The sequence below is a fragment of the Cellulosimicrobium sp. I38E genome (genome assembly GCF_001647255.1).
GTDB classification, from domain to species: Bacteria; Actinomycetota; Actinomycetes; order Actinomycetales; family Cellulomonadaceae; genus Cellulosimicrobium; species Cellulosimicrobium cellulans_E.
Genome location: NZ_LUAZ01000037.1, coordinates 1 through 42,821, shown reverse-complemented (window position 1 = coordinate 42,821; position 42,821 = coordinate 1). Strand labels below are relative to the sequence as shown.

The 42,821-nt window shown below is 76.1% G+C and carries 38 protein-coding genes; 17 read left to right on the top strand and 21 right to left on the bottom strand.

Going from position 1 to position 42,821, the window contains the following annotated elements:
• Window positions 1-72: 72 nt before the first annotated feature.
• Window positions 73-669, bottom strand: a complete 597-nt coding sequence (locus A0J59_RS12805) for a GNAT family N-acetyltransferase (RefSeq protein WP_064316354.1) — start codon at window positions 667-669, stop codon at window positions 73-75.
• A 144-nt stretch (window positions 670-813) separates the two neighbouring features.
• On the opposite strand from A0J59_RS12805, the gene A0J59_RS12800 reads away from it, so the two are divergent.
• Window positions 814-1,572 (top strand): SDR family oxidoreductase, encoded by a 759-nt coding sequence (locus tag A0J59_RS12800; protein ID WP_064316353.1) that lies wholly within the window; start codon window positions 814-816, stop codon window positions 1,570-1,572.
• A 123-nt stretch (window positions 1,573-1,695) separates the two neighbouring features.
• Window positions 1,696-4,011, top strand: coding sequence for a helix-turn-helix transcriptional regulator (locus A0J59_RS12795; protein ID WP_064316352.1), 2,316 nt, complete (start codon window positions 1,696-1,698; stop codon window positions 4,009-4,011).
• Here the strand turns inward: A0J59_RS12795 and A0J59_RS12790 are convergent.
• Complete coding sequence (locus A0J59_RS12790) at window positions 3,983-4,702, bottom strand: alpha/beta fold hydrolase (protein ID WP_064316351.1); 720 nt, start codon at window positions 4,700-4,702, stop codon at window positions 3,983-3,985. The genes A0J59_RS12795 and A0J59_RS12790 overlap by 29 nt on opposite strands.
• A 55-nt stretch (window positions 4,703-4,757) precedes the next feature.
• The gene (locus A0J59_RS12785) at window positions 4,758-5,708 is read right to left on the bottom strand and encodes an alpha/beta hydrolase (protein ID WP_053370816.1); all 951 of its coding nucleotides are present in this window, start codon (window positions 5,706-5,708) and stop codon (window positions 4,758-4,760) included.
• 394 nt (window positions 5,709-6,102) lie between these two features.
• On the opposite strand from A0J59_RS12785, the gene A0J59_RS12780 reads away from it, so the two are divergent.
• Genes A0J59_RS12780 through A0J59_RS12770 form a run of 3 tightly spaced genes read left to right on the top strand, consistent with a single transcriptional unit; the run spans window position 6,103 to window position 7,982 of the window.
• Window positions 6,103-6,981, top strand: a complete 879-nt coding sequence (locus A0J59_RS12780; RefSeq protein WP_255365189.1) for an RNA polymerase sigma-70 factor — start codon at window positions 6,103-6,105, stop codon at window positions 6,979-6,981.
• A gap of 7 nt (window positions 6,982-6,988) precedes the next feature.
• Window positions 6,989-7,393 (top strand): hypothetical protein, encoded by a 405-nt coding sequence (locus tag A0J59_RS12775; RefSeq protein ID WP_156186472.1) that lies wholly within the window; start codon window positions 6,989-6,991, stop codon window positions 7,391-7,393.
• Between the two features lie 49 nt (window positions 7,394-7,442).
• Window positions 7,443-7,982, top strand: coding sequence for a hypothetical protein (locus A0J59_RS12770; RefSeq protein WP_052877791.1), 540 nt, complete (start codon window positions 7,443-7,445; stop codon window positions 7,980-7,982).
• Window positions 7,983-8,024: 42 nt separating this feature from the next.
• Here the strand turns inward: A0J59_RS12770 and A0J59_RS12765 are convergent, their stop codons facing one another.
• Window positions 8,025-9,638, bottom strand: a complete 1,614-nt coding sequence (locus A0J59_RS12765; protein WP_064316349.1) for an ABC-F family ATP-binding cassette domain-containing protein — start codon at window positions 9,636-9,638, stop codon at window positions 8,025-8,027.
• A gap of 240 nt (window positions 9,639-9,878) precedes the next feature.
• Window positions 9,879-10,772 carry a LysR family transcriptional regulator gene (locus A0J59_RS12760; protein ID WP_064316348.1) on the bottom strand — a complete coding sequence of 298 codons (894 nt, stop codon included), beginning with the start codon at window positions 10,770-10,772 and terminating at the stop codon, window positions 9,879-9,881.
• A 93-nt stretch (window positions 10,773-10,865) separates the two neighbouring features.
• Here A0J59_RS12760 and A0J59_RS12755 point away from each other — a divergent pair, with 93 nt between their 5' ends.
• The 4 genes from A0J59_RS12755 to A0J59_RS12740 all read left to right on the top strand — a co-directional run bounded on the left by A0J59_RS12755 (window position 10,866) and on the right by A0J59_RS12740 (window position 15,174).
• A complete protein-coding gene (locus A0J59_RS12755; protein ID WP_064316361.1) occupies window positions 10,866-12,119 on the top strand; it encodes an MFS transporter in 1,254 nt (417 codons plus the stop codon).
• A 172-nt stretch (window positions 12,120-12,291) separates the two neighbouring features.
• On the top strand, window positions 12,292-12,756 hold the full coding sequence (locus A0J59_RS12750) for a hypothetical protein (protein ID WP_156533002.1): 465 nt from the start codon (window positions 12,292-12,294) through the stop codon (window positions 12,754-12,756).
• A gap of 93 nt (window positions 12,757-12,849) precedes the next feature.
• Window positions 12,850-14,505 carry a right-handed parallel beta-helix repeat-containing protein gene (locus A0J59_RS12745; protein ID WP_064316346.1) on the top strand — a complete coding sequence of 552 codons (1,656 nt, stop codon included), beginning with the start codon at window positions 12,850-12,852 and terminating at the stop codon, window positions 14,503-14,505.
• Window positions 14,506-14,688: 183 nt separating this feature from the next.
• Entirely contained in the window at window positions 14,689-15,174 is a 486-nt protein-coding gene (locus tag A0J59_RS12740) for a hypothetical protein (protein WP_156532999.1), read from the top strand.
• Window positions 15,175-15,187: 13 nt separating this feature from the next.
• Here A0J59_RS12740 and A0J59_RS12735 read toward each other — a convergent pair whose 3' ends face one another.
• Genes A0J59_RS12735 through A0J59_RS12725 form a run of 3 tightly spaced genes read right to left on the bottom strand, consistent with a single transcriptional unit; the run spans window position 15,188 to window position 18,418 of the window.
• Window positions 15,188-15,553 (bottom strand): nuclear transport factor 2 family protein, encoded by a 366-nt coding sequence (locus A0J59_RS12735; protein ID WP_064316344.1) that lies wholly within the window; start codon window positions 15,551-15,553, stop codon window positions 15,188-15,190.
• Window positions 15,554-15,596: 43 nt separating this feature from the next.
• Window positions 15,597-17,381, bottom strand: coding sequence for a siderophore-interacting protein (locus tag A0J59_RS12730; protein WP_064316343.1), 1,785 nt, complete (start codon window positions 17,379-17,381; stop codon window positions 15,597-15,599).
• A complete protein-coding gene (locus A0J59_RS12725; protein WP_064316342.1) occupies window positions 17,381-18,418 on the bottom strand; it encodes an ABC transporter substrate-binding protein in 1,038 nt (345 codons plus the stop codon). The genes A0J59_RS12730 and A0J59_RS12725 overlap by 1 nt, the downstream gene beginning before the upstream one ends.
• Window positions 18,419-18,585: 167 nt before the next feature.
• Here A0J59_RS12725 and A0J59_RS12720 point away from each other — a divergent pair, with 167 nt between their 5' ends.
• Window positions 18,586-19,371: a helix-turn-helix domain-containing protein gene (locus tag A0J59_RS12720; protein WP_064316341.1), complete on the top strand. Its 786-nt coding sequence runs from the start codon at window positions 18,586-18,588 to the stop codon at window positions 19,369-19,371.
• Window position 19,372: 1 nt separating this feature from the next.
• Here A0J59_RS12720 and A0J59_RS12715 read toward each other — a convergent pair whose 3' ends face one another.
• Window positions 19,373-19,951 (bottom strand): dihydrofolate reductase family protein, encoded by a 579-nt coding sequence (locus A0J59_RS12715; RefSeq protein ID WP_064316340.1) that lies wholly within the window; start codon window positions 19,949-19,951, stop codon window positions 19,373-19,375.
• A 128-nt stretch (window positions 19,952-20,079) separates the two neighbouring features.
• Here A0J59_RS12715 and A0J59_RS12710 point away from each other — a divergent pair, with 128 nt between their 5' ends.
• Window positions 20,080-20,805 (top strand): nucleoside/nucleotide kinase family protein, encoded by a 726-nt coding sequence (locus A0J59_RS12710; protein WP_064316339.1) that lies wholly within the window; start codon window positions 20,080-20,082, stop codon window positions 20,803-20,805.
• Here the strand turns inward: A0J59_RS12710 and A0J59_RS12705 are convergent.
• The 5 genes from A0J59_RS12705 to A0J59_RS12685 all read right to left on the bottom strand — a co-directional run bounded on the left by A0J59_RS12705 (window position 20,781) and on the right by A0J59_RS12685 (window position 27,485).
• Window positions 20,781-21,920: an endonuclease/exonuclease/phosphatase family protein gene (locus A0J59_RS12705; protein WP_047233358.1), complete on the bottom strand. Its 1,140-nt coding sequence runs from the start codon at window positions 21,918-21,920 to the stop codon at window positions 20,781-20,783. The two genes, A0J59_RS12710 and A0J59_RS12705, sit on opposite strands and share 25 nt — an antisense overlap.
• Window positions 21,921-22,128: 208 nt before the next feature.
• Window positions 22,129-22,602: an HNH endonuclease gene (locus A0J59_RS12700; RefSeq protein ID WP_064316338.1), complete on the bottom strand. Its 474-nt coding sequence runs from the start codon at window positions 22,600-22,602 to the stop codon at window positions 22,129-22,131.
• Window positions 22,603-22,902: 300 nt separating this feature from the next.
• Entirely contained in the window at window positions 22,903-24,237 is a 1,335-nt protein-coding gene (locus tag A0J59_RS12695; protein ID WP_064316337.1) for a low temperature requirement protein A, read from the bottom strand.
• On the bottom strand, window positions 24,234-25,757 hold the full coding sequence (locus tag A0J59_RS22535) for an ATP-binding protein (protein WP_304439888.1): 1,524 nt from the start codon (window positions 25,755-25,757) through the stop codon (window positions 24,234-24,236). The genes A0J59_RS12695 and A0J59_RS22535 overlap by 4 nt, the downstream gene beginning before the upstream one ends.
• A gap of 51 nt (window positions 25,758-25,808) precedes the next feature.
• Complete coding sequence (locus A0J59_RS12685; RefSeq protein ID WP_047233355.1) at window positions 25,809-27,485, bottom strand: FAD-dependent oxidoreductase; 1,677 nt, start codon at window positions 27,483-27,485, stop codon at window positions 25,809-25,811.
• 184 nt (window positions 27,486-27,669) lie between these two features.
• Between A0J59_RS12685 and A0J59_RS12680 the strand changes: the two genes are divergently transcribed.
• Genes A0J59_RS12680 through A0J59_RS12660 form a run of 5 tightly spaced genes read left to right on the top strand, consistent with a single transcriptional unit; the run spans window position 27,670 to window position 36,190 of the window.
• Window positions 27,670-29,241 carry a pyridoxal-dependent decarboxylase gene (locus tag A0J59_RS12680; RefSeq protein ID WP_082919005.1) on the top strand — a complete coding sequence of 524 codons (1,572 nt, stop codon included), beginning with the start codon at window positions 27,670-27,672 and terminating at the stop codon, window positions 29,239-29,241.
• On the top strand, window positions 29,238-30,725 hold the full coding sequence (locus A0J59_RS12675) for a lysine N(6)-hydroxylase/L-ornithine N(5)-oxygenase family protein (protein WP_082919004.1): 1,488 nt from the start codon (window positions 29,238-29,240) through the stop codon (window positions 30,723-30,725). The genes A0J59_RS12680 and A0J59_RS12675 overlap by 4 nt, the downstream gene beginning before the upstream one ends.
• Window positions 30,722-33,190 carry a GNAT family N-acetyltransferase gene (locus A0J59_RS12670; protein WP_082919003.1) on the top strand — a complete coding sequence of 823 codons (2,469 nt, stop codon included), beginning with the start codon at window positions 30,722-30,724 and terminating at the stop codon, window positions 33,188-33,190. The genes A0J59_RS12675 and A0J59_RS12670 overlap by 4 nt, the downstream gene beginning before the upstream one ends.
• 1 nt (window position 33,191) lies before the next feature.
• Window positions 33,192-35,483, top strand: coding sequence for a penicillin acylase family protein (locus A0J59_RS12665; RefSeq protein ID WP_064316336.1), 2,292 nt, complete (start codon window positions 33,192-33,194; stop codon window positions 35,481-35,483).
• Window positions 35,480-36,190, top strand: coding sequence for a GNAT family N-acetyltransferase (locus A0J59_RS12660; protein ID WP_082919002.1), 711 nt, complete (start codon window positions 35,480-35,482; stop codon window positions 36,188-36,190). Before A0J59_RS12665 ends, A0J59_RS12660 begins: the two co-directional genes overlap by 4 nt.
• Window positions 36,191-36,232: 42 nt before the next feature.
• On the opposite strand, the gene A0J59_RS12655 is transcribed toward A0J59_RS12660, so the two are convergent.
• From A0J59_RS12655 to A0J59_RS12640, 4 genes are all read right to left on the bottom strand, one after another.
• Complete coding sequence (locus tag A0J59_RS12655; RefSeq protein ID WP_064316335.1) at window positions 36,233-36,595, bottom strand: ACT domain-containing protein; 363 nt, start codon at window positions 36,593-36,595, stop codon at window positions 36,233-36,235.
• Between the two features lie 84 nt (window positions 36,596-36,679).
• Entirely contained in the window at window positions 36,680-37,771 is a 1,092-nt protein-coding gene (locus A0J59_RS12650; protein WP_064316334.1) for an NAD(P)/FAD-dependent oxidoreductase, read from the bottom strand.
• The gene (locus A0J59_RS12645) at window positions 37,768-38,313 is read right to left on the bottom strand and encodes an isoprenylcysteine carboxyl methyltransferase family protein (RefSeq protein ID WP_064316333.1); all 546 of its coding nucleotides are present in this window, start codon (window positions 38,311-38,313) and stop codon (window positions 37,768-37,770) included. Before A0J59_RS12645 ends, A0J59_RS12650 begins: the two co-directional genes overlap by 4 nt.
• Window positions 38,310-39,446 (bottom strand): type III polyketide synthase, encoded by a 1,137-nt coding sequence (locus A0J59_RS12640; protein WP_053370833.1) that lies wholly within the window; start codon window positions 39,444-39,446, stop codon window positions 38,310-38,312. The genes A0J59_RS12645 and A0J59_RS12640 overlap by 4 nt, the downstream gene beginning before the upstream one ends.
• Window positions 39,447-39,553: 107 nt before the next feature.
• Here A0J59_RS12640 and A0J59_RS12635 point away from each other — a divergent pair, with 107 nt between their 5' ends.
• Complete coding sequence (locus tag A0J59_RS12635) at window positions 39,554-40,408, top strand: UbiA family prenyltransferase (RefSeq protein WP_047233350.1); 855 nt, start codon at window positions 39,554-39,556, stop codon at window positions 40,406-40,408.
• A gap of 43 nt (window positions 40,409-40,451) precedes the next feature.
• Here the strand turns inward: A0J59_RS12635 and A0J59_RS12630 are convergent, their stop codons facing one another.
• The 3 genes from A0J59_RS12630 to A0J59_RS12620 all read right to left on the bottom strand — a co-directional run.
• On the bottom strand, window positions 40,452-41,312 hold the full coding sequence (locus A0J59_RS12630; RefSeq protein WP_255365187.1) for a family 1 encapsulin nanocompartment shell protein: 861 nt from the start codon (window positions 41,310-41,312) through the stop codon (window positions 40,452-40,454).
• A complete protein-coding gene (locus A0J59_RS12625; RefSeq protein WP_255365186.1) occupies window positions 41,309-42,430 on the bottom strand; it encodes a Dyp-type peroxidase in 1,122 nt (373 codons plus the stop codon). Before A0J59_RS12625 ends, A0J59_RS12630 begins: the two co-directional genes overlap by 4 nt.
• Before the next feature lie 48 nt (window positions 42,431-42,478).
• Window positions 42,479-42,821, bottom strand: a 343-nt coding sequence (locus tag A0J59_RS12620; protein ID WP_255365185.1) for a LysR substrate-binding domain-containing protein, incomplete at its 5' end; no start/stop codon positions are given.

Below are 42,821 nucleotides of genomic sequence, written 5' to 3'. Positions count from 1 at the left end.
GACGGGGGACAGGTCGAAGGCGGGGAAGGTGTCGGTCATGCGGCCAGCGTGGGGCCTGACGTCGCGTGAGGGTCAAGCACCCGCGCGCCGCTCGTCGGCCAGCAGCGCGTACGTCACGCCGTCGACCCAGCCGAGGTCGCGGTGCAGCGAGTCGCGCACGCCCACGCCCTCGCGCCGCATGCCGACGCGTTCCATGAGCCGCCACGACGGTTCGTTCGCCAGGAACGCGTTCGCGACGACCCGCCGCAGGCCCAGGTCCTCGAAGCACACGCGGAGAAGGCCCTGGACGGCCTCCGTCGCGTACCCCCGCCCCTGGTGCGACGGCGAGAGCGCCCAGCCGATCTCCGCCTCGTCCGGCCGGGGGCGGTCGACGACGTCGCGCTGGCCCCAGCCGTCGCGCACCGCGAGGTAGAGGTCGCCGACGACCTCGCCGTCGTGCTCGACGACGAGCGTCGTCGCGAGCCGGCCTGGATCGCTGTGGTGCTCGCGCCACTCCGCGGCATCGGTGAACCGCTGCGTGAGCCAGCGGTCCACGGCGGGCAGGCTGCGGTAGGCGAAGAGGGAGTCGGCGTCCTCGGGCCGGGCGCGGCGCAGCACGAGGCGCGGGGTCGTCACGGGCCAGGCGACCCGGTCGAGGGCGTCCGGACGGACGTCGGTGGTGTCGGCCATGGGCACCACCCTGGCACGCGTCAGCGACGGGGATCGAGCAGATTGCGCCGGGGACGGCGCCGGGACGTGTCACACGCGGCGCAGGCGTCCGGTCGACAGGGGTGACAGGGCGGCGCGCGCCGCACGCAGCGACAGGAGGACACCATGAAGATCGTCGTGATCGGCGGTACGGGGCTCATCGGCTCGAAGCTCGTCACCGTGCTGCGGGACCGCGGCCACGAGGCCGTCCCCGCCTCGCCCAACTCGGGCGTCAACACCCTCACCGGCGAGGGCGTCGCGGAGGTGCTCGAGGGCGCGGACGTCGTCGTCGACGTCTCGAACTCTCCCTCGTTCGAGGACCAGGCGGTCCTCGACTTCTTCCGCACCTCGACGGGCAACCTCCTGGCGGCCGAGGAGAAGGCCGGCGTCCGCCACCACGTCGCGCTCTCCGTCGTGGGGACGCAGTCCCTGACCGAGAGCGGGTACTTCCGCGCGAAGATCGCCCAGGAGGAGCTCATCACGGGCTCGCCGGTGCCGTACTCGATCGTGCACGCGACGCAGTTCTTCGAGTTCCTCAAGTCGATCACGGACGGCGCCACCCAGGACGGCGTCGTGCACCTCGCGCCGGTCCTGTTCCAGCCGATCGCCGCCTCCGACGTGGCCGTCGCCGTCGCGGACGTCGCCACGGGCGCGCCGGTGCGCGGCATCGTCGAGGTCGCGGGGCCCGAGGTCTACCGGCTCGACGAGCTCGTCCGGACCACGCTCGCGTCGCTCGACGACCCGCGCGAGGTCGTCGCCGACCCGGAGGCCCGGTACTTCGGGGCAGCCCTGTCCGAGGGCTCGCTCGTGCCGGGCGACGGCGCGGTGCTCGGCGGCACCCGGCTCGCGGACTGGCGCACGCAGCAGTCCGTGGCGACGCGCTAGCGGACGGACCGGCCGAGAGACCTCGGCCCTGCTCGCCGGGCGGGCGTCCTCGTGCGGGGACGCGCGGGGGTCGCCCGCCCGGCGCGACGACGGGACACGCTGCGGGAGGACGGCGAGGCGCGCATGGACACGGAAGCACTCGGCCCGACGGTGCGCCGGCTCCGGCTCGCCGCCGACCTGACCCTGGAGCGGCTCTCCGAGCTCTCGGGCGTCAGCGACCGGGCCCTCAGCGACATCGAGCGGGGTGCCGCCCGGGGACCCCAGCACCGGACGATGCTGGCCGTCGTCGACGCGCTCGGCCTCGGTGAGCAGGACCGGGCCCTCGTCCTGCGGGCGGCGCGCGAGGGGCGTCGCCGGGCGCGTCCCGAGCCCGGGTGGCGCCTCCCGCTGCCGCGGGGGACGGCCGACTTCACCGGGCGCGAGGCGGAGCTCGACCGCGTGACGCGGGCACTGCGCGCGGCCCCGGGATCGCCGCCGCCCGTCGTCGTCGTCACGGGGCCGCCGGGATACGGCAAGACAAGCCTGGCCGTGCGCGCGGCGCAGCGGCTGCAGGCGGAGTTCGACGACCAGCTCTTCCTCGAGCTCGCGGGGACAGCGCCCGACGCCGTGCGCCCGGGCGCCGTGGTCTCCCGGCTCGTCCAGGCGCTCGTCGGCACGAGCACCCGGGGCAGCGACGACCCGGCCCGGCTGCGGGCCCTGCTCGCGGGCCGGCGCGTCCTCGTCGTGCTCGACGACGCGCACGACGAGGCGCAAGTGCGCGCCGCGCTCCCGTCGACCGGCCCGGCCGCGGTGCTCGTGACGAGCCGACGACGCCTCGAGGGCCTCGAGGACGTCGTGCGGGTCGACCTCGAGCGGTTGAGCGCCGGCGACTCGCGCGCCCTGCTCGCGCGGATCGTGCCCGAGCAGCAGGCGTCCGCGGCCGACCTCGCGCGTCTCGCCGCGCTGTGCGACGACGTCCCGCTCGCGCTGCGCATCGCGGCCAACCGGCTCGCGAGCCGGGCGACCTGGACCGTGGACGCGCTGGCCGCCCGCCTCGCGGTCGCGGACCGTCGCCTCGACGCCCTGGCCGCGGGCGACCTCTCGGTGCGCGCGGCGATCGACCTCTCGTTCGACCAGCTCGGGCCGGCCGCGCAGCGGCTGTTCCGCCGCCTCGCGCTCGCCGACGGGCGCGACGTCGGCACGGGGCTGGCCGCGACCCTCGCGCAGGAGCCGGTCTGGGCGACCGAGGAGCTGCTCGACGAGCTCGTGTCGCTCAGCCTCGTCGGTCCGGCCGAGCACGACCGGTACGCGCTGCACGACCTGCTCAGCCTCTACGCGCAGCGCGCGCTCGCCGACGCGGAGCCCGCCGAGGTGCGCACCGCCGTGCGCGACGCCGCGGACGCCTGGCTCCTGCGCACCGCCGTGCGGGCGGGCCGGTGGTTCGAGCCCGACGTCCTGGGCGACGGGTCCGCGGACGCCGAGGACGTCGTCAGGCTGGCGACGGGCGAGGAGGCCCGCGCCTGGCTCACCGACGAGGCGGCGGCGTGGTTCGCCGCCCTGGGCCGCGCGGGCCGGGGCGGCGACCATCAGGTCGTGGTCGACGTCGCCGAGGCCCTGCACTGGTTCTCGGACCTGTGGCCCTACTGGGGGCACTGGCACGAGGTCTACGCGGCGTCGGCCGCGGCGGCCGAGGCGCTCGGCGACGACACGCTCCTCGCGACCCACCTCGGCTACCTCGCGTGGGCGCAGGTCCACTGCCGGGGCGACGTCGTCGCGGGCGCGGCCGCGGCGGAGCGCGGGCGCGCGGTCGCCGAGCGGGTCGGCGACCCGGACCTGCGGGCGTGGGCCGCCTACTACGTCGGCTGGTGCGCGAGCTCCGCGGGCGACCACGCGCGGAGCGTCGCCGCGTCCGAGGAGGCGATCGCGCTCTTCCGTCGCGCGGACGACCGCGAAGGGCTGCCCCAGGCGCTGTTCCAGCGGGCGCAGGGACTCGCCGCGCTCGGGCGAGCGGACGAGGCGATCGCCCACCTGCGCGACGTCGTCGCGCTCGTGCGCGACCCCCGCACCGCACCGCGCGGGCAGGTCGCCGAGTTCACCGCCCTGCACGCGCTCGGCACGATCGCGCGCATCAGCCTCGACCGGCAGGACTGGGCGACCACGCGCCGCGTCGCGGACGAGGCGATCACCGGGTTCCTCGCGCAGGGAGCCCGTCCCTCGGCGGCGCACATGCACGTGTTCCGCGCGCACGCCCGCCGGGCCGAGGACGACCACGCGGGCGCGCGCGCCGACCTGGCGCGCGCCGTCGAGCTCTTCGAGGGGTCAGGAGACGCCGAGGGTCTCGCCGCCGCGCGGGCCGCAGGCGCCCTGGTGACCGTCGGAGACGACGCCGGCCCCCGTCGCCGGGACGACGGGGGCCGGACGGGTCGGACCGTCAGGAGACGGCGGCGACCGCGTCGATGATCGTCGCCGCGACCTCCGCGGGGCGCGAGACCGACAGCGCGTGGGACGCCCCCGCGACGGGGGTGCTGGCGCGCGCCCCCGCCCGCTCGGCCATGAAGCGCTGGAGCTCCACGGGGATGTTCTTGTCCTCCTCGCCGTAGACGAACCAGGACGGGACCTGTCGCCAGGCCGCCTCGTCGCCGGGCAGGCCCTCGCTCAGCGCGAGCTCGGTGACGGGTCGCTGCTCGGCCGCCATGACGACGGCACGCTCGACGGGAACGTCGTGCGCGAACTGCGACGGGAACGCGTCGCCACGGATCCGCAGCTCGTTGCCGCCGCTCGTCAGCGGGTAGTCGATCAGGGTCTCGCCGAGCGTGCTGCCGGGGAACTTGCCCGACAGCTGGAGCGCGGACTCGCCGGCGTCGGGCGCGAACCCGCCGACGTAGACGAGCGCCCTGACGGCGTCGTTGCCCGCCGCGGCACCGGTGACGACGATGCCGCCGTACGAGTGCCCGACGAGGACGACGGGGCGGCCGATCGCCGCGACGACGTCGCGGACGTACTCGGCGTCGCCCGTGACGGAGCGCAGCGGGTTGGCGATCGCGACGACGTCGACCGACTGCGCGAGGAGGCGCTCGACGACGCCGTCCCAGCTGTCGGAGCCGGCGAACGCGCCGTGGACCAGGAGGACGACGGGCTTCGTGGTGGACATGGGTTCTTCCTTCTCTCGGTGGAGCTGTCGGTACGGGGTGCGGCTCGGTGGCCGGTCAGAGGGTGCCGAGCGCGGTGCGCAGCACGTGGACCGCCTGCTCGACGGCGGCCGTGGCGGCACGGGTCGGGCGCAGCGGGTTGAGCATCATGAAGTCGTGGATCGTGCCGTTGTAGCGCAGGCTCGTCGTGGGCACGCCGGCCTGGAGCAGCCGCCGCGCGTACGCCTCGCCCTCGTCACGCAGGACGTCGTTCTCGTCGACGACCACGAACGCGGGCGGGAGCCCGGCGAGGTCGTCGAGCGAGGCGCGCAGCGGCGACGCGGTGATCTCGGACCGGCGGTCGACGTCGGGCAGGTAGCTGTCCCAGAACCACGCCATCGCCCGCGCCGTGAGGTGCGGGCCGTCCTTGAACTCGCGGTAGCTCGCCGTGTCCTGCGCGGCGTCGGTCACGGGGTAGTACAGCGACTGGTGGACGAACGTCACGTCGCCCCGCTGCTTGGCGAGCAGCGTGAGCGCTGCCGTGAGGTTGCCGCCCACCGAGTCGCCCGCGACCGCGAGGCGTGACGCGTCGAGGCCGAGCGCGGCGCCCTGCGTCGTGATCCACCGGGCCACCGCGTAGCCCTGCTCGAGCGCGACCGGGTAGCGCGCCTCGGGGGAGCGGTCGTACTCGACGAACGCGACGGCCGCGCGGGCGCCGACCGCGAGCTCGCGCACGAGGCGGTCGTGCGTGCCGGCGTCCCCGAGCACCCACCCGCCGCCGTGCAGGTAGAGCACGACGGGCAGCGTCCCGGTCGTGCCGCGTGGTGTGACCACGCGGACACGGACCGATCCGTCGCCCGCGGGCACGGTCACCCAGGTCTCCTCGACCTGGGCCATCTCGATGAGCTGCGCCTGCAGGTCGTCGAGCACCTTGCGGGCGCGCTCGGGGCCGAGCTCGTCGACGAACGGGGGCGCCGCGACGGCGTCGGCGAACGCCTGCGCCTCCGGTTCCAGGACGGGTTCGCTCATGTCTTCTTCTCCTTCGGTGCGTCGGATCCCCTGCCCCTCCAGCCTGCGAACCCGCCGACCCGGGCACCACGAAGAACGCACGCAGGACTCGGGTCCCGCGCACGTCGTGTCACAGGCCGGGTGCACGCCCGGTCGAACGGGTGCAGCAGGACGACGCGCGTCGGACGGGTCCGGTCGAGTCGTGAGGTAAGAGCGGGAGCACCGGGTTTCAGGCGGCCCTTCGCGGGGTAGGCGCCCAGCAGATCGCGGCTGGTCCACCCGCCGCCGGACCCGTGCGCGTCGCGTTCGTCGTGCCGTGTCACAGATCGCCGCGCTGTCCGGTCGGGTGGGGAAGAGCACCCGGCCGACCGGCCGGGGGGTGACGGCGGCACGAGGGCGGGCGAGGATGGCGGGCGTGGACGAGCGAGCGGCGGACCTGACGACGGCGGCGCAGCAGTTCAGCGCGGCGCGGCGCCGGCTGTTCGGGATCGCGTACCGGATCCTGGGCAGCGCGGCCGAGGCCGACGACGTGCTCCAGGACGCGTGGGTGCGTTGGCAGACGTACGACCGCTCGACCGTGCGCAACCCGGACGCGTTCCTCACGACGACCGTGACGCGGCTCGCGATCAACGTCGCGCAGTCCGCGCGCGTGCGCCGCGAGACGTACATCGGCCCGTGGCTGCCCGAGCCCGTGGACACGAGCGCCGACCCGACGCTCGGGGCCGAGCGGGGCGAGGCGCTCGAGGTCGCGCTGCTCATGCTCCTCGAGAAGCTCACCCCGACCGAGCGCGCGGCGTACGTGCTGCGCGAGGCGTTCGACTACCCGTACGAGCAGATCGCGGAGATCATCGGGCACTCGCAGGCCAGCGTGCGCCAGCTCGTGAGCCGGGCGCGCCGCCATCTCGGCGAGGAGCGCCGCGCGCCCGTCGCCCCGGAGGCCCAGCGCCGTCTGCTCACGGCCTTCGTCGCCGCGGCCAAGGCGGGCGACGTCGCGCTGCTGGAGCAGCTCTTCGCGGAGGACGTGATCTCCTACTCCGACGGCGGGGGAGCGGTCCGCGCGTCGAAGTTCCCGGTCGTCGGGCGCCCGCGCGTCGCGAAGTACCACCACGCGTTCGCCGAGCGCTTCTGGGCGGGCGTCGAGGTCGAGCCCGCCGACGTCAACGGGCACCCGGCCGTCAAGCTCTCGCGCGACGGGGAGCTCTTCGCCGTGCTCACGGTCCGCGCCACGACCGACGGCATCGACCGCGTGCTGTGGATGATGAATCCGCAGAAGCTCGCGGCAGTCTCCGCGTAGGCCCGGCATGCCCCAGCGAGACAGGGCGGTGGCGCGGCGCGAGGCCGACCGCGCCGCGCACGACCGCGTCGTCGAGGCGCTCCTGCGCGCGACCGCGGCCGGCGACCGGGACGCCGTGCGCGGACTGCTGGACCCGGCGGCGACCCTGTGGGTCGACGCGGCGGGCAGCGCCGCCGCGACGCCCGGGAAGGTCGAGGGCGTCGACGAGACGGCGCGGGCGCTGTGCCGCGTGCTGCGCCCCGGTCCGGGTGTCGAGGTGGCGGCGCGCTCGGTGAACGGCGTCGCCGGCCTCGTGGTGCGCCAGGACGGCGTCGTGACGGGCGTCGTGAGCGTCGCGGTGCGGTCCGGCCGGGTCGCCGAGGCGTGGGTCGTGCTCAGCCCGTCGAAGCTCGAGCGGTGGAACCGGGACTGACGTCCGGACGGCGAGACGACGGGTCAGGCACGGGTCTAGGGTCGCCTCCATGACGCTCTACCTCGACGACCGCGACGAGGGCCTGTCTCCCACGACGAGCCACCCCGCGTTCGTGTCCCTCGCCCCCGAGCCGTTCTACGACGAGGGCGAGGACTTCTCGCCGTTCGGCAACGACTCCGGGCACGACGCGCTGCGGGACCTCGAGGAGTGGTACGCGGCCGAGGGCCGCGACGACGCGCTGCCCGCGTTCGTCGACGGGCTCCTCGCGGCGTGGGACCTCGGGGTACCGGAGGACGTCTGGTCGGCTGGGCGCCAGGCCGCGTCCGACGGGCTCCGCTCCGGCGCGCTCGACGAGGCGGCGCTCGCGGCGGAGGCGCGGGCGCAGGTCGCGATCGTGCTCGGTCAGCTCAAGATCCGAGGCGGCCTCACGCCGCAGGCCCGTGCGGTGGGTGCGCGGGCGCTGGACGTGCTGGGCGCGCTCAACGACCACGCGCGCGCCGCGAGCCCGGGCTGGCCGTACGCCGACGCCGACGCCGCTGCGACGGCTGCGATGGCCGCGGTCGTGCGGGACGCGCCCGACCTGACCTGACCTGACGGCGCCCCGGCGGTGACCGGGGCGCCGCCCGGTGCGTCAGCGACGCGGTGGCGCGACCTCGTGGAGGGCGCCCGCGGCGTCCAGCTCGAGGACGACGTCGACGCCGAGGCGGGCGAGGAAGCCGTCGTCGTGGCTGACGACGAGCAGCGCGCCGGCGTAGCCGGACAGGGCCTCGACTAGCCGGTCCACGCTGCGCACGTCGAGGTTGTTCGTCGGCTCGTCGAGCACCAGGAGCTGGGCGGGCGGGTCGGCGAGCAGGAGCCGCGCGAGCGAGACGCGGAACCGTTCTCCGCCCGACAATGTCGACACCGGGCGGTCCACGCTCGACCCGCGCAGCAGCAGGCGCGCGAGCTGGTTGCGGATCGTGCCCGGGGCCGCGCCGGGCGCCCCGTCGCGCACGTTCTCGAGCGCGCTCCGGGCGTCGTCGAGCCCGTCCAGCCGCTGGGGCAGGTAGCCGACGCGGTCGGTGAGCAGCACGCCGCCGGCCCGACCGGGCTCCGGTGCGCGACCGGCGAGCAGGTTCTCCAGGAGCGTCGTCTTGCCGGTCCCGTTCGCGCCGACGAGCGCGACGCGCTCGGGCCCCTGCACGACGACCGTCCGGTTCGTCCCGTGCAGCTCGGCGAGGCGGCGGCCGCGCGGCACGTCGGGGTCGGGGAGCACGAGGTGCACGTGCTCGTCGTCGCGCACGCGGGCCGCCGCGGCGTCGAGCGCGTCCTGCGCGGCCTGGACCTTCGCGTCCAGACCCTGGCGCATCGAGCCGGCCGACACCTGTGCGGCGGACGCGCGCAGGCCCATCGAGATGCGTGACCCGGTGCGGTTCGCCTGGGCGGTGCGCGCGGTCCGCTCGCGGCGTGCGAGCTTGGTCTCGGCCTCGACGCGCTGGCGCTTCTCGGCCCGCAGCGTCTGCTCGGCGGTCCGCGCGGCCTGTGCCGCGGCGGCCTGGTCCGCCTCGAGCCGGTCGCGCCACGCGCTGTACGGGCCGCCGAACGTGGTGAGGCGGCCGGCGTGCAGCTCCGCCGTCTCGTCCATGTGCTCGAGGAGGTCGAGGTCGTGGCTCACGACGACGAGCGTCCCGGGCCAGTCGTCGACGAGCGCCGCGAGCTGTGCGCGGGTGCCGCGGTCGAGGTTGTTCGTCGGCTCGTCGAGCAGCGTGATCGCGCTGCGCCGCACGCGCAGCCCGCTGATCGCGACGAGCATCGCCTCGCCGCCGGACAGCTCGCCCACGCGCCGGTCGAGGCCGACGCCGTCGAGCCCGATCTCGGCGAGGGCCTGCGCGGCGCGCGCCTCGACGTCCCAGTCGTCGCCGACGGCGTCGAAGTGGCGCTCGTCGACGTCCCCGGACTCGATGGCCCGCAGCGCGGCGAGCGTGCCGTCGATGCCGAGGAGGCGCGCGACGCTCGCGTCCTGGCCGAGGGTCAGGGTCTGGGGCAGGTAGGCGACGTCGCCGCTCGTCGTGACGCGGCCCGACGTCGGGGTGAGCAGGCCGGCGACGAGGCGCAGGAGGGTGGACTTGCCGGCGCCGTTGTCGCCGACGAGGCCCGTGCGGCCGGTGCCGAACGTGCCGGTGAGGTGCGAGAGCGCGACGGTGCCGTCGGGCCACTCGAACGTGAGGTCGGTCAGGGTCACCGCGGAGCGGTGCAGGGTGGACATGAGGTGCTCCTCGTGCCCGCGGTCGCGCGGGCAGGGTCGTGCCGGGGAAGGACAGGTCGGCGCGAGAGCGGTGCGGCGGGTCCAGGCACGACGAGTCCACGGCACGAGCCGCGAAGAACTGCCCACAAGGGCTCCGCCACGGAGCCGGGGGCGAGAGGGTGCGCTGGGACGGGCCGCCGACGGCTCGGCGGCTAGAGTCTGTCGACCTCGATGAGCACGTGCCGATGCTATCAGCGCGCCTCAGTCCGGCGTCGGCCTGCTCCCGAGCGCGTGCACGAGCCCGGCCACCAGGGCCGCGGCAGCCGCGCTCGGGTGCGGCCGGGTCACGAGCCCGAGGGACCACGCCTCCGGCGCGTCGAGCGGGACCGCGACCGCGCCGTCGGCGGGCTCGTACATGTCGGCCGGCACCACCGCGACCCCGAACCCCGCGGCCACGAACGCGGGCAGGTCCCCGACGTCCGCGACCTCCGTGTCGGCGCGCGGCGCGACGCCCGAGTGCGCGAACGCGCGCTCGGCGACCACGCGGTTGCCGAACCCGCGCGGCGTCGTCACGACGTGCTCGTCGGCCAGGTCGCCCGGCGCGACCGACGCCGCCCCCGCGAGCGGGTGCCCGGCGGGCAGGACGGCGACGAACGTCGCGGACGTGAGGCGCGTGTACCGCAGGCCCGGGTGGTCCTGCGGGTCCAGCCCCGTGAAGGCGACGTCGACGACCCCGCGGCGCACGTCCTCCCCGAGGCCCGTCGAGCCGGCAGGACTCGGCGTCAGGCGCAGCTCGACGCCCGGGTGGCGCTCGCGGAACGCGGCGAGCACGCGCGGCAGGCCGAGGTAGCCGAGGTTGGTGAAGACCCCGAGGCGGACGGTACCGCGCACGAGGTGCGGGCCGGGCGCGACGGCGGCGCGTGCCTCGTCGACGGCGTCGAGGACCGCACGGGCCCGGGGGAGCAGCGCCTCGCCCTGCGAGGTGAGCGCGACGCTGCGCTTGGTCCGCTCGAACAGCCGGGCGCCCAGCTCGGCCTCCAGCGCGCGCACCCCCGCGGACACGCTCGACTGCGCGGCGAACACGCGGGCCGCCGCGCGCGTGAAGCTCAGCTCCTCGGCGACGGCGACGAAGTACTCGAGCTGGCGCGTCTCCATGGAGCGAGGCTACCTAATGATCGGTGATCGCGATCAGAGGTATCGGCACAAGTCGTTGGACGCGATCACCCGACCGAGCGCACGGTGGTGCGCATGACCTCGACCTCGACGCACACCCCGGACCTCGTCCGAACCTCTCCGCGGGCGACCCGGCGACGACCGCACGTCTCCCACGGCTCCGGCTTCCTCGTCGTGGCGCTCGCGTTCGCCACCGCCATGGCGTTCTCGACGGTCCCGACCCCGCTCTACCCCCTCTACCAGGTGCGCGACGGGCTCCCCACGGTCGCCGTGACCGTCGTCTTCGCTGCCTACGCGGTCGGCGTGGCCGCGAGCCTCTACCTCGTCGGTCACCTCAGCGACCGGTTCGGGCGACGGCGCGTGCTGCTCCTCGGCCTCGCGGCCGAGCTCGTCGCGGCGCTGCTGTTCCTCGCGCTCGACGGGCTGGGCGGGCTCGTGGTCGCGCGGCTCGTCTCCGGTGCGGGGATCGGCGCGGTCACCGCGACGGCGACGGCGCACCTCGCCGAGCTGCGCGCGGTCGCGCGCCCGGACGGCCCGCGCGACGCGAGCGCGGTCGCCGGCCTGGCGAACATCGGCGGCCTCGCGCTCGGCCCGCTCGTCGGCGGGCTGCTGGCCCAGGCCGCACCCGCCCCGCTCACGACGCCGTACGTCGCGTTCGCCGTCCTGCTCGCCGCCGCGATGCTCGCCGCCGCGCCCGTGCCCGAGACGGTCGCGCCGCCGGTCGGCCCGTACGCGTACCGCCCGCAGCGCGTCGCGGTGCCGCGGTCCGGGCGCGGCGCGTTCGTCGCCGCCGCGGCGGCCGCGTTCGCCGGCTTCGCCGTGTTCGGGCTCTTCACGTCCCTCACGCCGAGCGTGCTCTCGACGGTCATGCACGAGGACTCGCGACTGGTCGCGGGACTCGTGTCCGCCGCGGTGTTCGCGTCCGCCGCCCTCGCCCAGCTCGCGTCCGGGCGACTCGCCGCGGCGCGGCAGGTGGCGCTCGCGGTCGCGCTGACGCTGACCGGGCTCGTCGTCCTCGCCGTCTCGGTGGGGCTCGCGTCCCTGCCGGGCTTCGTCGCCAGCGCGGTCGTCGCGGGGGCGGGCGTCGGCATCCTCTTCCGCGGCGCGCTCGCGACGGCGGGGTCGCTCACCGAACCGCAGCGGCGCGGCGAGGTGCTCGCGGGGATCTTCCTCGTCGCCTACGTCGGGCTCGCAGTGCCCGTGCTGCTCCTCGGGCTCTCGCTGACCGTCGAGCCGCTGCGGCTCATGGTCGTCGTCTTCGCCGCCGCGACCGCGGTGCTCGTCGCGCTCGCCGCCCCGGGCCTGGCTCGCCGGTCCCCGCGAGGGTGACGTCCGCGCACCGTGACGTCCCGGCGCACGGCACACTGTGCCCGTGGTGTCACGAGGGCGACCCCGTCGGGGTGAGCGGCGCGCGACGGCGCGGGCCGCTCGCGTCGCCGCGGCGCGGTGGGCGGTCGCCCGGGCCCGGCGCATCGCGGTCGGCGCTTGCGGTGTGTGGCTGGTGAGCGTCGCGGCGGCCGCCCTGCTCGTGCTCGCCGCGCCGTCGCGCCGGCTGGTCTGGTCGGTCCAGCCCCCCACGCGCTCCGGGAGCCCTCCGGTCGAGGTCGAGGTCGTCGGCGCGGGGGCCGTGCTGCTGGTGGCGGGGGTCTCGCTGGCCGCCGCCGGGCTCGCGGGCGTCGGGATCCTCGTCGCGCAGGGACGAGCCCGCGACCCTGTCGACCGCAAGCAGCCGCTGCCGCTCTGGTCGATCGCGAGCGTCGCCGTCGCGGTCGCGGTGGCCCCGAACCTCCTCGGCACCCTGGCCCTGTCGGCGTTCGGTGCGGGCGAGAGCATCGCGGTGGTGGTGCTCGGCATGTCGCCGTTCGTGGTCGGGCCGCTCACGGCGGCGTTCGCCGCCGAACGGGCGTCGAGCGGGGCGCGCGACGTCCGCTCGACGGCTGCCCGCGACGAGAGCCCGGCGGGGTAGCGCTTTCCGTCCTCCGTGTGCCAGACTCGGCGACGCCGGTGAGAAACCGGTTTCTTGCACCGACGAAGGAGTTGGGTGATGGCAGGACGGTGGGTGAGGGTCCCGCTGGCCGCGGCGACCGCGGTCGTGATGGCGGTGACGGGGACCGCACTGACGAGCAGCGCAGCGCCGGACGCCGCGGGAGGGGATGGCGCTGCACCGGGCGGCCCCGGCGCGGCGGACCTCGGCCGGCAGGTGCTCGGCACGAGCGACGGCTGGGGCGCCGCGAACGGCGGCACCACGGGCGGGAGCGGCGCGAGCGCCGAGCACGTGCACGTCGTCGACACCTGGGACGAGCTGCGCGCCGCGCTGGGTGGCGCCGGGGCACGGACCGACACGACGCCGCGCATCGTGTACGTCGACGGACGCATCGACGCGTTCGCCGGGACCAGCTGCGAGGCGATCGCCGCGACCGTCCCCGTCGCGGGGAGCGACGTCCCGTTCTCGATGGACGACTACGTCGCGGCCTACGACCCCGCGACGTACGGCTGGGTGGACCCGGCCGGTCCGCTCGAGGACGCGCGCGTGGTCGCCGCCGCGGAGCAGGCGACGCGCACGCTCCAGCACGTGGGGTCGAACGTGACGATCGTCGGCCTGGGCGCGGACGCGCAGGTCGTGGGCGCGAGCCTGCGGATCCGCGACGCGCGCAACGTCATCGTCCGCAACGTCACGTTCTCCGACGCGCGCGACTGCTTCCCCGCGTGGGACCCGGGCGACGGCGACGCCGGCAACTGGAACTCGGCGTACGACAACGTGTCGGTGTGGACGTCGGAGAACGTGTGGGTGGACCACAGCACGTTCGACGACGGCGAGCACCCGCCCTCGTCGCTGCCCACCGTGTTCGGCCGCCCGTACGAGATCCACGACGGGCTGCTCGACATCACGCACGGCTCGGACCACGTGACCGTCTCGTACAACCACTTCTCCGACCACGACAAGACGGCGATTCTCGGCTCCTCGGACAGCCGCACCCAGGACGCGGGCAAGCACAAGGTGACGTACCACCACAACCGGTGGACCGACGTCGGCCAGCGCGCCCCGCGCGTGCGCTTCGGCGACGTGCACGTCTACAACGAGCTGTACGAGCAGTCGCGCGAGGGCATCTTCCAGTACTACTGGGGCGCGGGCGTCGACTCGAGCATCTACGCCGAGAACAACGCGTTCGAGCTCGCCCCGGGCGTCGACTCGGCGCGGATCATCGGCCGGTACAAGGGCGAGCGGCTCTTCGAGACGGGCTCGACCGTCAACGGCGAGCCCGTCGACCTCCTCGCGGCCTACAACGCCTCGGTGGGAGAGGCGGACTGGCTCGCCGACGAGGCGCGCTGGACGCCGACGCTGCACGGGAGCATCGACCCGACGTGGGCCGTGCCTGCGATCGTGCGGTCGTCAGCGGGCGCGGGTCGTCTCGGCCCGGTCGACGCCCCGGCCTACGACCCGACCGCGACGTACGGCGCGGGCGACGTCGTCGTCCACGACGGCGCGGTGTTCCGCGCCCAGTGGTACGCGCGGGGAACGATCCCGGGCTCGGCGTGGGGTCCGTGGGAGGAGCTCGCCACCGACGAGCGCGGCGTGCCGGTCTGGACCCCGACGCGCGTGTTCCGGGCCGGCGACGCGGTCGTGCACGACGGCGCGGTGTGGGTGGCGCAGTGGTGGTCGCGCGGGCAGGAGCCGGGCGCCGGCTCGTGGGGCCCGTTCCGCGCGGTCGGCTGAGACCCGCGGCCGTCACCACGACCTCACGGGGACGACGAGGGGGTCGGTCGGCACGGCGCGCTGGGGGCGTCGTGCCGACCGGGTGCTCGCGCGCTGGGCGTGTCCCTCGACGTCGCGGCGTGCTCGCGGCAGACTCTCGCCGTCAGTCGTCCCCTCAGGAATCGACGTCGGGAGCGTGCGCAGGTGCGAGCGAAGCGGTGGGCAGCGGTGACGGCGGTGGTGCTGGGCGCCGTGGTTCTCAGTGGCTGCGACGGCGACGGTGAGGCCGACGCCGCTCCGCCGGCCGCCCCGGACGTCGCTGCGGTCGAGGACGCCGCGGGGGACGACACCGCGGAGGACGCTGCCGCCTGCGCCGCCTACGGCGACGTGCTGACGATCCTCGAGAACGCCGACCTCAGCCTGGCCGACGGTCGTATGGACGCGCAGGAGCACGACGGCTGGTACCGGCTGGTGACCCGCGTGCTCGACCGCCTGCCGTCCGACGGGGACACTGCCGTGCAGACCGCGATCGGCGAGCTCCAGGAGGTCGCGCCGGCCCTCCCGCCCGGGGCGTTCGCGGAGTCGACCGGTGTGCACTCCCCGGAGTGGGACGACGCCGAGGGTGACCTCGGCGACGCGTGCGACGCCGTCGGCGCACCGCTGACCATCGACATGTTCACCGGAGGGTGACGCCCGGCGCGGTTCAGGTGGGCTCGGAGGCCGGTGCGAGCGTCGCAGCCAGCACCTGCCAGCGGTCGTCCGCCCGCACCCAGAGGCGCGTGTAGGTCAGCCGAGCGGAGACCGCGGCGCCGCCCTGGATCGCCTCGACGGCCGCGACCAGGCGGGTCACCCCGCTCGCGACGTCCTCCTTGACGTCCAGGGACACCTCCTCCAGGCGGGTGATCCGCAGGAAGCGCGAGCGGTGGCTCTCCAGGTCGTCCTCCTTGGAGAAGACGGACCCGTCCGGCCCGACGCCCACGCACCGGGGGTGCAGCAACGCGTCCAGCGCGTCGACGTCACCGGCGCGCTGGGCGGCCTGGAGCGCATGCTCAGCAGCGAGAAGACTCATCGCGCGAGTCTACGGACCGGGACTCGCCGCATGCCGGTGCGACTCACTGCGCCGGGTCGTCCAGGGCCGCGAGCTCGACGCGCTCGACGCCCCAGCCGAGCGCCTCGTGCCGTTCGACGCGCCAGCCTGCCCGCTCCGCGAGCCGGGCGACGTCGTCGGGCGTGCGCGGTGCCGTACCGGTCGTCGCCAGCGAGAGCAGGGCGTGCTCGTGGGCGTGGGGGCTGAGCCCGTCCGGCGTGAAGTCCTCGACGAGGACCGCGCGCGGCGCGGCGGTCCGCATCGCGACGAGGAGGTCGACGACCTCGTCGTCGGTGCGGTGGCCGGTCCCGAGCGCGCTCACGGCGACGTCGGTCGCAGGCCACGTCTCGGCGGCGGCGTGCGTCGTGACCGCTCCGGCCTGCTCGCGCAGGACCCCGAGCGGGACCGCGTCCTCGACGAGCGTCGTCGCGCGCTCGCCCGGAACCTCGGCGAGCAGGTCCGCGACGACGAGCGCGCCGGGACCGCCGAGCGCGACGGACCGCGCGTCCGCCCAGACCGGCCAGGTGCCGAGGCCGGTGAGCACGTACGGGAGCACGTCGGCGCCCTCGACGACCTCCGTGGCGCGGTCGGCGTCCTGCTCGACCTCGGCGCGCAACGACCGGCCGCGCGCGCGTGACCAGGCCGGGCCGCCGTCGCGCAGGGCGGGGGCGAGCGCGGCGAGCGCCAGGACGGCGTCCGCCTCGAGCCCCTCGTACTCCTCGCGCTCGTGCTCGTCGTCGAGGAGGTCCTCACCCGCGTCGCCCAGGGCGACCTTGTCGCCGTCGAGGGTCACGACGCCCGACGCCGCGAGCACGCCCACCAGGGCGCGGACCGCGCCCGGCGCGACGCGCGCCACCTCGGCGAGGGTCGCGAGGTCGCGAGGCCCCGCGCCCAGCTCGTCGAGCAGGCCGAGCTGGAGCGCGGTGCGGGTCGCGAACCAGGGCACGGGAGACGGGACCCCCGTGGGCTGCGGCTCCGCCTCGGCCGCAGGCCCCTGGGCCGGCGCCGGGGCGGCAGCCGGCTCCGCGTGCCAGTACCCGGTGACGTCGACGTGCGTGCGCGGCACGGCGCGCTCGCGCGTCAGGTAGCGCCGCACGGGCAGGAGCGTGCGGCTCTCGCTCGCCGCCCACGCGTAGACCTGGCCGGGCCACCAGTCGAGGTCGCGCACGGCGTCGTCGAGCGCGGCGCGGTCGCCCTCCGGCGCGACGACCCACCGCACGGTGTCGCCCGCGCGCAGCGCGAGGTCCTGCCGGGCCGCCTCGACGCCGATCTTCACGACGACCTGCACGGGCACGTCGACCGGACGCTCGTCGAGGAAGCGCCCGATCGCGGGCAGCGCCGTCTCGTCGCCGGCGAGCAGGGCCCAGTCGACGTCGTCGGGCCAGACCGTGGAGGCCTTGGGGCCCACGAACCACAGCTCGCTGCCCGGGCGCGCGGCCTGGGCCCACGCCGCGGCCGGGCCGTCGCCGTGCAGCACGAGGTCGAGGTCGAGCTCGCCCGCCGCCGCGTCCCAGCGGCGGGGGGTGTAGTCGCGGCCTTGCCGGTTCGGCGCGGGCGGCCAGTCGATCCCGTGCGCGCGCTGCACGGGCAGCGCGGAGGCGACGTCGCCGTCGGAGGCGAGCACGATTTTCACGTGGTCGTCGAACCACGGCGCGTCGAACGCGGGCATCGGCAGGCCGTCGTGCTCGAAGGCCCCGAGCTCGGGCCCGACGAGCGTGACCCGGCGCATGCGGGGCGTGACGTCGACGACGCGCGCGACCTCGACGCGCCGCAGCACCAGCGGGTGCGTGCGCAGGCGGTGCTGGGCCATCAGGAGAACTGCTCCTCGACGACGTCGAGCAGGGCCATGGCCTCGTGGTAGTCCCCGCGGATCGTCCACGTGGGCAGCTCGTGCGCCGTGCCGGCGACGAACGACGGCAGGCCCGCGTACACCGGGTCGGCGGAGAGGGCGTCGACGTCGATCTCCGCGCCGTTGAACCCGATGACGAACACGTTCGGCGCGCTGACCACGGACGTCACCTGCTCTGCCGAGACCTCGAACATGTCGCCCCCGGGCGTGTACGGCTCGGCGCCGGTCTGCTCCTGGATCGGCTGGATCGCGAAGCCGAGGTCGGAGAACGTGTTCGGGAGCGCCTCGCCCTCGATGAGCGCGAACGCCTTGCCCTCCGACGTCAGCGCCAGGAAGGCCGTGTCTCCCTCCGGGACGGTGATCGCGTCGGCCACCTGGGCGACGCGTGCGTCGTACCCGGCGACGAGCTCGTCGTACGTCGCGGCGTCGTCGAACACGTCCTGCGCGAGGAACGCGAACTGCTCCTGCCACGTCGTGTACGTGCCGCTGACGAGGACGGTGGGGGCGATCTGGCTCAGGCCGTCGTAGACGTCGGTGGCCTGCTTGAGCGGGAAGCCCCAGCCGCCGCCCACGATGAGGTCGGGCTCGAGGGCGAGGATCGCCTCGAGGTTGAAGCCGTCGGCGCTCCACTCGATGAGCTCGGTGCCGTCGGCCTCGGCCTCCTCGGCCCAGAAGGTGGAGAACTTCGGGTCCGGGTCGTCGGTCACCTCGGGGACCGTGGCGAGCACCGGCACGTCGAGCGCGTAGAGGTACCCGGCGAGGGCGTGGTTGAGCACGACGACGCGTCGCGGGTCGGTCGGGACGGTGACGTCCCCCTGGTCGGTCGTCACGACCCGCTCGGTGGCGGTCTCGGTCGTGCCGGTTTCCGCGGACGGCTCGGCGCCCGCGTCGGACGGCGTCGTGTCGGCGGAGCAGCCCGCCAGCGCGAGCGTCGCGGCGGCGACGAGCGCGCTCAGCGCGGCGAGGGGACGGCGGGCGGGGCGACGTGACGACAGCATGGAACCTCACACTCGGCAGCAGGGACGCGGGGGCCACACGGCGTACCGGGGCGCACCTCGCGAGGTTAGGCTAACCACACCTGACGGACGAACCGCGTCCGAACATGACACGACCCGTCCCGAAGACGACACGGCGACCTGGACCCGAGCCCGGGGGAGGATGACGCATGACCCCGACCGCGCTGGGCGCCGTCGTCCCCGAGCACTCCGTCCGCTTCCTCGGGCACGACACCCACGCGCACGACGAGCCGCACCTCGTCCACGTCGTCGCCGGCACCGCGGAGCTCGTCGTCGACGGCGCGCCCCTGACCCTGCGGACGCACGAGAACCTCTGGCTCGCCCCGCGCGTCCCGCACGCGATGCGCCTCCCAGGCGACTCGATGGCCATCGGCCCCGTGCTCTCGCCCGGGGTCGATCCGCCGACGCGCGTCCACCGCCTCGGCGTCGTGCCGGCCCTCACCACCGTGCTCACGGCCGTCCTGTGCGCGGCCCCGGCGACGCCCGAGCAGGTCGCCCCGTTCCGCGCCGCGCTCGAGGACGTCCTGCGGGGGCTCGCGGGCGACTACTTCGTCCTGCGGCTGCCCGTGCACCCCGTGGCGCGGGCCGTGGCGGAGGAGGCCCGCCGGGGCGTCGCGACGCTCGACGAGCTCGCCGACCGTCGCCGCGCCAGCGCGCGGCACGTCCAGCGCCTCTTCGTCGAGGAGACCGGGCTCGCGTTCGGGCGCTGGCGCACGCGCGCCCACCTCAACGTCGCGGTCGCCCGGCTGCGCGGCGGGTCGCACCTCGATGCCGCGGCCCACGCCGCGGGCTACGCGTCGCGCGCCGGGCTGCTGCGCGCGCTGAGCCGGGAGACCGGGTTGCCGGTCGCCGACCTCGCGCGCGACCCGGTCGCGGCGCTCGCGGCCCGTCCGCCCGAGGGGTCGAGGGACCAGGTCGTGCCGGCGAGCGCCTGAGCTACGGCTGCGCGGCCGTCGGACCCGGTGTCCGGACGACCCGGTAGCGCAGCGCGGTCCGCGCGCCGAGCTCGTCGACCCGCACCTTCTCCAGCGCGGCGGGCGCCTCGCCGTCGAACAGCCGGACGCCGCCCCCGAGCAGGACCGGCATGACCTCCACCGCGAGCTCGTCGACGAGCCCGGCGGCCCAGAGCTGGTGGAAGACGTCGGCCCCGCCGATGAAGGTCACGTCGCGCTCGCCCGCGGCGTCGCGGGCCTGCCGGACCGCCGACTCGACGCCGTCCGTGACGAACGTGACCCACAGCCGCTCGTTGCGCTTCGGGGCGACCGCCGGCGGTGTGTGGGTGACGACGAAGATCGGCACCTGGAACTCGTAGCCGTCCGCGTAGCCGTCGGGGTCCGGGGCCATGTCGTACGTGCGCCGGCCCATGAGGACGGCGCCGGTCCGCTCCTGGAGCTCCCGTAGGTACGCGCTGCTCGCCAGCTCCTCGAAGTCTGCGTACAGCGCCTCGATGCTCCCGTCGGCGTCCTGGACGTAGCCGTCGAGCGACACCGCCGCTCCTGCGACCACCGTGGCCATGCTCTCCTCCTGGGTTCGAGATGCTGGGTCGAGGGGTGAGACCCGCCCCGCGCCGCCGACTCATCGGTCCCGGCACCGCCGACCCACGACCCACGACCCTGGAGCCGTGGGCACGGGACACTGGGTGCATGACCGTCGAGAAGGACGCCGTGGACCTCGTGCCCGGAACCGCGCAGCCGTCTGCCGAGGTCGCGGACCCGGGCGCGCTCCTCGCGCGCGTGCGCGCGCTCCGCGAGCGGTCGGGCGGCGGGCGCGCCGTCGTCGGGATCGCGGGCAGCCCCGGCGCGGGGAAGACGACGCTCGCGCTCCGGCTCGTGGAGGCGATCGGACCGGAGGCGGTGCACCTGCCCATGGACGGGTTCCACCTCGCGAACGCGACGCTCGACCGGCTCGGCCGCCACGACCGCAAGGGTGCGCTCGACACGTTCGACGGTGACGGCTTCGTCGCCCTGCTGCGCCGCGTGCGCGAGGAGCACGACCGGACCGTGTACGCGCCGTCGTTCCACCGCGAGGTGGACGAGCCCGTGGCCGGGGAGATCGCCGTCGATCCGTCGCACGCGGTCGTCGTGGTCGAGGGGAACTACCTCCTCGTGCCGGAGGAGCCGTGGGGGAGGGTGCGCGACCTGCTCGACGAGGCGTGGTTCTGCGGCACGGACGGCGCCGAGCGCGAGCGGCGCCTCGTCGACCGGCACACGCGCCACGGGCGCACGGTCGAGGCCGCGACCGCCTGGGCGAACGAGGTCGACGGGCGCAACGCGCTCCTCGTGGAGTCGACCCGCTCGCGCGCCGACCTCGTGGTGTCCGGGACGATCCGGTTCGACGCCGTGCCTCAGGCGAGGTCCACGTCGGCGTAGAGCGCGGCGTGGTCGGAGGCGGCGTGCGTCGCCGACGTCATCGTGTCGTAGTGGGGGAACAGCGTGCCCTTCGTGCCGCCCCAGACGCCCATGCGGAACACCGACCCGCCGACGGTGCGGTCGAACAGCGCGGGGGACAGCAGCACGTAGTCGATCTTCTGGCCCGCGGTCCCGTTGCCGTAGGTGCCCGGCCTCCCGTCGCCGCGGAACGCCGGGTGCTCGCTCACGTCGCGCAGGTCGGTCCCCTCGAGCAGCGGCCGCAGCGGGGTGGACGACGGGGTGTCGTTGAGGTCGCCCACGACCACGACGTTCTCCTCGCCGCGGGCGCGCAGCGCGGCGTAGATCGCGGCGGTGCGGGTCGCCTGGCGGCGCCGGGTCGCGTCGGACTCGGCCTGCGTGCCGTAGCCCTTGGACTTGAAGTGGTTGACCAGCACGGTGAGCGTGCCGCCGCCGGGCAGCTCGACGACGTACTCCGGGCAGTCGCGCCCGAACACCAGGCGCCCGCGCGAGTCGCGGTCGTCGACGTGCGAGCGCACGGTCCCGATCCGGTACGGGCGTGTCGTGAGCAGCCCGACGTCGATCCCGCGGTCGTCGTTTCCGTCGATGACCATGACGTGGGGGTAGACCGGGCGACCGGCGCGCGTGACGACTCCCGCGTCGGTGAAGTGCTTGAGTGCGACCCGGCTCTCGGCCTCGACGACGGCCAGCACGTCGGCGTCGACGTCGGCGACGACGCGCGCCGTGTGCGTCATGGCGAGCTCGTCGACCCGGTCCTTGACGAGGTCGACCCAGCCGACCCAGTCGCCGCGCCCGGTGGCGACGACCTCGGTGCGCGCGGTGCCCGCCGCCTGCGAGCCCGTGCGACGCACGAGCCGGCCGCGCACCTGGCGCAGCACCGCGAGCGCCGCGGAGTCGGAGCGCAGCAGGCCCAGGGTCTCCAGGTGCTGCAGGATCTCCGCCCGCACGTCCGGCCCGTACTGCTCCTCGGCGACGAGCGCGTTGACCCGGGCGTGCGCCGCGAGGACCGGGTTGCCGCCGGTGAGCGGGCCCGCCATCGCGCGCGGGCGCTCGAACAGGTTCTCGACGTTGAACGTCCCGATCCGGAACCTCGCCATCGTGGTCTCCCTCGCGCGATCCGGGACCCGGGGTGGGTGCGAGACGCGGACCGGCTCTACCGGGAGGGAGGGCGCGCCGCCCGGTCCCGGACGGTCGACGGCGTCGCGCCCCGGGAGGCAGGGCGCAGGCGTAGGGAAGCCCGGCCGGTGTCACCGCCACCGGCCGGGCGGCCTGGGGAGCCGACCGCAGCGCAGGTCGGCGGACCCGTCAGCGTCTGCGCGGGGCGGGCGCCGACGGGTAGATGTCGCGGAACGCGGGCTCGAACGGGCGTCTGAGCATCCGCAGACCGGCCTGCTCGGGGGTGCGGCCGCCCTTGGTCGCGTTGCACGGCTCGCACGCGGCGACGGCGTTGAGCCACGTCGTGGTCCCGCCCTGGCAGCGCGGGACCACGTGGTCCATGGTCGTCGCCGTCCCGCCGCAGTACGCGCAGCGGTACCGGTCGCGGCGCAGCAGCGCCGCGCGCGAGTACGGCACGCGACCTTGGCGCTCGTACACCCACCGCGCGTGCACGTACCGCACGAGCGCGACCGAGCGCGGCCGCTGGTACGGGCCGAACGTCTCGCCCTCGACGGCCTCGAGCACCTCGGCGACGCGCCGGTGCAGCATGCGGATCGCGTGGCGCAACGACACGCGGCCGAGCTCCTGGCTGCCGCCGAGGTTGTAGATGACCACCTCGCTCATCGTCGCGCCTCCTGTCGTGTCGGTGGCCGTGGCGGCCGTGACGTGGGGCCTGAACTGGGGAGGACGACGAGAGCCGCCCCAGGACGGTGCCCCAGGACGGCTCTTCGGGTGGACGACGTACGTCGTCTACCTGAGGAGCGCCCTTCGGGACGGGTCGGTGGACCACTGGTGCAGCACGCGGGTCCACCTCCCCTTCACCGGTCGTCATGGTCGAGCGTCCGGGCGGGTTCGACCGGACGCCACGAGGCTATGCCCGCGATCGTCCGACGTCCACGGTTTTGCCCGGGCAGGTCGCCGGCGTCAGGTGCCCGCCCCGGCCGGGGCGCGCGCCGCGCGGGGCCGGCCGGCGAGGGCGAGCTGTACCAGCAGCGCACCCGACAGCACCCAGACCAGGCCGGCGGCCGAGATCGTCCCGCCGGCGAGCCACGCGACCGCGCCGGCGGCCACGACCGGGACGGCGAGCAGGACGGCGGTGCGCGCGTCGTGCAGCACCGCGTGCACCCCCGCGGACACGAGCCCGTGCACGGCGAACGCGCCGACGAGCAGCGCGAGCTCGCCGGGGTCGAGCGCGCGCGCCGGACGGTCCAGGACGCCCCCGAGCGCGCCCGCGAGCGTCGCGAGCGCCCCGGTGGTCACCAGGTGCAGGAACCACGCCGACCGCGGCGGCACCCCGGCGGGACGCAGCAGCGCGACGCCCGCGTAGCCCGACCGCACGGTGAGGGCCCACAGACCCACCAGCAGCGTGAACGCCCCGGCTCCGGCGACGAGGAGCGTGCGGTCCCACTCGGCCTCGCTCGCGGCGTCGATCGCCTGGATGAGGCCCTCGCCGAGCACGATGATGACGAACAGGCCCAGCCGTTCGCCGAGGTGCGGGACGTCGCTCACGGCCGCGTCGACCGTCGTCGGCACCTCGGGTCCTCGAGCATCCGCCGGGCCTCCTGCGCCGCGCCGTCCGCCGCGGCCGCGCTCCTCGTGGGTATGCCCCGCGGGCGCGCGCCCCGAACGTCCCCGGGCGGCGCTCCCCTTGCGGTCGCGTCGGCCGCCGCGTCCACGACCCCGGCGCTCGCGGACCTCGTCGAGGCGCTCCTGGGCTCGCTGCACGAGGCGCTCGCCCGAGAGGGTGAGCAGCAGGAGGAGGTCGATCCCGAGGCCGACGGCCCACAGCGTGTACCGGGTCTGGCCGTCGAACCACCACGACACGATCCACGGCACGACGCCGGTCAGCGCCTGCACCACGGGCAGGTCGACGGCGACGGTCGTGCGGCGCCAGGGTCGCGCCGCGACGAGGCGGCCCACCACGTACGCGACGGCGAACGCCTGCGCGTGCTCGTCGTGGATGCCCGGCACCGCGGCGATCATCACGGCGAGCGCGGCCATCCCGGCGAGGATCGGCAGCGCCCGGGCGCCCTCGCCCGCGACGTTCCCGTACGTGGTGAAGCACGCCCACACGAGCCAGAACGCCGTGTACGCGACGACGTAGAGGGCGAGCCCGCCGAGGTCGTGGTCCTCCTGGAGCAGGTGGGCGAGCATGCCGATGCCCGCGACGACGACGAGGTCGAAGAAGAGCTCGAGCCACGACGCGTGGCGCTCCTCCCCGACGGGCGACGTCCCCGCGGCGGGCGCGGGGGCCGTCACGGCCGCGGGGTCTGCGCGGGCTGCGGCGGGGTCTGCGCGGGCTCGAGCGGCAGGTGCACGACGAACCGCGTGTCGCCGGGCACGGACGTCACCGTGAGGTCGCCGCGGTGCTTGTTGACGACGATCCGCCACGAGATGTCGAGGCCGAGCCCGGTTCCCTGCCCGACGGGCTTGGTCGTGAAGAACGGCTCGAAGATCCGGGGGCGCACGTCGTCGGGGATGCCGGGGCCCGTGTCGGCGATCTCGACCTCGGCGCGGTCGTCGGCGCGGCGGGTCGTGACCGTGAGCGTGCCGGACCCGCCCATCGCCTGCGCGGCGTTCTCGACGAGGTTGGTCCACACCTGGTTGAGCTCGGCCGCGTAGACGGGCACGGGCGGCAGGGTCGTGTCGTAGCGGCGCACGACCTCGACGCCCGCGAGCGCGTGGTCGAGCATCGTCAGGGTCGAGTCCAGGAGCTCGTGCAGGTCGACCGGCCGGAAGGGCGCGCGGTCGAGCTGGGAGTACTGGCGCGCCGCGCCGACGAGCGTGGAGATGCGCACGGTCGCGTCCTCGATCTCGGCCATGAGCTGCTCGGTCTCGATCGTGTACGCGAGCCAGCTCACCGCGCCGGTGAGCGCACCGGCGTCGACGCGCTCGGCGACGCGGTCGAGCCACGGTTCGTCGATCCCGGCCTGGACGAGCGCGGGCGACACGCGCCAGCCCTCGGGCATGCCGTGGTCGTCGAGCCAGTCGGTGAGGCGGTCCTCGAGGTCGGACGTCTCCAGCGCGCCGACGGCGTCCGCCGTGCGCGTGTCCGCGTAGCGTTCGAGCGCCTCCTCCTGGAGCCGGATGAGCTCGGCGAGGGTGGCGCGGTCGTAGGGGCCGTCGGCGATGAGCGCGAGCTTGTGCCGCATGGCCGCGACGCGCTCGCGCAGCGTCCCGGTCGCGCGGACGGCGGCTGCGGCGGGGTTGTTGAGCTCGTGCGTCAGGCCCGCGGAGAGCGACCCGAGGGCGAGCAGGCGCTCCCGCTGCCCGACGAGCTGCTGCGCGTCGCGCGTGCCCCAGAACACGCCCTCGAGCAGGTGCACGGCCATGGGGAACCACTCCGTCATGAGCTTGGCGAAGTCGTGCGCCTCGAGGACGAAGAGGCGCGAGGGCTCCAGGGCGCGCGCCGAGTGCAGGTAGGTCTGGGGGAGTCGGTCGCCGAGGTACGCGTTCCACGCGCCCATGTAGACGCCGACCTGGTGCGTGCGCGAGACCTCGACCTCGTCCTCGCCGACGCGCCGGTAGAGCGCGACGCCGCCGTCGAGCAGGACGTAGAACGCCTCGGCGGGCGTGCCCTCGTGGAACAGCCAGCCCGCGTCGTGGCGCTCGACGTGGCCGGTGGCGCACAGCCAGGCGAGCTGGTCGTCGGTGAGGTGCTCGAACAGGAACGTCGCGCGCAGCTCGTCGACGTCGCACGGCAGCCACCCGCGGGCGGCCGCCGCAGCGGAGGCGCCCGGGGTGGGCGGTGTCGTGGTGGGGTCCTCGGTGCTGGTCACGGTGTCGCCTCCGGGTCTCAGGTCGGGGCTGTGTCGCGTGGGACGGGGCGGTCAGAGCTGTTCGAGGTAGCGGTGCACGAGCATGACGGCCATGGCGCCCTCGCCCACGGCGGACGCGACGCGCTTGGCGGACTCCGAGCGCACGTCGCCGGCGGCGAACACGCCGGGCACGGACGTCTCGAGGTGGTACGGCGGGCGGTCGAGCGTCCACCCGGCGGGCGGGGCGCCGTCGCGCAGCAGGTCGGGCCCGGCGAGGACGTACCCGCGCGGGTCGCGCGCGACGACGCCGTCGAGCCAGTCGGTGCGGGGTGCGGCGCCGATGAACACGAACGCCCACCCGCACTCGACGCGCGTGGTCCCGCCGGTGTCGAGGTCGTGCAGCTCGAGGTGCTCCAGGTGGCCGTCCCCCGACGCGGAGACGACCTCCGTGCGGGTCAGGACGCGCACCCGCGGGTGGGCCTCGACCTGCTCGACGAGGTAGGACGACATCGAGCGGGCGAGGGAGTCGCCGCGGATCACGAGCGTGACCCGCTTGGCCTCGCGGGCCAGGTAGAGCGCCGCCTGCCCCGCGGAGTTCGCGCCGCCCACGACGTACACCTCCTGGTCGTGGCAGGCCGAGGCCTCCGTGAGCGCCGACCCGTAGAACACGCCGCGCCCCACGAGGTCGCCCAGCCCGGGGCCGTCGAGCAGCCGGTAGGACACGCCCGAGGCGAGGATGACGGTGTGCGCGTCGATCGACGTGCCGTCGGGGAACCGCACGCTGCGTGCCGGGCCGTCGACGTCGAGCTCGACCGCGTCGCGCGTCGTGACGATCTCGGCACCGAACCGCACGGCCTGGCGCCGCGCGCGCTCGGCGAGCTGCGCGCCGGAGATCCCGTCGGGGAAGCCGAGGTAGTTGTCGATGCGCGAGCTCTGCCCGGCCTGCCCGCCCGTGGCCGTGCGCTCGACGAGCACCGTCCGCAGCCCCTCGGACGCCCCGTAGAGCGCGGCGCTCAGGCCGGCGGGGCCGCCGCCGACGACGACGAGGTCGTAGAAGTCGGCCGCGGGCCGCGTGGCGAGCCCGACGCGCTCGGCGAGCGTCGCGTCGTCGGGCGCGACGAGCGCCTCGCCCTCCGGCGTCACCACGAGGGGGAGGGCCTCGCCGTCGGTCTGCGCGGCGGTGAGCAGGCGCGCGCCCTCGGCGGACTCCGACGGGTACCAGCGGTAGGGCACGCGGTTGCGCGCGAGGAACTCGCGCACCTGCGACGACCGCGCCGACCACCGGTGCCCGACGACGACCGTCTCGGCCGGCCGGCGTCGGTCGGTGGCGGACCACGCCTCGAGCTGGGCGTCCACGACGGGGTAGAGCTTCTCCTCGGGCGGGTCCCACGGCTTGAGCAGGTAGTAGTCGAGGTCGACGACGTTGATCGCCTCGATCGCGGCCTCGGTGTCCGCGTAGGCGGTGAGCAGCACGCGGCGGGCGGCGGGGAAGAGGTCCATCGCCTGCTCGAGGAGCTCGACGCCGGTCATGCCGGGCATGCGGTGGTCGGCGAGCACGACGGCGACGTCCTCGCCCCGCAGCGCGAGCTCGCGCAGCGCGTCGAGCGTCTCGGCTCCCGACTCGGCGCGCACGATGCGGTACCGGTCGCCGTAGCGGCGGCGCAGGTCGCGCGCGACCGCGCGCGAGACCCCGGGGTCGTCGTCCACGGTGACGATGGCGGGGCGGGTCGTCGCGACGGTCGGTTCCACACGGCCTCCTCGGGAGCCACGGACGGGCGAGTGCCATCCTCTCGCCGCGGCGCCCGCGCGTCCACGGCGGCGTGGCGCAGGTCACTCTTGACGACCGCCGTCGCTGCGCTAGGTTAGGCAAGGCAAACCTCAGGTTGTCCCGCTGCGATCCGTGGCGGTCCTCTCCCCGTACTTGGAGCCTCGCATGCTCTCAGCACGATCCGTCGCGCCCGCGCACGGTACCTCGACCGCCCCGGCCCTGCTCACGGGCGCGACCGCGGGCGACTACGCGAGCACCCTGCACGCCGTCGTCGACGACGTCGCGGCGCGCGCGGCCGCGGTCACCCAGCCCTGGTCGGGCGCGAGCCGCGCCCACCTCGCGGAGCTCGTCGACGCGGTCGACCTCGACGCCCCGGGCCTCGGCACCGACGCCGCGCTGCGCGAGGCAGCCGACCTCTACGCGACCCACGCCGTGTGGTTCCACGACCCCGCGTACGCCGCCCACCTCAACTGCCCGGTCGCGCTGCCCGCCGTCGGCGCCGAGGCGATGCTCGCGGCGATCAACACGTCCGTCGACACGTTCGACCAGTCGACGGTGGCGACCCTCATGGAGCGCCGCGTCGTCGCGTGGACCGCGCGCCGGGTCGGGTACGCCGCCGGCGACGGCGTGCTCACCTCCGGAGGCACGCAGTCCAACCTGCACGCGCTCTTCCTCGCCCGGGAACGCGCCGTCGAGCGCGCGGCCCGCGCGGGCGGACCCGGGCGGTCGGCCGTGCTGCCGCGCCTGCGCGTCCTCGCGGCCGCGTCGAGCCACTTCAGCGTGGCCCGCTCGGCCCTCCTGCTCGGCCTGGCCGACGACGCCGTGGTCCACGTCGCGTCCGACGCCGACGGCCGCCTCGACCCCGCGGCGCTCGCGGCGGCGGTCGGCGCGGTGCGCGCGGCGGGCGACCTCGTCATGGCGGTCGTCGCGACCGCGGGCACGACCGACCGCGGCTGCGTGGACCCCCTCGCGGCGGTCGCGGACGTGTGCGACGCGACGGACGTGTGGCTGCACGTCGACGCCGCGTACGGCTGCGGGCTGCTCGTGTCCCCGACGCGCCGGCACCTGCTCGACGGGATCGAGCGGTCGCGGTCGGTGACCGTCGACTACCACAAGGCCTTCTTCCAGCCCGTGTCCGCGAGCGCCCTGATCGTGCGCGACCGCGCCGACCTGGAGCGCGTCGCCCACCACGCGGACTACCTCAACCCGCGCGAGAACGCCGAGCCCAACCAGGTCGACGTGTCGCTCCAGACGACCCGGCGCTTCGACGCGCTCAAGCTCTGGGCGACGCTGCGCGCGCTCGGCCCCGACGGGATCGGTGCGATGGTCGACGCGGTGTGCGACCTCGCCGCGGCGGTGCACGCCGACCTCGCCCACGACCCCGACCTGCGCGTCCTCGGGCGCACCGACCTGTCCACCGTCTTGTTCCGCTACGAGCCGCCGGGCCTGGCCGCGGAGCACGCCGACCGGCTCGTCCCGCTCGTGCGGCGCGTGCTCTTCGAGTCGGGGCGCGCGATCGTCGCCAAGACCGTGCTCGACGGCGTCCCGTGCCTCAAGCTCACGCTCCTCAACCCGACGGGCACCCTCGCCGACGTGCGCCACGTGCTCGACCTCGTGCGCACGACCGCGCAGGCGCTCGTCGAGCGCGACGCGCTGCTGGGCGACGAGGACGGCGACGACGCGCACGCCGCGGACCTGGTCGCCTCGCTCGCGACGGTCGGGGCGGTGGCCCGATGAGCGCCGCGACCGTGAGCCACGACCCGGTGAACCACGACGCGGCGAGCCACGACCCTGCCCGCGTGCGGGACGTCGTCGGGGTGGGCATCGGGCCGTTCAACCTCGGCCTCGCCGCGCTGTCCGCGCCGCTCGACGACGTCGACGCCGTCTTCCTCGACGCCGCGCCGGAGTTCCGCTGGCACCCCGGCATGATGATCGAGGGCGCGACGATCCAGGTCCCGTTCCTCGCGGACCTCGTCACCATGGCGGACCCCACGTCGCCGTACTCGTTCCTCGCGTTCCTCAAGGCCACGGGCCGGCTCTACCCGTTCTACATCCGCGAGTCGTTCTACCCGCTGCGCGCCGAGTACGACGCCTACTGCCGCTGGGTCGCGGCGCGGCTGACCTCGCTGCGCTGGTCGCGGCGCGTCGTCGCCGTCGAGCACGACGCGGTCGCCGACACGTTCGTCGTGCGGGCCGAGGTCCTCGACGCGGACGGCGCCGTCACAGGTACCGAGGAGCACCGGGGTCGCCACCTCGTGCTCGGCGTCGGCACCGCCCCGGTGCTGCCGCCCGCGCTGCGGGCGCTCGCGGACGAGGTCGCGCGCGGCGAGCACCCGGGTGCCGGGCCGCTCGTGCACAGCGCCCAGTACCTGCCGCACCGCGACGCGCTCGCCGCCTCCGGGTCGGTCACGGTCGTCGGCAGCGGACAGTCGGCCGCCGAGGTGTACCGCGACCTGCTCGACGGCGTGCACGGCGGCGCGCACGGCCCCGGGTACCGGCTGGACTGGGTGACGCGCTCGCCGCGCTTCTTCCCCATGGAGTACACCAAGCTCACGCTCGAGATGACGTCGCCGGAGTACACCGACCACTTCCACGCGCTGCCGCTCGAGCTGCGCCAGCTCCTCGGTCGCGAGCAGCGCGGCCTGTACAAGGGGATCAGCGGCGACCTCGTGGACGAGATCTACGACACCCTGTACCGGCTGAGCCTGGACCACCCGGTGCCGACGACGCTGCTCACGGACACCGAGGTCGTGGCCGCGCGCTACGAGCCGGAGGCCGGTGCGGCGGGGGAGTACGTGCTGCGCCTGCGCCACGCCCAGCTCGGCGTCGAGGTCGAGCGCCGCACGCGCGCGCTCGTCGCCGCGACGGGATACGCCGCGGCGGTGCCCGCGTTCCTCGCCCCCGTGCGCCACCTGCTCCGGTTCGACGAGCTCGGGCGGTTCGACGTCGCGCGCGACTACACGGTCGACGAAGCGCGCCGCGTGCACGTGCTCAACGGCGAGGAGCACACGCACGGCATCACCGCGCCGGACCTCGGGTTCGCCGCGTGGCGCAACGCCGTGGTGCTGCGCACCGTCACGGGGCGCGAGGTGTACCCGGTGGAGGAGCGCATCGCCTTCCAGACGTTCGGCCTGCCCGACGACGCGGCCACGTCTGCCGCCACGCACCCTGCGGGCGCGCCCGTGCCCGCCGGCGAGCGCGCAGGAGGGGAGGCCCGATGAGCACGGTGACCACCACCCCGCCGCCGTCCGCGGTCCCGACGGGCGACCGCGCCCCGGCCGCGACCCCGGACCCCGCGTTCGCGGTGCGGGTCCGCCTCGGCGCGGGCCGAGCGGACGTCTCGCTCGACGCCGTCGACCCGGCGCGCGACGCCGCGCTCGTGCAGGGCTGGCTCGCCCACCCGCGCTCGGCGTTCTGGCAGCTCGGCCACCTCGACGTGGACGGCGTGCGCGCCTACCTCGCCGAGGTCGCCGCCGACCCGCACCAGGACGCGTGGCTCGGGCGCGTCGACGGCGAGCCCGCGTTCCTCGTCGAGACCTACGACCCGGCGCGCGTCACGCTCGCCGACGTCCCCGCCGCCGTCGCGCTCCTCGAGCCGGGCGACGTGGGGATGCACCTGCTCGTCGCGCCGCCCGCCGGACCCGCGCGCAGCGGGTTCACGTCCGCGGTGATGGGCGCCGTCGTGCGGTTCTGCCTCGACCCCGCCGGGCGCGGGGGGCGGCGTGTCGTCGTCGAGCCGGACGTGCGCAACGCCGCGATCGCGGCGAAGAACGCCGCGGCCGGGTTCCGCGTGCTGCGCGAGCTCGAGCTGCCGGGCAAGACGGCGCACCTCGCGGTCGCGACCCGCGCCGACCTGGACACGAGCCCGCTGGGCGACGGCGTGGACCTCGCCCCGCACCTGCGGCCCGACCTGGCCGACCGGGCGCACCGCCACCTCGTCGCCAAGGCGATCGCCGAGCTCACGCACGAGCGCCTGCTCGCGCCGTGCGCCGAGGTCGGGCCGGTCGAGGCGAACGGCCCCGGCGAGTACGTCCTGCCCGTCGCGGGCGGCGCCGTCGAGTACCGCTTCGTCGCACGCCGCTACGCGCTGGAGCACTGGGTGCTCGACGAGGCGTCGATCCGCCGCACCGCCGTGCCCCCGGGGCCGGTGGGCACGCCGCGCGACCTGCCCGTCGACGCGCTCGACCTCGTCGTCGAGCTCCAGCCCGACCTCCACATCCCCGACGACCTGCTCGCCACCTACCTCGAGGAGGTGTCGTCGACGCTCGCGAGCGCGACCGCCAAGACCGAGCGGTACGAGCGCACCGGCGGCCCGAGCGCCGTCGACCTGATGGGCGCCTCCTTCCAGGAGGTCGAGGCCGCGATGACCGAGGGGCACCCGGGGTTCGTCGCCAACAACGGGCGCATCGGGTTCGGTCTCGCGGAGTACCGGGCGTACGCGCCCGAGAACGGCGGGCGCGTGCGCCTCGTGTGGCTCGCCGCACGGCGCGCGCACACGCACCTCGCGCTGGGAGCGGGGCTCGACGAGGAGACGCACTACGGGGCCGAGCTCACGCCCGACGAGCGCGCCGCGTTCGCCGACCGGCTCGCCGCGCGCGGCCTCGACCCGGCCGACTACCTCTACCTGCCCGTGCACCCGTGGCAGTGGGAGCACCGCGTCCCCATCACGTTCGCCGCCGACGTCGCGCGCGGCGACCTCGTCCCGGTCGGCCAGGGAGCCGACGAGTACCAGCCGCAGCAGTCGATCCGGACGCTGTTCAACCTCACCCGGCCCGGCCGCCACTACGTCAAGGTCGCGCTCGCGATCCAGAACATGGGGTTCCTGCGCGGGCTGTCGCCCGCCTACATGCGCGACACCCCGGCGATCAACGACTGGGTGGCCGACCTCGTCGCCGCCGACCCGGAGCTCGGCGGGCGTGGCTTCACCGTGCTGCGCGAGCTCGCCTCGATCGGGTACACCGGCGACGTCTACCACCGCACCACGACCCCGTCCGCGCACCGCAAGATGCTCGCCGCGCTGTGGCGCGAGAGCCCCGTGCCGCGCACCGCACCCGGGGAGCGCCTGGCCACCATGGCCTCGCTCCTGCACCGCGACCCCGACGGCGCCGCCCACGCGACCGCGCTCGTGCGGGCCTCCGGGCTCGACCCCGCCGACTGGGTGCGCGCCTACCTCGACGCCTACCTGCGGCCCCTCGCCCACGCCCTGCTCGCGCACGACCTCGCGTTCATGCCGCACGGGGAGAACCTCATCCTCGTCCTTCGCGACCACGTCGTCGTCCGCGCGGTCATGAAGGACGTCGGCGAGGAGGTCGCCGTCCTCGGGGACGCGCCGCTCCCGCCCGGGGTCGAGCGCGTGCGCGCCGTCGTCGACGACGAGGAGAAGGCGCTCGCGGTCTTCACCGACGTCTACGACGGCGTCCTGCGCCACCTCGCCGCGATCCTCGCCGGGGACGGGGTGCTGCCCGAGGACCGGTTCTGGCGCCTCGTCGCCGAGTGCCTCGACGCCCACCGCGCCGACCACCCGGACCTGCGCAGCGGCGTCGACCTGCGCGCACCCCGGTTCGCGCACTCGTGCCTCAACCGGCTCCAGCTGCGCAACACGCTCCAGATGGTCGACCTCGCCGACCAGTCCGCGTCCCTCCTGTACGCGGGCACCCTCGCCAACCCCGCCGCACGGGACGCCTGACGTGGGCGCTCCGGGGGTGCCGGTCGTCCCGCCCGCCGGGTTCGCCGTGCACCGCGACGCCTGGGGCGTCCCGCACGTGCGCGCCGCCGACGAGCTCTCCCTCGCGCGCGGCCAGGGGTACGTCACCGCGCTCGACCGCGGCTGGCAGATCGAGGTCGACCGGTGGCGCGCCGAGGGCCGCCTCGCCGAGCGCCTCGGCGAGCCCGGCCTCGCCTGGGACCGGTTCGCCCACCGCGTGCGCCTCGCCGACACCGCGCGCCGCGCCTACGCGGCGCTCGGGGACGACGACCGCGCCTGGGTCGACGCGTACACCGCGGGCGTCAACGAGGGCCTGGCGCGGGGACGCGACGTGCCCGAGCTGCACGCGCTCGCCGACCCGGGACGGCCCGGCGGGGGCGACCTGCCGCCGCACGAGCCGTGGCCCGCGTGGGCGCCGCTCGGCGTGTTCCTCGTCGCGCACGTCCTCTTCTCCGGCTTCCCGCACGTGCTGTGGCGCGACCACGTCGCCCGCACGCTCGGGTCCGCCGTCGCACGGTCGCGGCCCGACGTGCCGCTCACCGACGTGCTCGACCTGCTCGCCGTGGACGGCGGCCCCGGCTCGGGGTCGAACGCGTGGGCGCTCGCGGGCGGACGAACCCGGAGCGGGGCGCCGCTCCTCGCGGGCGACCCGCACCGCCTGCTCGAGCTGCCTGGGGTCTACCAGCAGGTGCGGCTCGCGTGCGACGACTTCGACGTCGTGGGTCTCGCGTTCCCGGGCGTGCCCGGGCTCCCGCACTTCGGCCATGCCGGGGCCGCGGCCTGGGGCGTGACGAACGCGATGGCGCACCACGTCGACGTCGTCGCCGAGCGGCTGCGACGGACCGCCGACGGCGGGGTCGAGGCGCTCGGGCCGGACGGGCCGGAGCGCGCGGACGTCGTCGTCGCGACCGTGCGCGTGCGCGCCGCCGGCGGGCCCGTGGAGCACCGGGTGGAGACGGTCGAGACGGCGCGCGGCGTCGTCGTGACCGGCGGCCCGGACGAGCCCGACCGCACGTTCGCGGTCCGCCTGCCCGCGCGCGTCGACGCCGACCTCGGCGTCGCCGCGTGGCGGCGGCTGCTGCGCGCCCGCTCGGCGCGCGACGTCACGGACGCGTTCGCGACGTGGGTCGACCCGGTGGACCGCGTCCTGGCGGCGGACCGGGACACGGTGCTGTCGGTCACCGCCGGCCGCGTGCCGCACCGGGACGTGGCGGACCGGACCCTGCCGCTGCCGGCGTGGTCCGACGCCGCGCGCGCCCGCCCCTGGGTCGTCCCGCCCGGTCCCGTGGTCGTGGAGGACGTCGCGGTCGACGCGAACGAGCGCCCCGCGCGCCCGGAGATCGACCTCGGCCACACCTACGCACCACCCCACCGCGCGCGGCGCATCCGCGCGCTGCTCGACGCGGCCGGTGGCGACGGGACGGCCGCGGACCAGTCGCGCGTGCACGCGGACACGCGGCTCGGCGCCGCGGACGAGCTGCTGCGCTGGCTCGACCAGACCGCGGGCTCCGGGCCCTCGGGCGAAGAGGCCGGTGGCGAGCGCACCCCCGGGGCCGTCGGTGGGTCCGCGGACGGGCGCGACCTCCGGTCGGTCCGGGCGGCCCGCCGCCTGCGCGCGTGGGACCGCCGCATGGACTCCGACAGCGCCGACGCGGCCCTGTTCGCCGCGTGGCGCGCTGCGCTCGCGCGCCGGGTCGCCGCGCACCCGGCGCTCGCGCCCCTGCACGTGCCGCACGGGCTCGACCCGGTCTTCACCCCGTGGCTCTCGGTCACGGCGCGCGTCGCGGACGCCCTGCCAGCACTGCTCGGTGCTGACTGGCTGGGGATCGACGGTGCGGGCGAGGCGTGGGGCGCGCTGGGCGAGGTGGTCCGCGGGCTCGGGGACGCGGACGACCACGACACGAGAGACCCGAGGCCGACGGGGGCCGCGCCCGTGTGGGGCGACACCCACCGTGTGCTCGGCCTGCACGTGCTCCTGGACGTGCCGGGCGCCGCGGTGCCGCGCGTGCCGTCGCTGCCGCTCGCCGGGGACACGGACACCGTGCGCTGCACCGTGAGCGTGCCCGGGATCAGCGACGTGTGCGTGCGCGGGTCGGTCGCGCGGTGGGTGTGGGACCTGGACGACCGCGGCGCGAGCCGGTGGGGCGTGCCGTTCGGCGCGAGCGGGGACCCGCGCTCGCCACACTTCGCCGACCAGCTCGCCGCATGGGCCGACGCCGAGACCGTCCCGGTCGTGACCGACTGGACCCTGCTGCGCCACGAGGAGACCCGATGACGACCCCCGCGAGGACCGCGACCCGCCCCGACGTGCCGACCGGACCGGGTGACGAGGCCGACCTCCCCGCGCCCGCTGCCGACGTCGCTCCCCTCGCAAGCAGGCGGCTGCTGACGGGGGTGCCGGGCGAGCTCCTGGTGACGCACGAGGCCCCGGCCGGTGGCCGGCTGACGCTGCGCGTGCTCGACCCCGTTGCCGACCTCGACGTGCTGCACGACTGGGTGACCCGGCCGTGGGCGCGCTTCTGGGGGCTCGCGGAGCTGTCCCGGGCGGAGCTGCGCGACCTGTACGCGTACGTCGGCTCGCTGCCCACGCACCACGCGTTCCTCGTGCGGTGGGACGACGCGCCCGTGGCGCTGCTCCAGACGTACGAGCCGGAGCACGACCCGGTCGGCGAGGCGTACCCGGTGCGGCCGGGCGACGTCGGCGCGCACTTCCTGCTCGGGGCGCGCGGGCCCCGGGGCGCGGACCTGTGGGGCGCGGTCGGCCCGCTGCTCGTCGCGTTCTGCTTCGCCGACGCGCGCGTGGACCGCGTCGTGGTGGAGCCGGACGCGGCGAACGCGCGCGCCCACGCCCGGATGCGCGCGCTCGGCTTCGAGGTCGCCGACCGCGTGCGCGTGGGGGAGAAGGACGCGGTGCTGGCGTTCCTCACCCGCGAGCGCGCGCGCGACCTCCTCGCCGCTGCCGCGGCGGTGACGCGCGACTGACGCACGCCCTGGCGGAGGCTTCAGCGGGGACCGGCGCAGGCCTCAGCGGGGGCTGGCGACGGCGTGCCCGGCGTCGCGCAGCGCGCGCGTCGCCGGGTCGAGGCGCGCCTCGGGCACGAGCACGAGGTCGGCGTGGAACGTGGACGCGACGAAGACGGGGATGCCCGCCTCGGCGAGCGGGCCGACGACGGACGCGAGGACGCCCGTCGTCTCCAGCCCGTGGGCCGAGCCGTAGAACCCGGCCCACCGCTCGGCCTCGTCGAACGGCGACGCGTGCCGCACGACCGTGAGCCCCTCCGGGGCGCGCACGAGCGCCACCCACTCGTCGTCCTCGGGGAACGTGGCACCCGGGACGTGCCCGAGGAGGAAGCGGTCGGGGACGACGTGCAGGTCGAGCGAGGTCATGGGCGGCACCGTAGCCGCCCGCACCCACACGACGTCGGCTCCCAGCGGTCCCCGGGCGCGACACGCTCCGGGCGGGAGCAGCGGTCAGCGGGCGAGGCGTTCGACGACCGCCCCGTACAGCCACGGGGCGGCGCTCGCGGCGGGCACGATCGCGCCGCGGGCGGGGCTGCCCGCCCAGGCGAGCAGGCCCGTGGTCAGGACGCGGTAGTCGCGCGTCGCGCGGGCCCACGCCCGCTCGTAGGCCGCGGCGTCGTCGAGGTGGCGCACGACGGCGTCGGCCTGGGCGAGCCCGACGCGCACGCCCTCGCCCGTGAGCGCGTCGACGTACCCGGACGCGTCGCCGACGAGGCGCACGCGCCCGGCCGTGCGCCGTCGGGCCCGCTGACGCAGCGGCCCGGCCCCGCGCACGCGGCCCAGCACCGGTGCGCCGCGCAGGTGCTGCGCGAGCTCGGGAAAGGCGTCCAGCCCCGCGGCGGCACCGTTCCGGGGCCCGGAGCCCGTCTCCCGGCTCGCGGGGGCGCGATGGGTGAGCACGGCGACGCCGACGACGTCGGGACCCACCGGGGTCACGTACGCCTCGGCGTTCGGGGCCCAGTGCACCTCGACGAGGTCGCTCCAGGGGGCGACGGAGTAGTGGGTGCGCAGCCCGAACCGGGCGCGCCCGCGCGGCGTCGCATCGAGCCCGGTGAGGCGCCGGACGGTGGAGTGGAGACCGTCGCAGCCGAGCACCCAGCCGGCACGCACGACCGAGCGTGCCCCGCCCTCGGCGCGCGCGGCGTCGAGCGCGACCTCCACCCCGCGCTCGTCCTGGCGCAGCGCGCGCAGGGTCGCGTGCTCGATCGTCACGCCCTCCGCGAGCGCGCGTTGACGCAGCGCCGCGTGCAGGGCGGTGCGCCGCACGCCGCGTCCCGGCCCGGCGGCGAACGGGTGGTCGGCGTGGCGCTCGGCGTCGCGGTAGCTGATGCCCGCGAGCCGGTGCCCGGGCGGGTCGACGCCGAGGTCGAGCACCGCGGCGAGCGCGCCGGGCAGCAGCCCCTCGCCGCACGCCTTGTCGATGACGCCCGCGCGGCGGTCGACCACGACGACGTCGTACCCGGCCCGGCGGGCGTGCAGCGCGGCGGCGAGCCCGACGGGCCCGCCGCCGACGACGAGCACGTCGGTGCGCGCGACGGTCACGACGACGCCGGGCGGGGCCCGCCCGCGGTGGCGAGCGCGAGCGCGCGCTCCTCGGCGGGGATGCGGAACCGCGCCAGGAGCACGGCGTTGAGGACGGTGAAGGCGAGCGCCGTGACCCAGCACGAGTGCACCAGGGGGAGGGCGACGCCTTCGACGACGACCGCGACGTAGTTGGGGTGGCGCAGCCACCGGTACGGGCCCCGCGCCACGAGCGGGAGCCCGGGCACGACGATCACGCGCGTGTTCCACCGCGGGCCGAGCGTCGCGATGCACCACCAGCGCAGGCCCTGGCTCGCGAGCACGAGGACGAGCATGGGCCAGCCCAGCCAGGGCAGGAACGGCCGGTCGGCGAGCCACGCCTCGACGACGCACGCGACGAGGAGCCCGGTGTGCAGGGCGACCATGGCGGGGAAGTGCCCCCGGCCCGACTCGACGCCGCCGCGCGCGAAGGACCAGCGGGCGTTGCGCGCGGACACGACCAGCTCCGCGAGCCGCTCGGCGGCGGTGGCGCCGACGAGCACGACGTACCAGGCGAGGCTCATCCGCGTGCCCCCGACCGCGGCGCCCCGCGACCGTCGAGGCGCAGGAGCACGAGCTCGGTGCTGACCCCGGGGCCGAAGGCCATGAGGACGGCGGGCGTGCCGGACGGCGTGCGGTGGCGTCCGAGCGTCGCGGCGAGCACGTGCAGCACGGACGCGGACGACAGGTTCCCGACGTCGCGCAGCGAGGCCCGGCTCAGCGCGAGGTCCTCCTCCGCCAGCCCCAGCGCGTCGCGCACGGCGTCCAGGACGCGCGGGCCGCCCGCGTGCACGACCCAGGCGCCGACGTCGGCCGGCTCGAGGTCGTGCTCGGCGAGGAGCGCCTTGACGTCCCCGAGCAGGTGCGCCCCGATGAGCTCCGGCAGGCGCGCGGACAGCACGATCTCGAACCCCGTGTCGCCCACGCGCCACCCCAGGTCGCCCGTCGTGCCCGGGTGCAGGTGCGAGCGGGAGTCGACGACGCGCGCCCCGCGCGCCCGCCCGCCGTCGCGCGCGGCCCGCCCGTACGGGCCGGGGCGCCGCGCGAGCGGGTGCTCGTCGCCCACGAGGACGGCCGCGGCCGCGCCGTCGCCGAACAGGCCCGACGCGACGAGGTTCGCCGTCGAGGGGTCGCCGCGCTGCAGCGTGAGGGAGCACAGCTCGACCGCGACGAGGAGCGCGACGTCGCGCGGCCGCCCGCGCAGCAGGTCGTCCGCGCGGGCGAGCCCCGCCGCGCCCCCGGCGCAGCCCCACCCGAACGACGGGGTGCGTCGCACGTCGGTGCGCAGGCCGAGCCGGGCGGCCACGAGGACGTCGAGCGTGGGCGCGCCGACGCCCGTGACGGTCGTCAGGACGACGTGGTCCACCTCGTCCGCGCGCAGCCCCGCGTCGTCGAGCGCGGCCCGGCAGGCGCGCTCCGCGAGGTCGGTGCCGAGGGCGAGGAACGTGTCGTTGGCCGAGCCGAACGACAGCCCGCCGTAGTCCTCGATCGGCAGCGCGAGGTGACGGGTCTCCACGCCCGCGTGGGCGTGCAGGCGGCGCGTGAGCGCACGGCGCACCGGGTCGTCGGTGAGCAGCTCGCTCGTGACCCGGGAGATCTCGTCCTGGCGGTACGCATGGTCGGGAAGCGAGGTCCCGACGGCGACGACGCGCGACATGCCCGCATCGTCCCACCGGCCCGGTCGGCCCGCGCGGGGGAGGGGGCCGATGGCGGACACGGCTCCGGTGCCGGGCGCGGGGCCCGCCGGCGGGCTAGGTTGCCGCCATGGTGACCGGTCGCCCGCGGGGGCTCGTGCGGGGGCTCGTCGTCGCGAGCCACTTCCCGCCGACCGTGATGGTCACCGCGTTCGCGCTCGCGCTCTCGGCCGGGATCGGTGCCGGCGCTCGCACGACGACGCTCGTCGCGCTCGCGGTCCTCGCCGGCCAGCTCTCGGTCGGGTGGAGCAACGACTGGCTCGACGCGCGCCGCGACCTCGCGGTCGGGCGCGCCGACAAGCCCGTCGTGACCGGTCTCGTCACGCCCGCGGCCCTGCGCACGGCGGCGCTCGTGGCCCTCGGCGCGTGCGTGGTGCTCTCGCTCGCGACGGGCGTGGTGCCGGGGCTGGTGCACGTCGTCGCGGTCGCGAGCGCGTGGTCCTACAACGCGCTGCTCAAGGCGACGTGGTGGTCGTGGGCCCCGTACGCGCTCTCCTTCGGCCTGCTGGCGGTGTTCGTCGTGCTCGCCGCGCCCGGGGACGGCCGGCCCGCGCCGTGGGCGGTGGGGGCCGCGGCGCTGCTGGGCGTGGGCGCGCACGTCGCGAACACGCTGCCGGACCTCGAGGACGACGCCGCGACCGGGGTGCGGGGCCTGCCGCACCGGCTCGGGCGGCGCGCGAGCAGCGTGCTCGCCCCCGTGCTGCTCGGCGTCGCCGCGGTGCTCGTCGTGCTCGCTCCGCCCGGTGCGCCGGACGCCGCGCGCGCGGCCCTGGGCGGGGCCGCCGTCGGGCTCGCGGTCGCCGCCGGGGTCGTGGGCGTGGTGCGACCGCGCAGCCGCGCCCCGTTCGCGCTGTCGATGGCGGTGGCGGGCGTGTGCGTCGTGCTGCTCGTGCTCGCGGCGCCCGCCGTCGTCCTCCCGGGCTGAGCGGGCGGCGGAGGAGTCGGCCGGCGCGAGCCCGGGACGCGGGTCAGCGCTTGAGGTGGACGGACGCCTCGGCGGTGTAGGTCTGGAACGTGAGCGAGGCGAGCAGGTAGAGGCGCACCTCGTCGGCGGTGTGGTCGAGGTAGCCGATGGACACGTCCTGCCCGATCGTCAGCTCGTGGTCCCCGCCGCGCGTGGTGAGCAGGTAGCCGCCGCGCAGCGCGGGCGCCCACACGATGTCGCGCTGCACCATGCGCTCGAGCTGCTCGCGGATCGGGTACCCGTGGTCGCGGGTCTCGGACACCGCGGTGTACAGGTCGGCGTCGAGCACGAGCGCGTACGGGCCCTCCACCCCCGCGAGCCGCAGCTCGGTCTGCGCGGCCGCGACGGCGTCGGGCAGGTCGCGCGGGTCGGTGGGGACCGCGATCGGGGGGTTGTCCGAGCCGGGACCGATGCCGCGGATCCCGGCGGCCGCGTACCCCTCGAACACGGCGCGGTCCTCGGCGCGTGCGAGCGCGGTGGCCGCGTCCTTGACGGGCTGCCAGTCCGAGTCCTTGGAGCCCCGCGCGACGTCGTCGACCGCCTGCCGGGACACCGTGAAGGGGACCTGGAGCTCGACGAGCGGCACGACGTCGCGCAGGCGCGCCCGGATGCCGTCGTGCGGCGCCTCGACGTCGGTGACGTGGCCCGTGCGGGCGGACGCCGTGCCGAAGCCGAGCGGGCCCGTCACGTCGACCACGCGCCGCCCGGCGACGTTGCGCACGAACGTGCGCCGCGCCTCGTCGGCGATCTCCTCCCACGCCGCGTCGGTGACGGGCGCGAGCCAGCGGTGCAGGTTCGAGTCCCCGGGCGCGCCGGCGCCGCTCGTGGGGACGACCGAGCCCAGGTCCGGTTCCGAGGTGCTCACGACGGCTCTCCCTTCAGCGACCCGATCGCGAGCGAACCGACGGGCGCGGTGGTGGCGGGTGCGGGGGGTGCGGCGGGTTCCGCGGTCGCGGGACCCGGGTCGGCGGGCGCGTCCTGGCCGAGGTCGTCCGGGGCGCCGTCGGCCAGGGACTCGAGCAGGTCGAGCGAGGGGACGAAGAACGACGTCCCCGTCAGCGCCGTGGACACGTCGAGGATGTGGTCGTACCGGCCTGGCGGGTTCCCCACGAACATGTTGCCCAGCATGCGCTCCACGACGCCGACGTCCGCGGCGTACGCGATGTAGTAGGTGCCGAACTCGCCCGTGGACGGGTCGCCGAACGCCATGTTGTCGCGCAGGACGTCGCGCTCGGTGCCGTCGTCGTCGACGATCGTGTTGAGCGAGACGTGCGAGTCCGGGGGCTGCACGTCGTCCGCGAGCTCGACGTCGTCGAGCTTGGTCCGCCCGATGATGCGCTCCTGCGCCTCGACGGGCAGCGCGCCCCACGCCGCGAGGTCGTGCACGTACTTCTGCACCACGACGTGGCTCCCGCCCGCGAAGGGCCCGTCCGCGATGATCGCGGCGCCGGCGGCCGACCGTCCCGTCGGGTTCTCGGTGCCGTCGACGAAGCCGAGCAGGTCGCGCGAGTCGAAGTAGCGGAAGCCCGTCACGTGGTCGTCGACGCGCACCGCGTCGCCGAGCGCGGCCATGACCTGCCGGGTCAGCTCGAACGTGAGGTCGGCCCGGTCGGCCCGGACGTGGAACAGCACGTCGCCGGGGGTGGACGGCGCGTCGTGCACGGCGCCCTGCACGGCCCGGAACGGGTGGAGCCCCTCGGGCCGCGGCGCCCCGGGAGGGCGCACCGCGTCCCAGAACGCCGCGCCCAGGCCGACGACGCACGTCAGCCCGGCCGCCGACTGGCGGAACCCGACCGCGCGCACCAGGTCGTTCACCGAGGACGCGACGTCCAGCAGGCGCTCGCGCGACCCGGGCGATCCCGTGGCGCTGACGACGAGGAACACCGCGGACTCGGTGAGCCCGCCCAGCACGGGCTGCGGCTCGGGCACGTCGGCCGGCACGGCGATGCTCGCGCCGGTCCCCTGGGTCGTGTTCTGCGGCACGAGGCGAGCGTGCCACGCGTGCCCGGGGAGCGCACCCGCGCCGCGACCTCACCCCGCGGCGCGCACCAGACCGTCGACGACGGCCGCCGCACCGGGGGAGGGCCGCTCCCCGTACGTGACCGCGAGCACCCGGCGCGCCGCCCCGGGCAGGGCGTCCGTCCGCACCCGGGGGTCGCGGTGGGCGCGCAGCGCCAGGGCCGGCAGGAGCGAGACCCCGACCCCGGCCGCCACGAGGGACTGGACCGCGACGTAGTCGTCCGTCTCGAACGCGACCCGTGGGGTGAAGCCCGCCCGCTCGCACCGGCCCACCAGGTCGGCGCGGCACCGCTCGCAGCCCGCGATCCACGCCGCCTCCGCCAGCGGGGCGAGGTCGTCGAGCACGGGGTCCGCC

What these genes read in the sequence shown, in the direction of transcription:
- A0J59_RS12765 (WP_064316349.1), bottom strand. Translation starts at nt 9,638, where the DNA reads ATGTCCACCCTGCACCGCTCCGCGGTGACCCTGACCGACCTCACGTTC.
- A0J59_RS12715 (WP_064316340.1), bottom strand. Translation starts at nt 19,951, where the DNA reads ATGGCCACGGTGGTCGCAGGAGCGGCGGTGTCGCTCGACGGCTACGTC.
- A0J59_RS12785 (WP_053370816.1), bottom strand. Translation starts at nt 5,708, where the DNA reads ATGAGCGAACCCGTCCTGGAACCGGAGGCGCAGGCGTTCGCCGACGCC.
- A0J59_RS12800 (WP_064316353.1), top strand. Translation starts at nt 814, where the DNA reads ATGAAGATCGTCGTGATCGGCGGTACGGGGCTCATCGGCTCGAAGCTC.
- A0J59_RS12640 (WP_053370833.1), bottom strand. Translation starts at nt 39,446, where the DNA reads ATGTCGCGCGTCGTCGCCGTCGGGACCTCGCTTCCCGACCATGCGTAC.
- A0J59_RS12755 (WP_064316361.1), top strand. Translation starts at nt 10,866, where the DNA reads ATGACCTCGACCTCGACGCACACCCCGGACCTCGTCCGAACCTCTCCG.
- A0J59_RS12795 (WP_064316352.1), top strand. Translation starts at nt 1,696, where the DNA reads ATGGACACGGAAGCACTCGGCCCGACGGTGCGCCGGCTCCGGCTCGCC.
- A0J59_RS12660 (WP_082919002.1), top strand. Translation starts at nt 35,480, where the DNA reads ATGACGACCCCCGCGAGGACCGCGACCCGCCCCGACGTGCCGACCGGA.
- A0J59_RS12655 (WP_064316335.1), bottom strand. Translation starts at nt 36,595, where the DNA reads ATGACCTCGCTCGACCTGCACGTCGTCCCCGACCGCTTCCTCCTCGGG.
- A0J59_RS12730 (WP_064316343.1), bottom strand. Translation starts at nt 17,381, where the DNA reads ATGGCCCAGCACCGCCTGCGCACGCACCCGCTGGTGCTGCGGCGCGTC.
- A0J59_RS12775 (WP_156186472.1), top strand. Translation starts at nt 6,989, where the DNA reads ATGCCCCAGCGAGACAGGGCGGTGGCGCGGCGCGAGGCCGACCGCGCC.
- A0J59_RS12710 (WP_064316339.1), top strand. Translation starts at nt 20,080, where the DNA reads ATGACCGTCGAGAAGGACGCCGTGGACCTCGTGCCCGGAACCGCGCAG.
- A0J59_RS12635 (WP_047233350.1), top strand. Translation starts at nt 39,554, where the DNA reads ATGGTGACCGGTCGCCCGCGGGGGCTCGTGCGGGGGCTCGTCGTCGCG.
- A0J59_RS12705 (WP_047233358.1), bottom strand. Translation starts at nt 21,920, where the DNA reads ATGGCGAGGTTCCGGATCGGGACGTTCAACGTCGAGAACCTGTTCGAG.
- A0J59_RS12700 (WP_064316338.1), bottom strand. Translation starts at nt 22,602, where the DNA reads ATGAGCGAGGTGGTCATCTACAACCTCGGCGGCAGCCAGGAGCTCGGC.
- A0J59_RS12790 (WP_064316351.1), bottom strand. Translation starts at nt 4,702, where the DNA reads ATGTCCACCACGAAGCCCGTCGTCCTCCTGGTCCACGGCGCGTTCGCC.
- A0J59_RS12725 (WP_064316342.1), bottom strand. Translation starts at nt 18,418, where the DNA reads ATGCTGTCGTCACGTCGCCCCGCCCGCCGTCCCCTCGCCGCGCTGAGC.
- A0J59_RS12805 (WP_064316354.1), bottom strand. Translation starts at nt 669, where the DNA reads ATGGCCGACACCACCGACGTCCGTCCGGACGCCCTCGACCGGGTCGCC.
- A0J59_RS12770 (WP_052877791.1), top strand. Translation starts at nt 7,443, where the DNA reads ATGACGCTCTACCTCGACGACCGCGACGAGGGCCTGTCTCCCACGACG.
- A0J59_RS12735 (WP_064316344.1), bottom strand. Translation starts at nt 15,553, where the DNA reads ATGAGTCTTCTCGCTGCTGAGCATGCGCTCCAGGCCGCCCAGCGCGCC.
- A0J59_RS12720 (WP_064316341.1), top strand. Translation starts at nt 18,586, where the DNA reads ATGACCCCGACCGCGCTGGGCGCCGTCGTCCCCGAGCACTCCGTCCGC.
- A0J59_RS12760 (WP_064316348.1), bottom strand. Translation starts at nt 10,772, where the DNA reads ATGGAGACGCGCCAGCTCGAGTACTTCGTCGCCGTCGCCGAGGAGCTG.
- A0J59_RS12675 (WP_082919004.1), top strand. Translation starts at nt 29,238, where the DNA reads ATGAGCGCCGCGACCGTGAGCCACGACCCGGTGAACCACGACGCGGCG.
- A0J59_RS12680 (WP_082919005.1), top strand. Translation starts at nt 27,670, where the DNA reads ATGCTCTCAGCACGATCCGTCGCGCCCGCGCACGGTACCTCGACCGCC.
- A0J59_RS12645 (WP_064316333.1), bottom strand. Translation starts at nt 38,313, where the DNA reads ATGAGCCTCGCCTGGTACGTCGTGCTCGTCGGCGCCACCGCCGCCGAG.
- A0J59_RS12670 (WP_082919003.1), top strand. Translation starts at nt 30,722, where the DNA reads ATGAGCACGGTGACCACCACCCCGCCGCCGTCCGCGGTCCCGACGGGC.